The organism is Dickeya sp. MK7 (assembly GCF_000406305.1).
Classification (GTDB): Bacteria; Pseudomonadota; Gammaproteobacteria; order Enterobacterales; family Enterobacteriaceae; genus Dickeya; species Dickeya fangzhongdai.
This window is the reverse complement of record NZ_CM001984.1, coordinates 3,392,283-3,443,273: the sequence shown is the minus strand read 5'-3', so window position 1 is coordinate 3,443,273 and position 50,991 is coordinate 3,392,283. Positions and strand designations below refer to the sequence as shown.

The following is a 50,991-nucleotide window of genomic DNA, read 5'->3' as shown; positions in this document are numbered from 1 at the left end:
TTGCGCGATCTGGTGCACGCGATCCCGTACTACGCGATCAAGCAGGGCCTGCTGACCGTGGAGAAGAAGGGCAAGAAAAACATCTTCTCCGGCCGCATTCTGGAAATCGAAGGCTTGCCGGACCTGAAGGTGGAGCAGGCGTTCGAACTGACCGACGCCTCGGCGGAGCGCTCCGCGGCGGGCTGTACCATCAAGCTCAACCAGGCGCCGATCGTCGAGTACCTGAACTCCAACATCATTCTGCTCAAGTGGATGATTGCCGAAGGCTACGGCGATCGCCGTACGCTGGAGCGTCGTGTGCAGGGCATGGAAAAATGGCTGGCGGACCCGCAGCTGCTGGAAGCCGACGCCGATGCGGAATACGCCGCGGTGATCGACATCGATCTGGCGGATATCAAAGAGCCGATCCTGTGCGCGCCGAACGATCCGGACGACGCGCGCCTGCTGTCCGATGTGCAGGGCGACAAGATTGACGAAGTGTTCATCGGCTCGTGCATGACCAACATCGGTCACTTCCGTGCCGCCGGCAAACTGCTGGATCAGCACAAAGGGCAGCTGCCGACGCGGCTGTGGGTGGCGCCGCCGACCCGTATGGACGCGGCGCAACTGACCGAAGAAGGCTACTACAGCGTATTCGGCAAGAGCGGCGCGCGGGTCGAAATCCCCGGCTGTTCGCTGTGCATGGGCAACCAGGCGCGGGTGGCGGATGGCGCGACGGTGGTGTCGACGTCGACCCGTAACTTCCCGAACCGTCTGGGAGCGGGCGCGAATGTGTATCTGGCGTCAGCCGAACTGGCGGCGGTGGCGTCGCTGCTGGGACGTCTGCCGACGCCGGACGAATACCAGCAGTATATGGTGCAGGTGGACAAGACCGCGGACGACACTTACCGCTATCTGAACTTCAATTTGATTGACCGCTATATTCGTTAACGGCGTTGTCATGGCATTGCATTTCGGCGGTGTAAAATAGTTAACGATAACCAATAGCTACTGAATAAAAGCGGGTGGTTTTGGCACTGATGTGGAACTTGTCTCCCCTTGTGATGCAACATTGCCGATTCCGCCCGCTTTCCTGGCTATTGATCATGCTATTTGCCGATCATGCCATTTATCGATCATGCTATTTGCCGCTCATAATATTTATCGCTCGTGGTATTGCTTGCAGAACCTGATTTTTACCATGCTGGCAACGGCATGGTAAAAATCAGGTTTTTGTTTTTTTAACCGGCGGGTTGCAGCGGTCAGAATTATCAGGGAGTAGCGACTAGCCGCCAAAACGGCCGAATAGCTGATAGCGGGAACCGGGATAAAACAGACGCGCGGCGGTGACGACCCGCGAGCCGTGCCAGGTGCGGCGGCGGATCAGTAGACAGGGCTCCTGCTCGCCCAGCGCCAGCAGGTCGCGCTGATGCGGTTCGGCGGCGACCGCTTCCACCCGGTGCTCGCCGGCGGTCAATGGCGCGACGCGGCTCAGGTAGCTGTGCGGCGTATCGCGGGTGAAATCCTGCTGTAGATAGTCCGGCGCCACCTGCGGGTTGACGTAACGGATTTCCAGCTGTACCGGTACGTCATTTTCGTAATGTACGATTTGCGAGTAAAACAGCGGCTGGCCGGGGGCGATATCCAGTTGCGCGGCCTGATCGCCATCGGCGTTAAGGGTTTCCAGCACCAGCACCCGGCTGCTGTGACGATGACCGCGGGCGGCGATTTCATCGGCGATGTTATGCACTTCCAGCATCGCGGTGTGCGCCTTCTGTTCCGCCACAAACGTGCCCACGCCCTGCATCCGCACCAGAAATCCTTCGCTGGTCAGTTCCCGCAACGCCCGGTTGATGGTCATACGGCTGACGCCCAGTTCATTCACCAGCTCGCTTTCCGACGGCACCCGCTGATGCGACTGCCAGACGCCGCTGCGAATCTGGCTGATAATCGCCTGTTTTACCCGCTGGTAGATCGGCGCGGGGGTATCACTCATGGCGGCGGCAAGTTGGGAAGCGGTTTGCAGGTCGGTCAAGGCGTCATCCTCAAAGGCAACAGATGATCGCAGTGTAGCGAACAACGACCAATCCTGTATAGACAACCTGTTCTCTTCGGCAACAAAACCGCTGACGGAAAATGTCATCACATCCGGTTACGTTTTGGCGTTCCCACGGAAAGACGGTCTGTAACACAGTAAGTTACATGCTGTCTGGCACGGTATTGCGTGCGATAACCTGGATAACCACCGAGGAAGAAGATCATGAATAAACGCCTCTGCTTGCTGCTGGCTGTGTTACCTGCGACCGCGATGGCAAATCTGAAAACGGTAACCACGCCGGGCGTCGCGCCGGATGCCGTCACCGCGGTAAAAATGCATTTCAACGGAAATATCAATCAAGAAAAGATTAACGAGCTGACGATGGCGCTGGACGAAGCCAATATGCGCTTCAAAAACGCTCATGATCTCTATTGATATATCAACAGCGCGGGCGGCGATCTGGATAGCGGGCACGCCGCCTATCTGGCGATCAAAAGCTCGCGTATTACTACGTCGACATGCTGAAAAATGTTTACCGCCAGTGTACGACCCTGAGCGATGAGGCGATGAACAAGGCGTTATACAGCGAAGACGCCCATCTTTTTCTGAACAATCAGGCAGCGGAGAAGATAGGAATAGCGACCGCGACCGAAGATCGGATTCACGCCGCCGAGTTTGCCTATTTTATCAGTGATGGGCAGGACAGAAATAAAGGGTAATTGCATGCTTGCGCGCGGTGTTTTTCATCTTCGCTTAGGGTAGGCGCGGCTTTACCCATCCTTTCATTTTACAGGCAGTCGATCATTCGATTGCCTGATCCTCTCACGAGCCAGCGAATACGGCTCAGGCCAGTAATGACCTGGGCTGCGCGGTATCTCCCCACATTTTGTAAATTTATCAAAATATCGATCCTTAACGTTATATTGACGTTATCTTTACGAAATTCTGAGTCTGAATAGTGGCTTCAGTCGCCATCAGAAGAGGACGTTTTCATCGGTTTCAATCGCTCACTGAAACGGCCTCCGTCAGCTCTTTTCCTGTTCTGTGCGCATAGGTTTTAAATAAGGGTCAATCATCAATGGATACATCGTTTTCCTGTGTAGGATGCGGCAAATGCTGCATGGGGCATCATGTACCCCTGACACTGGCTGAAGCCCGTGAATGGGCGTTGGACGGTGGGCAAGTCATTATTCTTGCCGAAGGGTTTCTGCAAAATGGCATCGGTATCCTGCCGGAACAGCGCCAGCATGCCCAGTCGCGCTCCTGTGACGTGATCAGCGGCGAAACCCGGGCGTTTATCGCGATCACGTTTGCGGCCTACAACCCTGATTCCTGCCGGCATCTGGATGAGGATCTGCGCTGCCGGATTTATGATCGGCGCCCGCTGGTGTGCCGTATTTACCCGATGGAGATCAACCCGCATATTCCGTTGCGGCAGGCCAGTAAAGACTGCCCGCCGGAAGCCTGGTTGCAGGGAGAAGCGCTGATTGTCTCGGACCGGTTGGTGGACAGCGAAACGCAGGCGCTGATCGAACGCTCCCGTCAGGCGGATCGCGAAGATGTTCATATTAAGGCGTCGATTTGCAACTGGCTGGGGATCGCCACCAGCGCGCTGAAAGGCGATGGCTTTACGGCTTACCTACCGGATATGAGCGCCTTTACATCGGCGCTGGAGCTGGCCGGGCAATTCACCGCCGAAGAGCATGCCGAAGCGGCGGTCAGCCGGGCATGGCAGTTCCATGTTTCCGACGAAGATGTGCTGGCGTCGTTACAGCAGGCCGGCGCCCAGGCCATCACGGGGCCGTCGCAGTATTATGGTTTTATCGGCTTGCGCGCCGCCTGATGGCTCAGATTACTGACAAACCCGATAAGTGCAAAATGAAGGTTTTTTCGGCGTCAAAAACTGTGCTGAGGTGTGCGACTTCGCCGGGTGAGCGACAGGACGTCGCGAAAGCCAGTGCCGTGCCGGACAAAAACGTCGGGAACGTTTTTGAACAGCGTTTACGCTGGCCCGAAGGGCGAGCCCCACGGATGGGGCGAGTAACCACGTCACTGGCGGCCCGAACAGCGAAGGCACCGCACAGCGGCACAGTTTAGCCACTAGCCTGAGGTCAAGGAGAGGCGGCGCTGAGCTCACTCTGTTTCATGTCGTGATAGCTAATCACGACATGAGCAAGATACAAGCCTCTTCTTGTCGTGCGTGCGATGAAACGGCAAAGAAATGACACCGCTTATCCCGCACGAAACTATTCACTGACCAGACAAAATTCACTGTTTGCAAGACAACATGACTGAAAACAGGGCAGGGCGCACCGTTATAGGGCGTTCTGCTGTGCTTCCTCCGGGGTTGATGCCCATTCCTGCCGCATGCTTCCGCTGTTTTTCCCGTCCGTTCGCCAGTTTCGCTGTGCTGGCATGACCCTTGCTTGTATAGACAAGACTATAACACTTGCGGTCCATCGCTTTTTCTTTTCCTGACAGGAGCAGAAACATGAGTACAGCATCAGGTCGTACCGGTTGGAAAATCTCGTTGATGGCAGTTTGTCTGGTCGCCGCCGTTTCCGCGCAGGCAGAGGAAACGCCGGTGGCTATCGGCATTTCCGGCTGGACCGGCTTCGCGCCGCTGACGCTGGCGGACAAGGCCGGCATTTTCCAAAAGCATGGACTGAAAGTCGATCTGAAAATGATCCCGCAGAAGGACCGCCATCTGGCGGTGGCGTCCGGTGCGATTCAGTGCGCCGCCACCACGGTGGAAACCTACGTTTCCTGGGCGGCCAGCGGCGTGATGCTCAAACAGATCGTCCAGCTCGACAAATCGTATGGCGCTGACGGGCTGGCGGTGCGTAACGGCATCGCCAGCGTGCGCGACCTGAAGGGCAAAACCATCGGCGTGGATGCGCCCGGCACTTCGCCGTATTTCGCGCTGGCGTGGATTCTGGATAAAAACGGCATGAGCCTGAAAGACGTAAAAGTGGCGACGTTGTCGCCGCAGGCGGCGGCGCAGGCGTTCGTCGCCGGGCAGAATGACGCCGCCATGAGTTACGAGCCTTATCTGTCCTCCGTGCGCCAGCAGCCGGACAAAGGGAAAATTCTGGTTACCACCCTCGATTACCCGATGGTGATGGACACCCTCGGCTGCACGCCCGCATTCCTGAAACAGCACCCGCAGGTAGGGAAAGCGCTGGTGGAGAGCTATTTTGACGCGCTGGAGATGATCAAAACCCAGCCGGACAACGCCTACGACATCATGGGCGCGGCGGTGAAATCCAGTGGTAAGGAGTTCGCTCAGTCGGCTCAGTACCTGCGTTGGCAGGACCGTGAACAAAACCGCGCCTTTTTCAGCGGCGAGATCGCCACCTTCAGCCAGGAGGCGGCCAAATTGCTGCTGGAGGCCAAAGTTATCCGCCAGAAGCCGGATATTTCCGCGCTGTATGACGCCAGCTACGTGAAATAACCGATGAAGGAGGCGGACATGAGCAGTCTCACCCGAGCGGCGAAGTTAGCCCCTGCGGCGCTGCCGGAGGCGCCGACACGCGTGCACAACCCACTGATGGTGCCGCTGCGCCCGGTATCGACGCGCCTGCGCTGGACGCTCGGCATCGGTTTCTTCGTGCTGTTTATCGGCCTGTGGTCGCTGGTGACGTTCAGCGGCGCGGTGTCCGTCACTTTTCTGGCTGACCCGCTGACCATGTTGCATGAAGGCGTGCTGCTGTTTACCGATTACGGCTTTCAGCAGGACATCGGCATGACGGTGATGCGCGTGGTGGCCGGTTTTCTGCTGGCGGCGCTGATTGGGGTGCCGCTCGGCATCCTGATGGGGGCGTACAAACTGGTGGAAGCGTTCTTCGAACCTTTTGTGTCGTTCTGCCGCTATCTGCCCGCGTCGGCGTTCGTGCCGCTGTTGATCCTGTGGGCCGGTATTGGCGAGATGCAGAAGATCCTGGTGATTTTTATCGGTTCTTTCTTCCAGATTGTACTGATGGTGGCGGTCAGCGTCGGCAGCGCCCGCCGCGATCTGGTCGAAGCCGCCTATACGCTCGGCTGTTCCAGCCGCAGCGTGGTCACCCGGGTGCTGATCCCCGGCGCCGCGCCGGATATCGCCGAACTGTTGCGGCTGGTGCTGGGTTGGGCCTGGACCTACGTGATCGTCGCCGAGCTGATCGGCGCGTCGAGCGGCATCGGCCACATGATTGTCGACAGCCAGGCGCTGCTCAACACCGGGCAAATCATCTTCGGCATTATCGTCATCGGGGTGATTGGGCTGCTGTCCGACTTCCTGTTCAAGGCCGCCAACCGCCGTTTATTCGCCTGGAGCATACGATGAAATACAGCAAACTGACCATTCGTCAGGTGGAGCGGGTGTTCACCGGTCCGCACGGGGAGGCGATCCCAGCGTTGCAGCCCATCGACTATCAGGTGCATGAAAACGACTTCGTCACCATTTTGGGGCCGTCCGGCTGCGGCAAGTCGACCTTGCTGCGCATCATCGCCGGGCTGGACGCGCCGACCCGCGGCGAGGTGTGGCTGGACGGCGCGCTGGTGGACGGCCCCGGCGCCGATCGCGGCATGGTGTTCCAGAGCTACACCCTGTTTCCGTGGCTGACGGTGCGCGAGAACATCTGTTTCGGTTTGCAGGAGCGCGGCATCAGCAAGGCGCAGCAGCGTGAACGCAGCGATTATTACCTGCATCAGGTGGGGCTGCACGGATTCGAACACCACTATCCGCGCCAGCTTTCCGGCGGTATGCAGCAGCGCACCGCCATTGCCCGCGCGCTGGCTAACGACCCGAAAGTGCTGCTGATGGACGAGCCGTTCGGCGCGCTGGATAACCAGACCCGCGTCATGATGCAGGAACTGCTGTTGTCGGTGTGGGAGTCGTCGCGCAAGACGGTGTTATTTGTCACCCACGACATCGACGAGGCGATTTTTATGGCTAACAAGGTGGCGATTTTCAGCGCCCGGCCGGGGCGGATTAAAACCGAAGTGGCGGTGGATTTTCCCTGGCCGAGAGACTATACCCTTAAAACCTCGCCGGAATTTATGGCGCTAAAAGCGCGGGTGACGGAAGAGATTCGCAGTGAAACCCTGCAGTCGCTGGCGCATTGAGCGGCCCGTCTGCCGGGGAATGCAGGATGAGACATGCGTACCGGCTGGATAATGGAAAATACGTCAGCCGGATTTTTTTATTTCTACTTGTCTATACAGGATTAGATATATGTCACAAACCCGAAGCTATTGCCTGACGCCCGGCGCGGTGGACCTCGCCACGCTGCGCGCCATTTATCAGGGAGAGGTTACCCTGACGCTGGAAGCGCAGGCGCGCGCGGCGGTCGCGGCGGCGCAGGAAACGGTGCAGGGCATTATCCGTCAGGACCGGGTGGTCTATGGCATCAACACCGGTTTTGGCAAGCTGGCCCAGACCCGCATTCCGGCGGACCGGCTGGCGGAGCTGCAACGCAATCTGGTGCTGTCGCACAGCGTGGGCATCGGCGACCTGCTGCCGGATGACGTGCTGCGTCTGGTGATGGCGACCAAAGTCATCAGCCTGGCGCGCGGGCATTCCGGGGTACGGTTGCAGGTGATCGATACCTTGCTGGCGTTGTTCAACGCCGGGGTGATGCCCTGCATTCCGGAGAAAGGCTCGGTAGGCGCCAGCGGCGATCTGGCGCCGCTGGCGCATCTGTCGCTGCTGCTGTTGGGAGAAGGGCAGGCGCGGGTCGACGGCGCGCTGATCCCGGCGGCCGACGGGCTGGCGCGGGCCGGCGTCGAACCGCTGGTGCTGGGGCCGAAAGAGGGGCTGGCGCTGCTCAACGGTACCCAGGTATCCACCGCGCTGGCGCTGCGCGGGCTGTTCGAGGCCGAGAAAGTGTTTGCCGCCGGGCTGGTGGCCGGCGCGTTGTCGCTGGAGGCGATCAAAGGCTCGGTGAAGCCGTTTGACGCCCGCATCCATCAGGCGCGCGGCCAGCAGGGACAGATTGCGGTAGCGGCGGCGGTCAGCGCCTTGCTGACGGACAGCGAAATTTTGCAGTCGCACGTCAACTGCGGCCGGGTACAGGACCCGTACTCCATTCGCTGCGTGCCGCAGGTAATGGGCGCGTGTCTGGACAATCTACAGCACGCTGCCCGCGTGTTGCGCATCGAAGCCAACGCCGCGTCGGATAATCCGCTGGTGTTTCCGGAAACCGACGAGGTGATCTCCGGCGGCAATTTTCACGCCGAACCGGTGGCGTTCGCCGCCGACATCATCGCGCTGGCGGTGGCGGAGATCGGCGCGATTTCCGAACGGCGTATGGCGCTGCTGCTCGACAGCACGCTGTCCGGGCTACCGCCGTTTCTGGTTAACGACGGCGGCGTCAACTCCGGCTTCATGATCGCCCAGGTAACCGCCGCCGCGCTGGCGTCGGAGAACAAGTCGCTGGCCCATCCCGGCAGCGTGGACAGCCTGCCCACCTCCGCCAATCAGGAAGACCATGTATCGATGGCGACCTACGCCGCCCGCCGTCTCGGCAGCATGTGCTTTAACACCGCCACCGTGGTGGGAATTGAAGCGATGGCCGCCGCGCAGGGCATCGATTTCCATCGTCCGCTGAAAAGCTCGCCGTTGCTGGAGCGCGAACTGACGCAGGTGCGTGAACAGGTCGCGTTTCTGGACCGCGACCGCCTGATGGCGACCGATATTGACCTGATGCGCCAGTGGGCCAGCCGTGAGCGCTGGCCGTCCGTCATCACCGCATTATTGCCCAGTTATGCCGCCGAACCGGCGCTCGTTTGATAAGGAATTTGCCATGACCACCTCTTCTTCGACTACGTCTTCTGTTGCCCGTGTCGTGCGTGCGCCGCACGGAACTGAACTGCACTGTGAAAACTGGCTGATCGAAGCCGCCTACCGCATGATCCAGAACAACCTCGACCCGGACGTGGCCGAGCGCCCGGAGGATCTGGTGGTGTACGGCGGCATCGGCAAGGCGGCGCGCAACTGGGCCTGCTTTGACGCCATTCTGACTAGCCTGCGCCAGCTGAAAGCGGATGAAACCCTGCTGGTACAGTCCGGCAAGCCGGTCGGGGTGTTTCGCACCCACGCCGACGCCCCCCGGGTATTGATCGCCAACTCGAATCTGGTGCCGCACTGGGCCACCTGGGAACACTTCCATGAACTGGATAAGGCCGGGCTGATGATGTACGGCCAGATGACCGCCGGATCGTGGATTTACATCGGCGCGCAGGGCATCGTGCAGGGTACCTATGAAACCTTCGCCGAAGCCGGCCGTCAGCATTATCACGGCGACCTGAGCGGCAAATGGATCCTCACCGCCGGTCTCGGCGGCATGGGCGGCGCCCAGCCGCTGGCCGGCGTGCTGGCCGGAGCATCGGTGCTGGCGGTGGAGTGTCAGGAATCCCGCATCGATTTTCGGCTGCGTACCCGCTATCTGGATTACAAGACCGACAGCATCGACGACGCGCTGGCGATGATCGCCGATGCCTGTGCACAGAAAAAAGCCATCTCCGTCGGCCTGCTGGGTAACGCCGCCGAGGTGTTGCCGGAGCTGGTAAAACGTGCCAAAGCCGGCGGTATGAAACCGGATATCGTTACCGATCAGACTTCCGCCCACGATCCGCTCAACGGTTATCTGCCGGTGGGCTGGAGCGTGGCGCGCTGGCAACAGGAACGCATCAGCGACCCGGAGGGGGTGATGAAAGCCGCCTGCGCCTCGATGGCGGTACATGTGCAGGCGATGCTGGATTTTTGCCACATGAGCGTGCCCACCGTGGATTACGGCAACAACATTCGTCAGCGCGCGTTTGATGAAGGCGTGCGCGACGCCTTTGATTTCCCCGGTTTCGTCCCGGCCTATATCCGCCCGCTGTTTTGCGAAGGCAAGGGGCCGTTCCGCTGGGTGGCGCTGTCCGGCGATCCGGAAGATATCTACAAGACCGACGCGAAGTTGAAGGCGCTGTTTCCGGATAATCACCATCTGCACCGCTGGCTGGACATGGCGCGCGAGCGTATCGCTTTTCAGGGACTGCCGTCGCGCATCTGCTGGCTGGGGCTGGGAGAACGGCATCTGGCCGGGCTGGCGTTCAACGAGATGGTGCGCAACGGTGAGCTGAAAGCGCCGATCGTTATCGGCCGCGACCACCTGGACTGCGGTTCGGTGGCCTCGCCCAACCGGGAAACGGAAGCGATGCAGGACGGTTCGGACGCGGTGTCCGACTGGCCGCTGCTCAACGCGCTGCTGAATACGGCGGGCGGCGCCACCTGGGTCAGCCTGCATCACGGCGGCGGCGTCGGCATGGGCTTCTCCCAGCACGCCGGGATGGTGATCGTCTGCGACGGCAGCGAACAGGCCGATGCCCGGCTGGCGCGGGTGCTGTGGAACGACCCGGCTACCGGGGTGATGCGCCATGCCGATGCGGGTTACGACGTCGCCGAAGCCTGTGCGGCGGCGCATCAGCTGAATCTGCCGATGGTGAAGCCGCACGAGTGAAGTAAAAATCAGGCGCTAAAAAAGGGCGGTCGGCAGACCGTCCTTCTATGACCGACTACGGACGTGCCGCGCTACCGCAGGGCTTTTTTATAGATCAGGCTCGCTATCCCGCCGATATCTTTGCGGGAATCCAGAACGAAACCGTTTTTTTCATAAAGACGCTGGGCGGCGGTCTGCGCTTCGGCGGTGTCCGGAATCATTGATCGGACGCCGTCGATGCTCTGCGCAAACGCGAATAGCTGATCCAAAATCGCCTGAGCGATGCCGCCCTGTCTAAATCCGGCGGCCACCCGCATTCGTTTAATCTCACAAACCGAGTCGGACAGCAGGCGGATCGCCCCCATGCCAATCACATATTCCGGTTCTGCTTCCGTCGTGACGGCGACAAGAAAACGGGCGCGGTGTTGAGGGTAGTGCTCGGCAATGGCGTACAAATCGGCGTCCAGCGACGTATCAGGAGACAGCGAGCCGCTTTCCCGCAAGCCGGCGAAATGCAAGGCGATAACCTGTTCGCTATCCGCAGGCTGTATTTCTCTGATCGAAAACATGGTCTTTCTCCCGGTCAATGGGCAGTAGCCGTTATCGGGCGCGATGGCGCTGAACCCGGCGGTGCCAGTGCTGATGCGCTTGGGTATAAGCCGACAAGGGGGCAGCCTGTGCGTTCATGGCGGCCTGCGCCTGCCGGCCCGAGGCAAAAGTGGATAAGACAATGATATGGTGCCCGGTGTGTGGTTTTGTAGTAATGGTTTGTTATTCATAACACTTTTTATACCCGTCATACTTCAAGTTGCAGGTACGTTGGCTGCGTTACTCGGCCCATCCTTGGGCCTCGCCCCTTCGGGGCCGCTGCCAGCAGCGTTCAACTCTGCTCCCGGCAGAGTTGTCGCTCACCCCAGTCACTTACTTGAGTAAGCTCCTGGGGATTCACTCGGTTGCCGTCTTCCTGCAACTCGAATTATTTAGGGTATATAACGACAGCAGGCAGGAATTATCATAATGCAGCAGGTTTTCTTTCCGGCCACGGTGTTGCGTGGCGCCGGAGTCAGTCAACAGTTGGGCGGGATTTGCGCCCGTCTCGGGAGTCGGGTGTTGGTCGCGGGAGGGCATCAGGCGCTGGCGGCGGCGCAGACTCTGATTATCGAACAACTGCGGCAGTCTGGGGTGACGCTGACCGCGGTGGAGTGGTCTGGCGAGCAGTGCAGCGTCAGTCAGATTGAGCGGCTGTGCGCGCGGGTGCGCGAAACCGACAGCGATGTGTTGCTGGCGGTAGGCGGCGGCAAGGCGCTGGACACCGGTAAAGCGGTGGCGTTCCAGTGCGGTATTCCGGTGGTGACGTTGCCGACGATTGCCGCGACCTGCGCCGCCGTGACGCCGCTGTCGGTTCGTTACCACGACGACGGTCATTTCCACGATTTGCACCACCTGCCGGTAGCGCCGGCGGCGGTAGTGATCGACAGTGCGCTGCTGGCGCGGGCGCCGCTGCGCTGGCTGGCCGCCGGGCTGGGGGATACGTTGGCGAAGTGGTATGAGTTTCGCGCTATCGATAACGGCGGCAACGACAGCGGTTTTGCCGCGTCGTCGCGCGCCAACAGTGAAATCTGCTTTCGGTTGATCGAACAGTACGGCGAGGAAGCCTGCCGCGCCGTGACGGCCGGGCAGCACAACGACGCGCTCGATCAGGTGCTGGACGCTATCTTCCTGTTCGCCGGGCTGACCTCGCTGATGGCCAGCGGCGCGCACGCGGCGGCGGCCCATGCGTTGTACGAAGGGTTTACCGTCTGCGACAAGACCCGCGAATTCGGCCACGGCCTGCTGGTCGGCTTCGGCAATCTGTGCCTGCTGGCGCTGGAGCAGCGCAGCGATGAAGAACTGCTGGCGGCGATTCGGCTGGCTCAGGCCTGTGCGGTGCCGTTGACGCTGGCGGCGATCTGCCCGGATTTGTCGGAGGAGGAACTGACGGCGATCGTTCGCGCATCGGTTGATGCGCCGGATATGGCAACGATGCCGTTTACTGTGACGGAGCAGCAGGTGCGTCAGGCGATACGCCGGGTAGAGGCGCTGGCGGCCCGTGTAGCGGAGTGACCTCGGTCACTGACAATAAAAAAGACCGGGCGGGTAGCCCGGTCTTGTCTGGTTGATACGCCAGGAAGCCCGTGTTGTGTTTCAACCGGTCAGACGACCCTGTCAGAGTTTGCTGACGCCTGAACGGCTAACCTTACAGTTGGCGGTGTCCCATTTTTCACCGTACTTCTCTGATGTTCCCTGGCCTTTCACCACGCCTTTGAACTCTTCGCAGACTGGCGGTTTGCCTTCTTTGTAGTCTTTGATTTTCAGACCACTGATGGTTGCCACGTCACCGTAGTTGCGGTTAACGCCGGCGATGCTGTCAATGGTGCCGTTAACGGTAGCGCTGGTAACGGTCAGGAAACGCGGGCCGCCGTTGTTGGAGCAGTCGCCGCAGGAACGCCACAATTTCCCGTGTTCACCGGTCAGGGTGAAGTTGCCTTTCACCACCGTGGTGCTGTTTTTGGAATTGTGCTGCAGCACTTTGTCCGGCTTGCCGCCGTAACCATTTTTGGCGTTATGCGCGATCCCGCCGACGATGGTCATGGTTTTGCCGTTATTGGTTGCGGCATCTTCGCAGATGTCTTCCCAGATCACGTTTTCAATGGTGCAGTTGCCGCTGTCGCAGTGAATGCCGTCCGCGCCGCCGGAGGCGGAAATACGCAGGTTTTTCACCGTGGCGTTTTTCAGAATGATCAGCGGTTTTTGTTTATCGCTGTCATTCGGGCAGGAGGTGCCGATGGTCACGCCGCCGCAATCCACCGTGCGGTTTTCGAATGTGGCGCCCGGCTTACACTCGGAACTGGCTTTCGCTGCGCGCAGCGGGCCGGTGTTCGGCGCGGTGGTGACGGCATTTGATTCGATCTGAGCCTGATCTTCGCTTACTACGTCCACCCAGTACCAGTAGTTGAGGCCGCTATTGGTGTCGGCATCTTTAAAGGTACGGGTTTCCGCGTCCAGTACGGCGATACGTTCACGCAGGTCAGGATTGCTGGTGGTGCCGCGATAAACTTCCTGACGCGCCACTTTACTTTCGTCGGTAGACCAGCCCAGATAATTAACATCGCTTTTCTGGGACAGCATCAGTGTGGTTTGGGCGGCGAATGACGGTGCCGCCAGAGTGAGTGCACACAGAGGTATTACATACTTAAACATACAATCTCCTTGTAAATCCCACAGGTATTGACTCTCATTCAGTTGAGAGAAAGAAATAAAAGCGGGTACTTCCTGAATGTATCGTGATTACTATAGAGCAAAAAATAAAAAGGGCGAGAAAAATAAACCGCTGTTTTGAAAATTAACCTGATGTGAATATCATCTATTTTATTTTCTAATTTTGAAAAGAGATTTATGTCATTTTTATTTATGAAACATTCGCAATATTGTAAAAATGAATGTGATAGGGATCCATTTTTTATAGTTGTCTGATTGATTTTTGCTCCATTGCAAGAGCTGGGAAGAGAATGACTATGTGTTTGGTCGGCTTTATGATAATACCGTCGTGCAGTTTATTCAGCGGTAATCGTAATGTGAATAATTTGTTTATTTTTGATGATCTGGCTGGCAGGCGGCGGTTATTACGTCGACAGGCGGAGGCCAGTCGCCGGATGAAAGAAACCCTGGCGGCATACGTGCGGCCATGCCGGAAGCAAAGGATGGCAACGTGTCTGCAACGCGAAAAACGACAGGTATATTCAGATATGCCGCTTTGCCGCTGAATAGGCATTTATAGGGGTTATGCCCTAAATATTCGAGTTGCAGGACAAAACGCGCTGCGTTTTGAACAACGCAACGCGTTGGCCCTTTAGGGCGAGGCCCAGGAAATGGGCAGAGTAACGCAGCCAACGTACCTGCAACTTGAAGTATGACGGGTTTATGCACGTTTTAATAGGGATGTCTGTGATGATGATAAATAAAGCCGCTTTCTGTGCGTTGATTGCCGTCGTGTTATCGGGATGTGGCGGCAGCGAACCGACCGAGCAGGATATTCGGCACGCGGTTGACGATATGGTGGCTCAAACTAATCAGGAAATTAAAAAAAAAGTCGGCACGCTTTTTAATGATGAGATGGTGCTTAAAATCAATTCGTTAAAAAAGCTGAATTGCATCAGAAGTGAAAATAAAGGCTATCAATGCAATGTCGATTTGGATATGTCATTGCCACTGGTTGGAAACAAAAAAGAGATCGTCAATTTTACTTTTATTCGGGAAGACGGTTCGTGGACGCTGGTTAAATAATTCGTGCCTTTCCTGATAAGCATCCCCTGCGTATTGCCGGGGATGCCCTGATATTATCCCAGCATCTTTTCCACGCAGCGTTTGAATACCTGCACGCCGGTTTCCAGCGACGATAATTCAAAATGCATGTCCGGATGGTGCAGCCCCGGTTTGAGATTGGTGCCCAGCCCCCAGAAGCCAGCTTTAATCTGTGGCTTGAGGCGCGGATAGAAGAAGAAGTCTTCTCCGCCTGCGGTGCTTTTGGGCGCGGTCAGACCGGCTTCGCCCAGCACATCCACGATCGCCGCGCTGATCAGCGCGGTGGCGTCGTCATGAATATCCGCCGCCGGAATCTCTTTTAGCAGTTTGATCTCGGCCGTTGCGCCGTAAGCCGCCGCGCTGTACTCAATGGCGCGGATCACTTTTGCTTTCAGCTCGTCCATCGCGTCATTCCGCGACGAACGCAGGTCCCAGCATACCGTGGCGTTATCAGGAATGGAGTTGGTCACGCCGGCGTCGCACAGAAAACGGGTAGCCTTGGCGCTCCAGGTCAGGTGCGGCGCCAGCGGAACCGCCTTCACCGCCATGACGGCGTTGGCGGCGGCTTCCAGCGCGTTCACGCCCAGATGCGGCCGCGCGCCGTGCGCCGGTTGGCCGTGAAAGGTGACTTCCAGCGTGCTGCTGGCGGAATAGTGCATCGCTGGTATCGCCTCGCCCAGCAGGCACTCTTCCACCGGGCGCAGGTGAAAGCCGAGGATCATGTCCACGTCGTCGATGGCGCCGCCTTCCACCATGGCGATGGCGCCGGTACCCAGCTCTTCGGCGGGCTGAAACAGGATCTTCAGCCGTCCTTTTTTCACCACGCCATCGCGCATCAGTTCCTGAGCGGCGGTCAGCACCACCGACGAGTGGGCGTCGTGTCCGCAGGTGTGGCGGGCGCAAAACTCACCGTCAATGATGTGACCCAATGCATCCATATCGGCGCGCAACGCCAGCACCGGGCCGGGCACGCCGCTGTTCAGTTCCGCCACGATGCCGGTGGTGCCGTTGACGCCGCGGGTGAGACGGTAGCCCGCTGCTTCCAGCTGCGCGGCCAGATAATCGGAGGTCTTGAATTCCTGGAATCCCAGTTCCGGAATGGTATGCAGGTAACGATAGTGATCGAATACGTTGGACATAACGTCCCTCTTGGTGTTCGTCAAAATGATGGTCAGACCGCGTGTATTCCGCGGTCGATATCAACAGTAAGAGCCATCCAGCAGGAGTCATCCAGCAAGAGTTATGCCAGATGAAAGCGATGTGCGATGAACGCGATGCCAGATAAATAGGAACAATAGGAGATAAGGAACACGGTCTGGCGCGCGATTCCCACTTAGCGACGCGAGTTATTCACCGTGCGTTGCCGGCATGATAAACCCCCTTTCGCCACAAGGTAACGCGATGCCCCATCAGGGCGTCTATCCTCACCGAACGCGGGCATTGCCTGCACCTGACAGGTGCCTGTTGGGATAGGCGTTGATTGGTCTGACGGCGCGAGTTATCCATCTCCGCCGCGGGATGAGAAGGCGATGGCGGGGTAGGGTGGCAAGGTCAGCTGCGCGGCGTAGCGGGCATCGGTTTGATGCCGTTCCGCGCAGTGACGCTGGTAGCGGTGGCGATGACGTCAGTGTATGCCGGGAACGGCGGCGTCGGCGTTGATGCGCAGACCCTCGGCGTCGAACACCAGACAGTGAACGGCGTCGAAACCGACGGTAATCGCCTGCCAGGGGCGGAACTGCACGTCGCCGGGCAGCAGGATTTTGACGCCATCGTGGCCGTAGCACTGGCCGAACAGGTAGGTGTTGTTGCCCAGCCGTTCCACTACTTCGCACTGAAAGGCCAGCGTGGCCTGATGCGATGGCTGAATGCCAAGGTGCTCGGGGCGAATTCCCAGCGTGACGGCGTCGCCGGGCTGTAGCGGCGTAGTCTCAATATCCAGCGTCAGCGTTTTATCCGCCGTCAGCGTCACGGTCAACTGATGCGGCTGCCAGGCGACGACGGTCGCGGGCAGGAAATTCATTTTGGGCGAGCCGATAAAACCGGCGACGAAGCGATTGACCGGGTTGTAGTACAGCGCCATCGGCGAGCCGGTCTGCTCCACCTTGCCGTTGTTCATCACCACGATTTTGTCGGCCAGCGTCATCGCCTCCACCTGGTCGTGGGTGACATACACCATAGTGGTTTTCAGCTCCTGATGCAGCTTGGCGATGTGCAGGCGCATGTCGACCCGCAGTTCGGCGTCGAGGTTGGAGAGCGGTTCATCGAACATGAACACTTTCGGGTTGCGCACGATGGCGCGACCGATGGCGACGCGCTGGCGCTGGCCGCCGGACAGTTGTTTAGGCTTGCGGTCCAGCAGGTGGGACAACTGCAAGGTTTTGGCGACCATTTCGACCTGATGGCGAATCTCCGCCTTCGGCACCTTGTTGACCTTCAGCCCGTAGCCCATGTTTTCCGCCACCGTCATGTGCGGGTAGAGCGCGTAGGACTGAAACACCATCGCCACGCCGCGGTGGGCCGGCGCGACGTCATTCATCACTTCGTCATCAATCAGAATTTTGCCATCGCTAATCTCTTCCAAACCGGCGATCATCCGCAGCAACGTAGACTTGCCGCAGCCGGAAGGCCCGACAAACACCGCGAATTCACCCGCCTGAATATCCAGATTGATATTGTGCAGCGTTTCCGTTTTGCCAAAGCGTTTGGTGACATTTTTTAAGCATATGCTGGACATCCGTTTTTCCTCAACGGGTTATCAATACGGTGACCGCAGGGGCGGGCCGGGTAGTGCTGATAAGTGTATGTACTACGTATAACAAAATTTTGGATCAGCCTGACGGCGCTTTTACGTTGAGATGACTATAACCACCTTGTTTTTAGCGCCCTATCGGCATGTTTCATTTCTGCAATTGTGATCACACAATAGTCACTTTCCTGTCGTCATATCCCCACTGGTAGCGTAGCGTATAACATCATCGCTGGTGAAAAACCGGGTGTTTAAAGCCCTATAAAATCAGCCACGATGCTTTTGTTAATGCGAAGTGCCAGGTTTTTTGCTTAAAAATGTTATACCTTCACATGAGGTCGATAATGAAAACCAAAACGCTTACCGCCCTACTGCTCTCCGCCACCGCTGCCGGCCAGCTGGCGGCCTTTCCGGTACATGCCGCGCAGCAGCTGACCGTTTGGGAAGATATCCGGAAATCGGATGGCATCAAGGACGCCATCGGGGATTTCGAAAAACAGTACAACGTCAAAGTGAACCTGCAGGAAATGCCGTATGCCCAGCAGCTGGAAAAACTGCGGCTGGACGGCCCGGCGGGCATCGGCCCCGATGTGCTGGTGATCCCCAACGATCAACTGGGCGGCGCGGTGGTGCAGGGGCTGATTGCGCCGCTGAAACTCGATCAGGCGGCGCAAGACAGCTTCACCGATGCGTCGATGGCGGCATTTCGCATGAACAACCAGGTGTACGGCCTGCCGAAAGCGGTGGAAACCCTGGTGCTGATTTACAACAAGGAGCAGGTGAGCAAACCGCTGGCCAGCTTGCAGGAGTGGTATGACTTTTCCCGGCAGCAGCAGGCGCAGAATAAGTTCGGGCTGCTGGCGAAGTTCGATCAGATCTACTACAGCTGGGGCGCGATCGGGCCGATGGGCGGCTACATTTTCGGCAAAAATGACAAAGGCTTCGGCAAAAATGACAAAGGCGGTCTCAACCCGTTGGATATCGGCCTGAACACGCCGGGCGCGGTGGACGCGGTGACGCTGCTGCGTAAGTTTTACGCCGATAAGCTGTTTCCGGCGGGGATCATTGGCGATAACGGGCTGAACGCCATCGATTCACTGTTCACCGAGAAAAAAGCGGCGGCGGTTATCAACGGCCCCTGGGCGTTCCAGCCCTATGAAGCCGCCGGCATTCACTACGGCGTGGCGCCGCTGCCGCTGCTGCCGGACGGCAAACCGATGAGCTCGTTCCTGGGCGTGAAAGGGTATGTAGTCTCGACCTGGAGTAAGGACAACGCGCTGGCGCAACGGTTTATCGAATTCATCAACCAGCCGCGCTACGTGAAGGTCCGCTATCAACGCACCGGCGAGATCCCGCCGCAAAAAAGCATGATTGACGATCCGCTGATTAAAAACGACGAGAAAGCCAGCGCGGTCGCCATCCAGGCCGCCAGAGCCGTGCCGATGCCGGGCATTCCGGAAATGGGCGAAGTCTGGGGGCCGGCCAACGCGGCGCTGGAGCTGAGCATGACCGGCAAACAGGAGCCGAAAGCGGCGCTCGATAACGCCGTGAAGCAAATCAAGATGCAGGTCGAGGCGATGCAGGCCAGCAATCAGTAATAACCGTCATCCGTTAACGCAGTAGGCCACACCGAGCGGGAGGGCGACCTCCCGCGACTAGAAGGAGCAGCGTGTGATTATCAGTTCCGGCGAACCCCTGTCCGGGGAAAAGCGCACCCGCCACCACGCCTGGGTAGCGGCGTTGTGCGCGGTGCTGCCCGGCGGCGGGCAGTTTTATCATCGCCAGTGGGCGAAGGGCATGATTTTTCTGGTGCTGCTCGGCAGCTATCTGGGGGTGTTTCATGACTTTCTGCGTACCGGCCTGTGGGGCGTGTACACCCTGGGGGAAGAGGTGCCGCGCGACAACTCTATCTTCCTGCTGGCGGAAGGGATCATCAGCCTGCTGATTATCGCCTTTGGCGTGCTGATCTACGCCTTGTCGATAAACGATGCCTGGCGTAATGGCAAACGGCGGGATGACGGACTGGCGCTGAACAGCGTGCGGCAGCAGTACCGCCTGCTGCTGAGCGAAGGCTTTCCTTACCTGATGATTACCCCGGGCTTCATTCTGCTGGTGTTCGTGGTGATTTTCCCGATCCTGTTCGGTTTCGCCATCGCGTTTACCAATTACAACCTGTACCACACGCCGCCCGCCAAACTGGTGGAGTGGGTCGGGATGAAGAACTTCGTCAGCATTTTTACCCTCAGCATCTGGCGCTCGACCTTTCTGGACGTGTTGCAATGGACGGTGGTCTGGACGCTGCTGGCGACCACGTTGCAGTGTACGGTGGGGGTGTTGCTGGCGATTTTGGTTAACCAGAAAGATCTGCGCTTTAAGCCGCTGATCCGCACGATTTTCATTCTGCCGTGGGCGGTGCCGGGGTTCGTCACCATTCTGGTGTTCGCCGGCATGTTCAACGATTCGTTCGGCGTCATCAATAATGCCATTCTGGCGTCTGTGGGCATCAGCCCGAAAGCCTGGCTGACCGATCCGTTCTGGACCAAAACGGCGTTGATCATGATGCAGACCTGGCTCGGATTCCCGTTTGTGTTCGCCATGACCACCGGTGTGTTGCAGGCCATTCCGGACGATCTGTACGAAGCGGCCACGATGGACGGCGCCAGCCGCTGGACGCAACTGCGCACCATTACGTTGCCGCTGGTGCTGTACTCCATCGCGCCGATCATCATCACCCAGTACACCTTCAATTTTAACAATTTCAACATCATCTATCTGTTCAACAACGGCGGACCCGCCGTCGCCGGTTCCAATGCCGGGGGCACCGACATTCTGGTGTCCTGGATTTACAAACTGACGATGTCGTCGTCCCAGTATGCGATTGCCGCCACCATCACCATCCTGCTGTCGATTTTCGTGGTCGGGCTGGCGCTGTGGCAATTCCGGGCGACCCGGTCATTCAAGAACGATGAGATGGCATAAGGGGAGAATGATGGCGACGACTCAAGGCATCAACCGTCAGGATATTCATCGTCAGAGCGCCGAACGTCAGGGCGTGCATCATAAAAGTATCAAACGCGAGAAAGCCCTTCGGCTTGCGCTGTCCTGGCTGGTGATTATCGCGGTGTCGGTGGTGATCATTTATCCGCTGGTGTGGACGGTCGGGGCGTCGCTCAATGCCGGCAACAGCCTGTTGAGCACCTCGATTATTCCGGAAAATCCGTCCTTTCAGCATTACGAGGAGCTGTTCAACGGTCAGGTCAATTACCTGACCTGGTACTGGAACTCGATGAAAATCAGCTTCCTGACCATGGTGCTGACGCTGGTAAGCGTCAGTTTCACCGCCTACGCGTTTTCGCGTTTCCGTTTCAAAGGACGGCAAAACGGCCTGATGCTGTTTTTGCTGTTGCAGATGATCCCGCAGTTCTCCGCGCTGATCGCCATTTTTGTGCTGTCGCAGCTGCTGGGGTTGATCAACAGCCATCTGGCGCTGGTGCTGATTTATGTCGCCGGCATGATCCCGATGAACACCTATTTGATGAAGGGCTATCTGGACGCGATTCCCCGCGAGCTTGACGAATCGGCGCGCATGGACGGGGCGGGCAATTTCCGTATTTTCATCGAGATCATTATTCCCTTGTCCAAGCCGATCATCGCCGTGGTGGCGCTGTTTTCCTTCACCGGTCCGCTGGGGGATTTCATCCTGTCCAGCACCATCCTGCGCACCCCGGATAAGTACACCCTGCCTATCGGTTTATACAACCTGGTGGCGCAGAAAATGGGAGCCAGTTACACCACCTACGCCGCCGGCGCGGTGCTGATTGCCGTGCCGGTCGCGTTGCTTTACCTGATGCTGCAAAAATATTTTGTCTCCGGCCTTACCTCAGGCAGTACCAAAGGATAATCGCGATGAAAAAGATGATACCCGCATTACTGGCTGTTTCCCTGTCGCTGGGCGCGATGCCGCTCATGGCGGCGGAGTCTGTCGTTATTAAACCGCTGCGCAATGCCCCGGCCGATTTTATCAAGGGCGCGGATATCTCCACGTTGCTGGAAGTGGAGCGTCAGGGCGGCGTGTTTTATGACGAAAACCACGTGCGCGTCGACCCGGTAGCGCTGCTGAAAAAGAATGGCGTTAACTACATCCGGCTGCGTTTGTGGGTTGACCCCCGCGATGCCGCCGGGCGTCCTTACGGCGGCGGCGATAACGATCTGGCGACCACATTGACGCTGGCCAAACGCGCCAAAGCGCAGGGTATGAAGCTGTTGCTGGATTTCCACTACAGCGACTTCTGGACCGACCCCGGCAAGCAGTTCAAGCCGAAAGCCTGGGCCAGCCTGTCGTACGATCAACTGAAAGTCGCCATTCATGACTATACCCGCGACACCATCGCCCGTTTCAAGAAGGAAGGGGTGCTGCCGGATATGGTGCAGATCGGCAATGAGGCTAACGGCGGCATCCTGTGGCCGGAAGGCAAAAGCTGGGGGCAGGGCGGCGGCGAATTCGACCGGCTGGCCGGCCTGCTGAACGCCGCGATCGCCGGCCTGCGTGAAAACATCAGCTCGCCGGGGCAGGTCAAAATCATGCTTCATCTGGCGGAAGGCACCAAGAACGACACCTTCCGCTGGTGGTTTGATGAAATCACCAAGCGCGGCGTACCGTTCGATGTGATCGGCCTGTCGATGTACACCTACTGGAACGGCCCGATCAGCGCGTTAAAAGCCAACATGGACGACATCAGCCAGCGCTACAACAAGGACGTCATCGTGGTTGAGGCCGCCTACGGTTACACCCTGGCTAACTGCGATAACGCCGAAAACAGCTTTAGCGAAAAGGAAGCGACGGCGGGCGGTTACCCGGCCACCGTACAAGGGCAGGCCGATTTCATCCGCGACCTGATGCAAAGCGTGATTGACGTACCGAAAAAGCACGGTAAAGGCGTGTTCTATTGGGAACCGACCTGGATAACGCCGCCGGGAAATACCTGGGCCACCGAAGCCGGTATGAATTACATCAACGACCACTGGAAATTGGGCAACGCCCGTGAAAATCAGGCGTTATTTAATTGTCAGGGGGAGGTGCTGCCTTCGATAAAAGTCTTTAAGTAAATACCCGGCATACTTCAGTTGCAAGTACGTTGGCTTTATTGCAATTCGAATTATTTTGGGTATGCCCCGTCATATTTCACGTGCAGGCGCGTTGGCGGCCCCGGCTTATTGTTGGGGAATGATGTGGTTGCCGCCTGCCTGCATAGTGAAATAGCGGGAATATACCGTCTGCCTATTCAGTATTAAGGATGTTTTATGAAACGATTTCCGCCTTTGAATCCGAAGGTCGATGGGTTATTACATGGCGCTGATTATAATCCGGAGCAATGGGAGAATTACCCCGGCATTATTGACGACGATATCGCCATGATGAAACAGGTAAAATGCAATGTAATGTCGGTCGGTATTTTCAGCTGGGCCAAACTGGAGCCGCAGGAGGGCGTGTACCGGTTCGACTGGCTGGATGAGGTTCTCGATAAATTATACCGGCAGGGTATTTCGGTGTTTCTGGCGACACCCAGCGGCGCACGCCCGGCCTGGATGTCGCAACGTTACCCGGAAGTGCTGCGCGTAGGGCGCGATCGGGTGCCGGCGCTGCACGGTGGTCGTCACAATCACTGCCTGTCATCGCCGGTCTATCGGGATAAGGTTCAAAAAATCAATACATTGCTGGCGGAGCGCTACGGGCGTCACCCGGCGGTGATCGGCTGGCATATTTCCAATGAATACAGCGGCGAGTGCCATTGCGAGCGCTGTCAGCAGGCGTTTCGCACCTGGCTGCAGGCGCGTTACCAGACGCTGGATAACCTCAATCACGCCTGGTGGAGCGATTTCTGGAGCCATACCTACAGCGACTGGTCACAGATTGAATCGCCGGCGCCGCAGGGCGAAGTGTCCATTCACGGGTTGAACCTTGACTGGCGACGCTTTAATACCGCGCAGGCGACCGATTTCTGCGCGCAGGAAATCGCCCCGTTGAAGCGGGTGAACCCGGCTATCCCGGCGACCACCAACTTCATGGAGTACTTTTACGATTACGACTACTGGCAGCTGTCGCGCGTGCTGGACTTCATCTCCTGGGACAGCTACCCGATGTGGCACCGGGACAAAGACGACGCCACGCTGGCCTGTTATATCGCCCTGTTTCACGATCTGATGCGTTCGCTGAAGCAGGGCAAGCCGTTTGTGTTGATGGAATCGACCCCCAGCGTCACCAACTGGCAGCCGCTCAGCAAGCTCAAGAAGCCGGGTATGCATATTCTCTCCTCGCTGCAGGCGGTGGCCCATGGCGCGGATGCGGTGCAGTACTTCCAGTGGCGCAAGAGCCGCGGCTCGGTGGAGAAATTCCACGGCGCGGTGGTGGATCATGTCGGCCATATCGATACCCGCGTCGGCCGCGAAGTGGCGCAGCTCGGCCAGATTTTGTCGCAGCTGGATGCGGTGGCGGGCAGCCGGGTAGAGGCGCAGGTAGCGATCCTGTTTGACTGGGAAAGCCGCTGGGCGATGGATGATGCGCAGGGGCCGCGCAATGCCGGGTTGGAGTACGAAAAAACGGTGGCGGAACACTACCGCCCGTTCTGGGAGCAGGGGATTGCCGTCGATGTTATCAACGCCGAAGGCGATTTCAGCGGCTACCGGCTGTTGATTGCGCCGATGCTGTACATGGTGCGGCCGGGGTTTGCCGAGCGCGTCGAGCAGTTTGTGCGCCAGGGCGGGCACGTGGTGGTGACCTACTGGAGCGGCATCGTTAACGAAAGCGACCTGTGTTATCAGGGTGGATTCCCCGGCCCGTTGCGCCCGGTGCTGGGCATCTGGTCAGAAGAGATCGACTGTCTGGCCGACGGCGAATACAACCGGGTGTTGGGGCTGGCGGACAATGATATCGGGCTGAAAGGGCCGTATCAGGCGCGCCACCTGTGCGAGTTGATCCACCTTGAAGGCGCGACGGCGCTCGCCAGCTACTGCGACGATTTCTATGCCGGCCGGCCGGCGGTGACGGTAAATCACGTCGGCGCAGGGAAAGCCTGGTATGTGACCTCGCGTAACGATCTGGCGTTCCAGCGCGATTTCTTTGCCGCCATCATGCGTGAGCTGGCTCTGCCGCGGGCGCTGGATATTCCGCTGCCGCCGGCGGTGACGGCCCATCGCCGTACCAACGGCGACGAAGAGTTTATCTTCATCGAAAACTACAGTGCGTTGCCGCAGCCTATCCAGTTGCCCGCCGGGTATAGCGATATGCTGACCGGGTTGCCGCTGGTGGATGTTGTCCTTTCCGCCTGGGATTGCCGGGTGATTCGTCGCCGTCTGGTCTGACGGCGTTCAGCCTGCGCCCATCGCCGCTGCCGGCATGGGCGCTTTCTTCTGGGCGATGACCTGCCACGCCGGCGGGCGTCGCCGCGTACCGTACGATACCTTCAGAGGAGTATGCTCATGGTCAGTCTGCATTCTGTTATGCGTTATTTTTCGCATCCGAAACCGACGCCGGAATTAAGCGACGACGATAAACAGCAGATTCAGCGTCTGCTGCGGTTATTTGGCGGGCGGGATAATATCGAGCAGGTCGATGCCTGTATTACCCGGCTGCGTGTGACGGTAAAAAACCTGAGTCTGGTTGATTCACAAGGATTACAACAGGAAGGCGCGCTGGGCGTCATTATTCTTGGGCAACAGGTTCATGCCATATTCGGTAAGCAGTCGGATACATTGCGTAAATTACTGGAGGAACATTTCTCCCGACCGGAATAATCGCACCGTCAATAAAAGCCATTAAATTGAGTCAGATAATAAATACGAAATATACGGATATACCCAAAATAATTCGAGTTGCGGGACAACACGCTGGCGTGTTGAACAACGCAACGCGTTGGCCCTTTAGGGCAAGGCTCAGAATGAGCCTTGTAACGCGGCAACCGAGTGAATCCCCAGGAGCTTACATAAGTAAGTGACTGGGGTGAGCGAGGGCAGCCAACGCACCTGCAACTTGAAGTATGACGGGTATAAATAAAAAAGAGGATAACCCGGCGATTATCCTCAGAACGATTACAGCGATATCGTAATTAAACAGGGAAAGCAATAATGATGAAGAAAAACAATGATGAAAATAAACGTCCGGAGAAACGCAATATCTGTGGCGATTAGCACCGGGTATTACCACCAGGCTTCCACCTGTACGCCAACGTTCCAGGTGTTATTGGCGGTGCCGTCTTTGAACGGTTTGCCGTCCTGACTGTCGTTCAGATAAGAGGTGTAGAGGCGCAATTCCGGGCGCGACATAAATGCCGGGCCTGCCGCCAGCGCCAGCGCCAGTGTGTATTTCTCACCGCTTTGTTTAAACGAGGTGCCGTTTTTGAAGTTGTCTTTCTGGGTGAACGCGCCCACTTCGCCAATGCCGCGCACATAATCGGTAAACTGGTATTGCAGGCGTCCTACCAGCGACAGCAGCCGGGTGGTGTCGGTCGCTTCGTTGATGTGGTTAGCCGAACCCCAGGTCAACACGTGGTTGAACGATAACCGACTGGTGAGCGGAATCAGGCCGGTGTTGATGGCGCGATAACCGGTGGCGCTGTTGACCTGATTCCACATGTCGTACCAGCCGCCGCCCTGCGACACCATGTTTTGCGCCAGCCCTTTGTTGGCGTACTGCAGCACCACTTTGTTATAGCCGCCCAGCATGTCCTGACTGATTTCGCCGGTCAGCATTACGCCGTTGTCCGCGTCATACAGGCCGCCGAAGTCTTTCTGTTTTTTGGTGGTGTTCGGCATGGCGTAGTCGATGCCGAATTCCGTCCAGGCGCCTTTCCAGGGTTTCAGCCCGGCATAGCGAATATCGGCATAGTTGATGTTGACGTTGCTGTTGCCGTTGATGCGGTCGTCAACCGCGTTGGCGTCGCCGCGGATCCAGGCGACCGAAAGCGCGCCGGGGCCGAGCGTATAGTTTTCGATCCCGGCGCCGGAACCGGAGATATTCCAGTATTTGGTATCGATAATGTGCAGGTCGTGACGCTGATAGTAGCGTTTACCGCCCCAGATCACGGCGTTAGGGTCGCCGGGGACCAGCCCCTTGATTTGCAGGTTCAACTGGCGCAGGCCGAACTGGGCGTCATCGCCGATGGTGGTTTCGTTATCGTTGGAGCCATCCGACACCATGCTGACCATGCTGTCGACGTAGAAACTGACGTCGTTTTTCTTGTACACCTCCGAGCCAAGTTCTACTTCGCCGTAGGTATCGTTTTCGTTACCCAGACGGCCCACTTTGTTTTTTTGCCATTGCGACATGCCGCCATCATTGGACACCCCCACGCCGCCGCGCAGATAGCCGTGAAAATCAATGGGGACGGTGGTGGCCTCTGCTGCCAGCAATGCCGGAGAGGTCAGTATGGCGGTGAGTGCGGTAGAGAGAGTAAGGAGTTTGGTGTTCATGGTGGCCTCTTGTTGTTATGTATTACGTTCACATTACGCGTTCAATAAAATGCCTAAGCGTAAATGCGAGCAACGGATTCGTTGTTTTATTGTGATTTAATGCAAATAAATCATTTTGTTTTGTAATGATTGGTGATGCGTGTCACGGGTTTTTGATATGTGAACGTAATACTTGCATGTAATTTGGCCTGAGTGGGGTTCAGAACATGGTTTTTTCGCCGGGCCAACTGCTACAATCCCGGTAAAACCATGATGGGAAACCTGACCATGAAGTCGAAAAGCGCTACGTTAGAAGATGTTGCCCGCCACGCGGGTGTTTCTTATCAGACGGTATCGCGGGTGTTGAACAAATCTGCGAATGTCTCCGAGTCCACGCGCCGCAAGGTAGAGCAGTCCATCGAGCTGTTGCGTTATGTTCCCAACCGGCTGGCCCAGCAACTGGTGGGTAAACAGAGCATGACGATAGGGCTGGTGACCACGTCGCTGGCCTTGCACGCGCCTTCGCAGGTAGCGGCGGCGGTGAAAAGATATGCGAATATGGAAGGCTATCAGGTGCTGATTTCCATGATTGATGAGAACGTCAATCATAGCATTCAGGATTCTATCAATGAACTCAAGTCACAGCGGGTTGATAAGGTTATCATCAACGTGCCGCTGGAGACGGAAGAAGCAGAGCACATCGCCGCCGACAATGACGATATTCTCTGCTTGTTTCTGGATGTTGACCCTTACAGTTCGGTATTCAACGTGTCGTTTAATCCGGCGGACGGCACGCGGGCCAGCGTGAAGTATCTGTATGAACTGGGGCACCGCGACTTTGCTTTACTGGCGGGACCGGCCGGTTCGGTTTCGGCGCGCTTGCGACTGAAAAACTGGCTGGAAACCCTGGATGGGTACGGCCTGACGCCGACAACGGTGATTCACGGCAATTGGGATGCGCAAAGCGGCTACGCCGGCGCACTGCAGATGCTGCGCGAAACGCCGCAGTTCAGCGCGGTGCTGGTCGCCAACGATCAAATGGCGCTCGGCGTCTTGAGCGCTTTTCATCAGAATCAACTGACCATCCCCGGCCAGAAATCGGTGATTGGTTACGACGGCACGTATGAAAGTTCGTTTTTCCACCCGGCGCTGACCACCGTCTCGCTGGACCTCGACCTGCAGGGCAAGGAAGCGGTGCACCGTCTGCTGAACGCCAACGACAGCGACATGCAGCGATCGTCGTCCATCCTGCCGGCCAGGCTGGTGATCCGTAATTCCACCGGTCCTCGCATTGATGAACAGCGCGATTTACAGCAAATCGCCGAAGAACTGCGCTTGATTGCGCATCGGTTGAGTCAGTAGCATTTTGCGGCACATCGCGGCTGGCGTTGTCGCCAGCCGATCAGGGTAAGGCCGGGCGTATGCTGCCCTGTCGTTAGGTGCGCTAAACCCGTGCGTTCAGACCGGGCGATGGCGGGAACAGGCGGTCATGCGTTCGATAAGCCAGCGGCCTGCGGGGCCCGGCGGGTTATCAATGCGGTACACGGCCGACATCAGCATGGACGGCTCGCTGACCGGTTCATCCTCAATGGTAAGCTTTACAAGGCGTCCGCTCTCAAGGTCCGACTGGATGGTATGCATCGGCATGCCGCCCCATCCCAACCCATTGAGCAAAAAAGCATGTTTGGCAAACAGGTCCGCCAGCCGCCAGGTTTTGGGGGACATGACGCCAAACTCTCGCCCTTTGGAGTGCTCAGAGCGATCGGTCAGTACCAGTTGGACATGGTTGGCGAGTTCCTGTCTGGGGATCGGCCCCTGCAACGCGGCGAGCGGGTGGTCCGCGGCGGCGACCATAGCGAAGGCGACGCGGGCTAAGGGTTCGGTGACGATGCCCGGCGGCGTCACCGGAAGAAAACCGACGATGCCGACGCTGGCGTGCCTGTCCAGTACCGGCTGATACGCCGCTCCCAGCGCTTCAACATAGACGCGTAATGGCACGTCGGGAAACTGTTCACGGAACGCTTTGGCCGCGTCAGTCAGCACGTCAATCGGGAAGAAGACGTCGACCACGACGGTCAGTTCAGGCTCCAGCCCGGCGGCCATGCCTTTGGCGCGTGATTTCATGGCGTCAACGCCGGCGACGATATTGCGGGCGTTGGACAGTAACGCCGTCCCCGCCGGCGTCAGCCTCGGGTAGCGGCCGCTGCGATCAAAAAGCGTAACATCAAGCTGCTCTTCCAGACCGCGCACCAGCTCGCTGATGGCGGACTGCGCGCGCCTGAGCCGACGCGCCGCCGCCGAGAAGCTTCCTTCATCAACCGCAGCAATGAATGTTCGTAATTGATCCAGCGACACGCCATCGAGCATAGGGAATCCTGATGTATCTGATATGGAGATGGTATATATAATAATATAACGTCTATTCAGATTATTTGCAGGGTGAAATACTCCAGTCGTCATCCATACGCCGGCCTGTTCCGGCCTTGTTCAGGAGATCTACCTGTGAGCATTCTGCATATTGATTCCAGCATTCTCGACAGCCATTCCGTGAGCCGCGCGCTGTCAGCCGACATTGTGGCCAGACAACGCGACATTCATCCGGAGAAAACCGTTATTCGTCGGGATCTCGTCGCTGACGCGGCATTACATCTGTCCCCCGACCATCTCGCCGTTTTTCAGGGCGGTACGCCGGGCACGCCGGCGCTTGGTCAAGATATCGTCCTTGGCGGCGTTTACATCAACGAGTTGTTCGCCGCCGACGTCATCGTCATCGGCGCGCCGATGTACAACTTCTCGATCCCTTCCCAGCTCAAAGGTTGGATCGACCGCGTTCTGGTCGCCGGGCGTACCTTCCGCTACACCGAAAACGGGCCGGAAGGACTGCTGCCGGCCGGCAAGAAGGTTTTCATCGCCTCGGCGCGCGGCGGCATCTACAGCGGCGCCAGCCCGGCGGCTCAATTCGATCATCAGGAACCCTATCTGACGGCCGCGCTCAATTTCATCGGTCTGACCGATATCACCATTATTCGTGCGGAAGGCCTGGCGCTCGGCGATGAAGCAAAAACCGCGGCGATTGCCAGGGCCAGAGCGGAAATCGACGCGCTCATCGCCTGACTTACCGCCCGGAGGGAGCGGTGTTGCACGGTGCCGGCCTGCCGTTGATGGCTATCGGCACCGCCCGATCTCGCTTCCCGTTTCAAAAAATTGCTTTCCGCTGCAAAAGACGGTTCTTCGCTGCAAAAAAGGTATCGCTTATGGCACACCATCAGGCTTTCTCTGCGACAACGCGCCCCATCGTTCACCGCACTTCGGGTCAACGCCTTGGTCCTCTCACCCGGCTGATGTCACCGGGCGATCTGGGGCAGTGGGCCAAACCGTTCGTTTTTCTGGATCTGTTCGAGTCTGTGCCCTCAACCGGCATGGGTTTCAGACCGCATCCGCATTCGGGTATTGCAACGCTCACCACTTTCCTCGAAGGCAGCATGACCTATGGCGATACCACCGGAAAACAGGGGGCGATGACCGCGGGATCGGTCGAGTGGATGCGCGCCGGCAGCGGGGTGTGGCACGCCGGCGAGCCTGCGCCAGACCACATGATGCGTGGATATCAGCTCTGGATTGCGCTGCCGCCATCGCTTGAGCTTGCGCCTGCGCAGAGCCTGTATCTGGAACCGGAACAGATCGCGCGCGACGGGCCGGCGCGCATCCTGCTTGGTCGCTATGGCGACAAAGTCAGCCCGATTCCTCTGCCCGTGTCCATCACCTACCTTCACGTCCGACTGGCGGACGGCGAACGCTGGACCTACCAACCCGCCGCCGATCACGATACGGCGTGGCTGGCGCTGAACAGCGGCAAGCTGCATGTCGGCGGTACGGTGCTTGAGCGCGAACTGGCGGTGTTCGCGCAAGGTAATGAGGCAATCGGGATGACGGCCGAGGGCGAGGTCGAGCTGGTCATCGGTTCAGCGGCCAAACATCCGCATCCGCTCGTGATGGGCGCGTATTCAGTTCACACCTGTATCGAGGCGCTCGCCGAAGGCGAACGTACAATCAACCAACTGCAACACAGCCCGGCGTTCGCCGCGCTTAACCGCCGCGAAGCGCGGTGGTCATAACGTCATTTAAAAGGAACTGTCTGTATGCAAAAGAAATCTGTCCTTGTTATTGGCGGTGGGGCGGCAGGGCACCAGATCGCTTATCAACTGCGCGATGCGGCGAGCGTGACCCTCGTTGATCCCAAAACCTATTGGGAAGTGCCGATGGCGGTCCCGCGTTTGCTGGTCGATCCTGACAGTCTGCCGGCGCAAATCCCTTATGACAGCTTCATCGGCACGGTGCGGTTCATACAGGGTAAAGCGGTGGGGTTGACCGACCACAACGCGCACGTGGCGCTGACGGATGGCAGCGAAGGCGCGGTGTCATTCGATTATGCGGTGATCGCCACCGGGTCAGCGTATATCGATCCGCTTATCAAGGCCCAGGCGCCGTTGAGTACAAGCCGCACCGCCGAAATCCGGTCGATGCACAAACGTCTGCGGGAGGCACGCTCCGTAGTGGTGGCGGGGGCCGGGCCGGTTGGTATCGAGATTGCCGCAGAGCTGTGCGAGGCGTTTCCCGATCTGGCAATCACCGTGGTTCACAGTGGTAAGACGGTACTGAATAACGCACCGGACAAATTTCCCCAATGGGCGGAAAAAGATCTGCGCGACAAAGGCGTTAAATTTGCGCTCAACGATCGTGTTGTGCTGCCCGCGCCCGGTGAACAGCCTGTGGACGGTAAGGTCGTCACTCACTAGGGACTTATGCTCGCGGCCGATATCGTCATTTGGGCGGCGGGAGCGAAGCCGGTGACTAATTTTGTGGCCAGATCGTGGCCTGAGGCGGTGCAGCGCAACGGCCTGAGTAACGTCGATCACTATCTGCGTGTGGAAGGTCATGACCGGGTGTTCGCTGCCGGTGATATTACTAACCTGCCTGAAAACCGGCTGGCGATTATCGCCGGGCTGCACGCCAAATCGATTGTTGCGAACATCAAGCTGTTGATAGCCGCGAATCAGCCGTCCGAGGCCAGGCTTAAACCTTACAAACCGGTACAGCCCGGTAAAGGCATGGGTAAAGTCATGGTGGTCACGCTTGGCCGCAACGACGGTCTGACTTCGCTACCGTTCGGTCAATTCCGGGCGCCATTTTTCGCCCGCAAGATCAAAGCGCGCGATATGCTGGTGGGGATGTCACGCAAGGCCGTTGGCCTTTGACAAAAGGATGTGTTCTCGTGTAACTGTAGCCATCAGAAAGCGGATTATTTTCGGGAAATAATCATGTGAATCAAATAAATGAATAGCAGCTAGTTGAGTAGCTGCTATTTGTCTGCAACACCGCGACTGGTTTGGCAAACGACGATGTGTTTGCCAAACCACGACGTGTTCGTCAAACCACGATGGAAGCGATTATGCCGTGGTGTTGATGTTGCGGCCGATTGCCGGATTAGCGGGCAACTGCGGAATGGACTGAATGAGACTGGCTACCGTATCCTTCTGATTATCCAGTGATTTCTTCAGAACACTCGTACTGATCTCGCTGCTCAGTTGCATGTTGCTAAGACCGGTGGAAAGTGATGCGATCTGTGAAACATCCATCTTGGTTATCCTGTTTCTGCGTTTGAAGAGGCCCGATATGCAAGGGGGAATTCCCTGCCCATCAGTACACCGATGAGCTGGCGGCATATGCGCCAGCTTTTTTATGGTATCGGTTTTTTCTGTTCAAACTTTAGGCTAGCAGACAGAGCACATTACCGCCGCTCTTTTCATCTCATCGCACTATCTTTATCAGCGAGCTATTTTTCTCAAAGAACCATTTGTCTCGACGAACCATTTGTCTCGAAGAACTATTCGTCGAAGAACCAGTAGCCTTGATTAACCAGCTCGGTCAGTTCCGCAACGAAAGCCGGATTGCGCAGCGCCTCGCCGAGTTCCTTTTTCCCGAGAGTGGTGTAACGGCACAGCGCATCGGCGGCTTCCGGGGCGACCGTTTCCAGCCTTTCGCTGTTGATGAAAAAACTGTCGCCGATATGCAGCACCCGCAGTCCGCTTAAGCGGGTCAGGATTTCGCCGGACATCAGGGCGTCGGCAATCTCATCCGGCTCATAGGGCGGCTCTGCGGGGGCGATATCCAGCTCGTGGCGCGGCGTCGTCACGAAGCGACCGAACCACTGTTTAAAGTCTTCCGGCTGATTGAGCATGTCGATCATCATCGCGCGCAGGCGGTCGAGCTCATACGCTTCCACCCGGCCTGGATGTTCCCGGCAGGTTAAATCAGGGTCGCTGTAGTGCTCGCCGCCGAGATCGTTTTCCAGCGCATAGTCGGCAAAACTGCTGATTAAATCCCTGCCGTTTGGCCCGCGGAAGCCGACCGAGTAATTGAGCGTGGTTTCAAAGGTGAAGCCGTCGTGCGGGAAGCCCGGCGGAATATATAAAATGTCGCCCGCTTCAAGCTCTTCATCGATGATCGGCGTGAAAGGATCAACGTGCAGCAGCGCCGGATGCGGGCAGAACTGCCGCATCGGCAGCTTATCGCCAACGCGCCAGCGGCGGCGGCCCATCCCCTGAATGATAAACACGTCGTACTGGTCGATATGCGGTCCGACGCCGCCGCCCGGTACGGAAAAGGAGATCATCAGGTCGTCTAAACGCCAGTCCGGCAGCACGCGAAACGGGCGCACCAGCTCGGCAGACGGGGCATGCCAGTGATTAACCGCCTGAGCTAACAGCGACCAGTCGGTTTCCCCTAAATGATCGAACTGCTCAAACGGCCCGTTCCACGCTTGCCACTGTCCATTAACATGGCTGACGATGCGGCTGTCCACCTCCGGCTCCATCGCCAGTCCCGCCAGTTCATCCGGCGTAATGGGGTCGACGAAGTTCGGGAACGCATTCTTTAATACAACAGGTTGTTTTTGCCAGTATTTTTCTAAAAATTCGGGCCAGTTAAGGTTAAGTTGATAAGCCATACTTTCACACCAGTGAGAAGACAAACGGGCCTGATTATAAAGAGGCTAACGTCCGTACCGCCTTGTCATTGGTCAAGATCGCGCGCTCGGGGAATCATCATGTGGCGGAAGATCGGTTATGGCTGGAGCAGAATCGTGGCGGAGAAACGCCATCTTATACGAGGGGGCGACCATGCCTGTATCAGTCTAAAAGCCCGGTCTAGACCGGGCATAGCAGATATCAACCTGGATCAGGCGGTGGCTCAGCGTCAGGCCGTTAATACGATTTTCCCGACGTTAAGGCCATCCTCCATGCGCTGATGAGCAACACTGGCCTCTGCCAGAGGGAATACGCTATCAATAACCGGTGACAACCCATCTTTGCCGAAATGAGACAGCCAGCGCTCTCTGAACCGCCGGGACATCTCATGCTTCACATCCTGGGAACGCGATTTCATGACCGTTCCGATGATCTGCAAGTGACGATAAAGAACACGATCCAGCGGAAGTTTCGCGTTTTCAATGCCTCCCATAATGCCAATCTGTATCAGACGTCCACCGAAATTGAGTGAATTCACATTACGTTCCAGGTAGGAGGCACCAATAAAATCAAGGATGAGATCCACGCCGCGGTTATCGGTCAGATCGGAAACGACGTTGGCAAAATCCTCTTTAACGTAATCGATGGCATGGTCCGCCCCCATGCGATGGACAAGCGCGCGCGCCGTCTCCTGGGCGGTGGTGATGACCGTCGCACCGACCGCATGAGCCAGTTGCACCGCAGCACCGCCAACGCCGCCGGCGCCGGCATGAATGAGGACGGTTTCACCCGCTTTCAGTTTACCAAGATGGATTAACGCTTCATGTGCGGTAACAAAGGTCTCGGTAATGGCGGCTGCATGAATATAATCAAGACTTGCCGGGATGGGCATCGCCATACGGTAATCAATGCGGGAAACCTCGGCATACGCACCGCCACCGACGATCCCCATCACTCGGTCGCCGATGGCATACCCCTTAACCTGATCCCCTACCGCAATGACATCACCGGCGATTTCGAGACCCATGATGGTTGAGTCGCCAAAATCCGGACGTCCATATCCGCCTTTACGATGCGTCAAATCGGCACGATTAACGCCAGCGGCACGTGTCCGTACCAGCAGGTCATTGGGACGAATCTCGGGTTCCGGAACCTCACGGAGTTTGAGCACATCAGGTGCTCCAAACTGGTCAAAAATGATGGCTTTCATGGCTGTTTCCTGTGAAAAAATTGGTTTAAAACGGGATGCCGGCATAAATGGATATACCGGCAGGGTATGTTCAGGCTGCGCCGTCCTCGCTGAATGTTGCGTTCGCGACTGCCGATGCGGTGATGGCGGCAGGAAAGCCTGCGTAGAAAGCCAGATGGGTGATGACCGCGCTGAGTTCTTCCCGGGTCAGCCCATTTTCAATACCCCGACGTAGATGGGCGGGCAGTTCGTTTGCATGATTCAGGGCGATCAGGCAGGCGATAGTGATCAAACTGCGATCGCGGGGAGCCAATGCCGGGTTAGTCCAGACCTGAGAGTACAGCGGCTGTTCGACAAAATCAGACAGCTCGGGAGTGAAGGGCCGGGCGGCAGCGCGGGGACGGGTAAAATCAATCGCTTTCATGGTGTGTTCCTTATCTTTGGTGATTCGGGTCAGGTTATGCATCAAATCTGGCTGATGAATTTGTTGGTCAGATAGTGTCCAATCCCTTCGGTGCCCCCTTCAGAGCCATGACCGCTTTCCTTCATTCCCCCAAAGGGCAGTTCCGTCGCGATGATGCGGTACTGATTGATGCCGATCATGCCGGCCTCCAGGCCGTCCCCCACATCCATTGCGGTGCGTGCGTCACGGGTAAAGGCATAGGCAGACAGGGCATAGGGCAGGCGATTCGCCTCCGCCAGACCATCTGTCAGGGTATCGAACGGCATCAGGACCGCGATTGGGCCAAACGGCTCTTCATGCAGGATGCGGGCGTTCATCGGGACGTTGGCGAGCACCGTTGGCTCAAAGAAAAAGCCGGGGCGATCAATACGTTTCCCACCTGTCAGTACCTTCGCGCCCCGTTCCACCGCATCAGCAACCAGCGATTCCATCTTTTCCAACTGGCGCTGATTGGCCAGTGGGCCGACCTGCGTTTTGGCGTCCATGCCGTCACCGATAATCAGTTTCTCCGTTGCGCTAACAAAGCGCTCGGCGAAGCGATCATAGGATGCGCGCTGGATTAAAAAGCGGGTTGAGGATATACAGATCTGCCCGGTTCCACGGAACCGGTTGGCGACCCCGCCATCCGCGGCAGCGTCGATATCGGCATCGTCAAAGACCAGCACCGGGCCATGTCCGCCGAGTTCCAGGGTAATCGGCTTCACACCCGCCGCCGCCCGCTCGGACAGCAAACGGCCCACAGGTACCGAGCCGGTGAAGGCGACTTTGCGGATGATCGAAGAGGCAATGAGCTGGGATGAGACCTTATCTGGTACACCGAATACGACCTGCAGAACCCCTTTGGGAAGGCCCGCGTCATCAAGGCAACGGGCCAGCGCCAGGGCGGTTGCCGGGCTTTCCTCGCCGGGCTTCAGAATGACGCTGCAGCCTGCCGCCAGCGCCGCAGAGAGTTTTCGGGCCGGCGTTATCGCCGGGAAATTCCAGGGGGTAAACGCGGCTACAGGGCCAATGGCCTGTCTTTTAACCAGTTGCTGCACGCCGGGGCGATTCGCCGGTACCACGCGCCCGTCGATACGACGGGCTTCTTCTGCAAACCATTCAAAGTAATCGGCCGCGCGCAGCACCTCATCACGGCTTTCCGACAGCGGCTTGCCTTCTTCCTGGGTCATCTGGGCGGCAATGAGTTCCGCACGTTCGCGCATCAATGCCGCAGCATCTTTCATTATTTGCGCACGTTCGGCCGGTACTGTGCGACGCCATACTTCAAATCCCTCTTGGGCGCTATCCAGTGCGTTATTCAAATCAGCCGTGGTGGCCAGCGGCAGTCGCCCCAGCGCATCCCCCGTAGCCGGATTAATGACGGAGACGGTATCGCGGTTGCCGGCTTCCAGCCAGTCGCCATTAATAAATAGGTAGAGCGGATCATAGGTGGTGGTTTTCATATTTTCTTTCCCGGTTCAATGATGTCTGTAGGTGAACTTGCTGTGGGAAGAATATTAAGATTGGGGGAACTGACTGATAAGATGGCTTCTCCCCACAACAGCTATGCAGGAAATGCACAGATGCAGTCAGAGAAATTCGCCGAGTTCCTGAGCGTTTTTGTTGATGTCGCGCGCGAGAACAGTTTTTCTGGAGCCGGTCGTCGTCGTGGACGCACCCCTTCCTCGATCGGCCGCCAGATTGATGCGCTTGAGGCGCATCTTGATACGCCGTTGTTTCTGCGCTCAACCCGACATCTTACGCTGACGGATGCCGGCGAAGCGTTGCTGATCCGGGCAAGACAAATACTGGATTCACTGGCGGACGCACAGCAGGAGCTGGCCTCGATGAAAGGCGCCGTTACGGGCATTTTGCGGGTGGCGTGCTATCCGACATTCGGCAAACGCTACGTACTTCCCGTCATGGCGCAACTGACGCAGCAGCATCCTGATTTAAGGCTGGAACTGGATTTGACGGAACGGCTGGCAGACCCGGTTGCTGAGCGGCTGGATCTGGTTATCCGCATCGGTGATATGGCCGACAGCACCCTGATAGGCAGTCGCATCGGTACACAGACCCGGGTGCTGTGCGCCAGCCCGGCGTATCTGGCAAAGGCGGGAGTACCCGCCACGCCAGAGGAGATTTCGACGCATCGCCTGATCGATAAACTTCACGGTTCTGACCTGCTGAACTGGGCCGGTGTGCTGGGGCAGCCGGTACGCGCAGCCGGCTTTCCCCCGATGTTCGGTTGTGATGATTTTGACGCCATGCGACTGGCGGCAGTGGCGGGGAGCGGTATCGCCTGGCTACCGGACTGGGTGGTTGGTCCGGATATCAAAGCGGGTCTTCTGACACAGCTGTTCCCGGCGTTGTGCCTGCAACCACAGGCATCGACGGGTATTTACGCATTACGCGCACTGAGAAATCCGCCAGCCCGCGTAACGGTTTTCCTTGATGCGTTGAGGGCCTATATCGGTCAGCCGAATACCTGGTCACTGACTGATTCGTCTGCCACCTGTGCTGAATGAGCCGTAAGTCCATCCAGAAACGTGATGCAGAACGTAAGCCTGATCGGCGTATTTAGTGGCATCCGGTAGAAGGGGGATAAATTAGGTGCAAATTTATTCCCTCTGGATTTAAACTCCAAAATGACGTTGAGGTGTCTCTAAACCTGTGGTGATTTAGTCAGGGTCACAATCAGATATTCAGACTGCACAGTGTAAAGGTGAACAGAAGCTGAGCCTGATAAGCTGGGCTGCTATTAATAAGACACTTGAGCCTCACTGATTTTGCGAGCATTATCGCAATAAATCTCTCTTTTCATCAGTCTTGAGTATGTCATCTGTTCAGGCTCTTCAAACAGCAATCACCAACATGTCTATGTGGCGTAAAGGCGACCAGCGTGCGCCACATAAGCCGCTGTTGCTGCTTTATGTGCTGTCAGCCTATCAGCAAGGGCATCCGCGTTTATTTCACTACGGCAATGAAATTCGTCCTCACCTCCTGACACTGCTGAACAGCTTTGGGCCACAGCGGCGGACTCATTACCCTGAGATGCCATTTTGGCGACTGCGAGGTGATGGTTTTTGGGAATTACAGAACGATGATCGCTGCTCACCGCAGAAAGGTAGTAAAGAGCCGCCCAATCGTGAACTTATTCAACATGATGTCATGGGCGGGTTTGATGAAGCCAGCTATCAACTATTAAAAAAACAGCCACGATTCATTGAGAGATTGGCCCAGCAGATTTTGAGCGAACACTTTCCTGAGAGTGTGCAGGAAGTGATTGCCAATCGATTGGAACTGCCGATAGAGGATGTCAGAAAATCCCGTGATCCCCATTTTCGTCAGACGGTGTTACGTGCGTATCAATACCGTTGTGCGGTATGCGGCTATGATTTACGCCACGATACGACACCTGTTGGCCTGGAAGCCGCGCACATCAAATGGAAACAATGCGGTGGCCCTTGTACCGTGACCAATGGGCTAGCCTTATGCTCGGTACACCATTCCGCGTTTGATATTGGTGTTATCGGTATTAATGACGAAATGAAATTGATGGTTTCTGAGGGTGTTAACGGCAGCAAGATTGTTGAACGCCTGTTCTGGGACTTTGAGGGAAAACCGCTTTTTATGCCCAAAAAACGGGAGTATTACCCATTGGAGCAGTTTGTTGAATGGCATCGGGGGCAGGTGTTTAAAGCGTAATGTCTCAGTTAAGGTGGGCAAATTCACTGTACTAACCACAGGGAAGCTAGCTGAAGAATAAGTGAAAATTTGCTAAAGGTTATTACAATCAGATGAATTTATAAGATTTGTCTGATGTGTGGTTGTTTTTTTGACGGATTTTTCCCCGACCAGAATTTTTTATTTTTTAGGTTATTAGAAAGTGATGCGGATGGGATCCACTATTGGGTAGTTATCAGCACACAGATTGTACAGGCGAAGTGATGAATATCACGTTAGACGCGATCTTCGCTTTTGTGTCCCATCAAAATGCCATGCCCATTCTGCGCGAATTAAAAGTAAATGATGGCGGCGTAATCGATCTTGAAAACCTGATGCTGCCATTAACGTCGTCACCTTCTTTCTTCCCTAGAACCTAAAACATGGCATATAGACCGGCTTGCCGGTAGGAATGTACTTGTAGTGGCGATTGATCTTTAGTTATCTGTGGCAGGTGCGACATGAATGCCAAGTGAATTGTGTTTATTCTGTCTTAACGTAATCAACTAGAATGATAGGTTATTTATTGTGTGATGGTTTCATTTTATTACCATGAATGCGCTAATTATTTATCTATGTTATTTATTTTTTTGGGATATATACCTTCAAGGTAAGGGTAAATTTATTAGTGTTTTTTATTGTGCATTAAAAGAGGGATTGGTTGGCTATTTGCTACTTGTTATCCCTGTGCAGCAGGTTATGATTTGTGAGAGGAATGTGATTGCATAAAGAATAAAAGGTGGTCTGGCGCTGTGGGCGATGGGTTATCGATGTTCACTCTCTTTTGCTGGCGTCACCTCTCTCCGTGATTCGAAAACTGCATATCAGTTTATTATTGCGCTATAACACCTTGTTATGAGTGCCAGTGGGTAGTTGTCAGATAAATAATCTGTTGTTGACTCGGGATGAAAAATGGATTGGCTTAACTCGTTTTTAACTATATTGACCTCCGTGCAACCCGAAAAGGTTCCGCTGGTCGTTATTATTGTCGTTGCTGTTGCGCTGGCATTTTTTGCTGTTTTGTATGTTTATCGGGCAATTAAAATTGTCAGTAAACTGAAGAAGCAGTCAGTGATCATTTCAGGCTGGAAGAATGAAACAACGGCAGTAAAGCTACAGAAGCTGAGCGAGTTATTTACCGGGACGTCACTAGCACACTCCTGGAGTGAGTTTGCAGAGTCACTCCATCAACAAAAAACGCTTGTCGATGGAGAACTAAAATTAAAAGACGTTCGGGCAACGGCCCCCGCGGCGGCATTTTTTACTGAGCAGCAATTAATTGATATTCCGCTTAATACCGAGTTTTTTAAGCACCTGCCAGGGATCCTGACGGGGGTCGGCATTATCGGTACATTTTATGGGTTGATGATCGGTTTAAATCATTTCGACCCCAGCACGCCCGAGCAAGTTACCAGCAGTGTGGCTTCGCTCTTGCGGGATGTGCTGTACGCTTTTTTAGGGTCGTTTACCGCCATCGCGGCGTCAATCTTCGTTACGTGGCTGGAAAAGCTGTCGATAGCGAAGTGTTATAAATATCTTGAACAGTTTACTGCCGCTGTTGATCAGCTATTTGAAACCGGTGTGGGGGAAGAATACCTTGCTGAACTGGTGAAATCGAGCAACGAAAGTGCCACCCAGGCCAAACAGCTTAAAGACAGCCTGGTGACCGATCTCCGCGATATGCTTCAGAACCTGGTCGCAAGCCAGGTCGCTGAAAATGAAAAGCTAGCGCACACCTTATCTTCCACCTACCGTGATACTGGCCAGCAGTTTGCCGAGCAGGTGAGTGGAGCCATCGAAAATAGCCTGAAGTCACCGTTAGATAAAATTGCCGGTGCGGTACAAACCGCCAGCGGCGATCAGTCGGGTCAGGTACAGAATATGCTTCAGGATGTCCTGACGGCATTTATGTCCAAACTCGACAATACCTTTGGCAAGCAGTTCGAAAATATGCACCAGATGATGGGGCAATCTGTTGGCGCCATTGAGGCAATGCAATCGGGTTTTGCCGGTTTGTTGCAGGATATGCGTAGTGCCAGCGAGGACACCCGCCAGGGCAGTGCTGAGTTGATGTCGCAGTTGCTCAGTGAGATGAAATCCGGACAGGTTGCAATGCAGGCAGGGATGAACGATATGCTGGCCAGCCTGCAATCGTCGGTCGCCAAAATTGGTGCCGAAGGTGAAGGCGCGGGTGAACGGATGGCGCAGCAGCTGGAAAAAATGTTTGCCGATAGCGAAGCGCGTGAAAAAGCGATGGCTGAACAGATGAAAGCGTTTATCGACTCTATCCAGCAAACGTCCCAGCAAGGCCAAAGTGAAACCATGAAGCAAATGGCGTCGTCCGTTGAGGCGCTGGGCGAGAAACTGGGGTCACTGTTTACGCAGCTTGAGCAGGGACAACAGCAACTGGCCAGTCATCAACAGGATACTCAGACATCTCTCCATCAGGAAACGCAGCAGATCATCGCTGGTTTCGACGAGCAGGTCCGCTCACTGCTGAATGCATTGAATGAACAGCAGGGTGCGACGGAAAGCACGTTGCGCAAACTGGCAGAACAGACTTCCGCACATTTACAGGATATGCACACCGGGGCCGATAAAATGCGCCTGGCTGCCGAGCGTTTTGAAATGGCAGGAGACAAAGTTAAAGAAGCAAATCTTCTCACCGCTGATGTGCTTACTAAAGCGCAAGGTACAGGCAATACGTTGAGCCAGGCCAGCCAGGAGCTTGGCTCGGTGGTGGCAGATTATCGAAACAACCGTGAGGCGGTAGCAAAATCAATCACATTGCTGGAAGGCATCATTGCCAATGCCCAGTCTGAGCTGGAATCACGTAGCCAATTCCTGAAAGAGCTGAAACAGCACAATGAAGGGCTGCATGACTATAACCGCGAAGCAAAAGAGTTCCTTGAAAACGCAGGGCAAGTGCTGGCTAATGGGTTCAATCAGTTCTCAGACGGCATGAAAACGAGTCTCGACACCACGTTAGGGGCGCTGGATGCTAACCTGGACAGCGCTGTTAAACGCCTGGGAAGCGGTATTGATGAGCTTGGTGAAAGTATTGAAACCCTTGAAGAAGTGCTTTCTAAAGTGCCGGCGTAAGGGAGTCTGAATCATGTTCGGTCAAACATTTCGTATTAAGCCCCGGCGTTCGGATGAGGCAGAGAAACCCTTCTGGATTTCCTATGCTGACCTGATGACGGCCATGATGGTGCTGTTTCTGGTCGTTATGGTGGCCTCATTAAGCTCGGTAACACAGCGGATCCAGCGGGTAGAACAAGGTGAGAAATTGCGTGGTCAAGATATTACCCGTCTGTGTGAGCGTTTAGAGCTGCACGCCCGCAACCTCAATAAAACCATCGTTGTTGATTGTCGTGATAACCGTATCAGCTTTGGTGAAGCGGGCCGTTTCGATCATAATCGATTTTTCCTCAATGCCAGCGGTCAGAAAGCACTGCAGGATGTCGTGCCGCTAGTGCTGGAAGCTGCAAACAGCGAGGAAGGGCAGAAGTGGTTCAAACAGATTGTTATTGAAGGTTTTACCGATACCGATGGTTCTTATCTGTATAACTTACATCTTTCGTTGCAGCGTTCAGAGTGGGTGATGTGTAGCCTGCTGGACAGCCGTAGCCGCTTACAGCAGCAGATAACGCCTCTGCAACAGGAGCAGATCCGCAAGCTGTTCCTTGCGGGCGGTGTTTCGTTTAACAACGCCAAAGAGAGTAAAGAGGCCAGCCGTCGCGTTGAGTTACGCATGCAGTTCTTTGGTCTGAAAGATGAACATGATAAGGCTGCAGTCGATGTGGATAGTGCGGCCGGGCTTACAACCGAAAAATGTCAGTTGGAGATGCCGTTATGATCTCCGCTTTATCCCGCCTGTCATCGGAGATTGCTGCCACCGTCAAGCGGCATATTGATACGGAAGCAACCGCTTTTGGCGATTTTCCTAAGCTCAGGGCTGCAGAGCAATATCTGTCTGTCAAAATGGAGAAAAGTGAACGGACGACAGTTCCTCCGCTGACGAAGCGACTTAAAGCGATCGCAGCACTTCGCCAGTTGAAAGTGCTGACGAGATATGACTGGCAGTTGATCTTTGCGGGCCTGGCTGATAGCGATCCCGATGCGGCATTTCCGGTTCTGCTGGAGGATGATTCGCTTTATAACCGGGTTGAACAAGAGATTCAGCAGCGGATAGACAGGAAAAAACTCAAACGGCGTGAGTGGAAGTTTTTATGTAGCAGCTATTTTGGTTATCACGCGAAAAAGCCCGACGAGAATAACAATTGGTGTTCGTTACGCGATCAGCTTCGCATTGGCTACGGTGTGATTAAAGGCCAGGTACGCCGAGAAAAACGCTGGATGGCGGTGATTGATGAATATCAGGATTTATTCACTGCTGATGCCGGGAACTTGCTGGCAAATAAAATGAGTTCTGGCGAGCTGGTTGATTTTTCTGCGCTGGAAACTGTGGCTCAGGTTCCCGATGATAGCTGGCTTTGGTACCGGGCCTTTGTTGTTCTGTTGGCAAAGATCTTAGAGCTGGATGATGATGCATTTAAAGAACGGCTGCCCAACCTGCTGGAACTCGCTCGCCAGCGCGAAAGGTATAAAAATATCATCTTACGTGCGTGTTTAATGCAGTATTACCGATCTTCTTTCAGAAATACCCCGCATCCACAGCTTAAGCAAATGGCACTGGAAAGCTGGGGAAGCCCGCAATTACGCAGTAAACAAAACCTCTGGCTTACTCATTTGAAAGATCCCGATACCAGCGAAAAAATTTGCGGCATGGTACGTAGCTGGCTGGCTAAAGAGGATTTAACGCATTTCTTCCAGTTGCTGAAAGGTAAGGGTGATGTTGATCAGGCCCGACTATTTTATTGGCTACGGTTTGCCAATCAGATGGGATTTACTCGAATTGTCATGGGGCAGGATGCGTGGGAAGATCGTAGTTCAGATTTTGTGGCATTCAGAGATAAAAATAAAGGTCGTTTGAGCCAGCTTATCGGTGGCAGAAGCTGGGACAATGCCATGATTATGCAAATTGGTGATTATTTCTTCGTTGAATTTTCGGGCACCGGCAATGCTATGTTTATTTATAGCATTGCAGATAAAGACTTTAAGCCAGAAAGCGAATATCTACATATCAATAATATGCTTAAGAAAAAAACGGGCATTGTTGCGAGAATGCTGCATTCATCACCGGTGCGTCGTTTAGATTTGAGATATATTGAAGGATGGATGGCAAAATTTGACGATAAATTGAAAGAGTTGGGCATTAGATATCTGCCGGATGATACTCCTGTAACTGAACTTGTGCCCGAATCGGGGGTAGTAAAAAATATTAATAGTGATACCGAAAGAGAAAAGGAAATTCAGGAGCTAATAAGCACCATCGAATGCACTGTTAACGATAAAAGAGAGATAGGTGGTGCTCTGTATATAATTTTGCCAGCATCAAATCCAGTTTTTGAAGCAAAATTATTACGTCTCGGCTTTACACCGCAACGCGGTAATTCACTTATGTTCTGGAGTAAATAATGCTGAAACGCCTGCTCAGTAAGTTTATGGGTAATGATTCATCCTCAGAGGAACGAGTAAGCCACCGTTATCAGGTTGAAGAGTCAGGTCTATCTTTTTTATTTAACCTGGCTGATGAGGATGCGCTTTGGCCCCTGGTTGCCTATATGGAGCAGCTTTCAGAAGAAGAGTATGTCGTTGAGTTATCCGATCGCTGGCTGCTTACCTGGGATGAGTTGTATCGTCTGGCAGCCGACGAGGATCACCACACCAGCCTGCCATTATTAGGTGTTCCAGAGGTTAAGCCGCTGAAGATTTGTCTGGCAGGTAGTGGAAGCCTGAGTGATTCTGAATTTAGCGTTTATATCCGTGGCTGGAAGGAAAGTGCTACTGACCGGTCTGTTCAGGTTGAAAGAATGGGGGCGATATTTAACAGCCCTGAGGGGCAATTTTTACAGACCAAAGAGAACTGGCTACTCCTTACTGCTTTGCAGCAATTTCGGGATGAACAGCTGCGCAGAGCGGGAGAAAATACCAATCAGCTTGGCTGGGCGAAAATACGACGCTTAGCCAAAAAAGCGCATGCAGAATTAGATAACTACCTGGCAAAAACGATTGTGGTTAAACCCGAATCGTTAAGACTCAAGCTACGCAAAGCAACCATTCACAACACACCTGTAATTGAAATTGAACCCTCTTTCGATGACCAACCAACGCAATGGCTCAATAGTTTCGATAACAGTAAGTTAGTGCAGGATCAGTACCGTGTTCTGGGTGAGGATGGATCGCTCAGCCACGTGATCATCACCCCGGAAGTGAAAGAAGTGCTCTCTTCTGTGCATTCAATTACTGGCAGGCGTGTAGCGGGTGATGATGCCGTCTCTTTTATTCGCAATCCCTACACTTTCATTGGTGAGGATGCGGCCAGTGTTATCCCGCCTGAACAACATGAAAAAGCGTTGCAGGATGCGCATATTTTTTTCCACCGTTTCTCTGTTACACCTGTGCTTGATGATGAAGCAAAAAGAATCTCGTCCGTATCTCTTGTCTTAGAACCTATTGCTGCCAGGCCGCAACCTGCTATCACTTTTTCTCTGACGAAACCCTATGAGTTTGACGAATTTATTCAGGAACTGGCAGTCAAACTGGCGTCGGGCCTACCTGCGGGAATATGGCAAGGTTATGAATTAGAACTGAGCCATTTGACGTTCGAACAACTTGAACACTACCAATCACTCCTGCATCGTTGGCAGCAAGAGATTGCGGGTATCGAATTTGATGAAGTTTTAGATCTGAATAAATATGGCGATCGTGTCATTGGTATTGGTGAGTTTGAAAAGATTTCCTCTCCCTTTTTAATAAAGGGCGAAAGTGAAGACTGGTTGCCAGAGACCTTAGGTGAAGCATTACTGGCGAGTGATTTTTTTGAGGGCTGGGAGCCGCAGAGCCAGGAACAGTTATCGGACCTTGAAGAACGCATTGAATCTGCGGAGTCCCAACAAGACACAACCGTCTCTATGCCCTGGAATAAGCAATCATTGCCGATTGACGATGCTAAATCGTTATTGAAAAACTGGCAGAAGAAAATTGAGACTCTGGAGATCGCCACAGATAAAGATATCACCGAGCCAGAAAAAAGAGCCGTTCTGCAGATTGAGCAAAACATTGAGCATGCAGCTTATATAAAGCAGCGACGCGAGGCATTGTTAAGTGCGAAAGATGCAGAACCTGTATTGCCTGTTTTGCTTAAAGAACATATTCATCTTCGTGAACATCAACGACAGGGCTTAGCATGGTTGCAACAACTGTTTCTTAAATCGCCAGAGGAAACGTCAGGCTGTTTATTGGCTGATGACATGGGGTTAGGTAAGACGCTGCAAATACTGGCCTTTATTGTGTGGTATATCGAAAAAAATCCTGATGGTTTACCCACGATGATTGTTGCACCCGTATCATTATTAGATAATTGGGAGCGCGAACTGGATAATTTCTTTCATACCGCAAACCTTGAGGTACTTAAACTTTATGGTAATGCCGTAAAAGCGGTGAAGTTCCATAAGGATGAAATCCCCGTAGAACTAAGAGTGCAGGGCATTAAAAATCTGCTGCGTCCAGGCTGGGTTGGTGGTGCAAAAATCGTGTTAACCACTTACGAAACCTTGCGCGATCAAGAGTTCTCTCTCGCACGCCAAAAATGGTCAATTATGGTGTGCGATGAAGCTCAGAAGATAAAGAATCCTGCCGCGTTAATTACCCATGCGGCGAATGCTATTCAGGCGCAGTTTAAAGTGGCCTGTACCGGAACACCTGTTGAAAACACGCTGGTGGATCTCTGGAGTTTGTTTGATTTTGCCCAGCCAGGTTTGCTTGGTGCGCTTAATGATTTCGGTAAGCAATATTTACGACCAATTGAAGGCGCTCCCGAAAGAAATAGTCTCGTACTGGAATCACTACGGCGCATTATCGAAGTACAGACACTGCGACGCACCAAAGAGGATGTAGCAAAAGATTTACCCTCAAAAATTGAGGACACATCCTGTAAGCAACTGGCTATGGATCCCTTGCAGCGCGACTTGTATGTTTCATCGATTACCTCTTATCAGAATCGACAAAAAATGCAGGATGAACTGGAGCAACCTGGAATGGGAATGCTTGGTTTATTGCATCGTTTGAAGCTGATTTGCGCACATCCCTACAGTGTAAAACCGGATAACCGCTTAAGAGATCACTCACCCAAACTGGAGTGGATGATGCGTAAACTCGAAGACATTGCGAAAAAGAGTGATGATAAGGTCATTATATTTACTGAGCTGAGAGATATTCAGCGCGAATTGAAATACGCCATTCATCAGCGATTTGGCTTCAAGCCTTATGTCATCAATGGTGATACCAGTACTCGAAGTGAAAGTGCGAATAGCCGACAAAAACTCATCGATATTTTTCAGGATCAGCCTGGGTTTGGGATCATTATCCTTTCAACTGTGGCGGTCGGATTTGGGGTTAATGTGCAGAAAGCCAATCATGTTATCCATTTCACCCGTTGTTGGAACCCGGCTAAAGAAGACCAGGCGACGGATCGTGCCTATCGTATTGGTCAGACAAAAGATGTGTATGTTTATTATCCAACTATAACAGATGCCAGTATCCCCACGTTTGAAGAAACGTTGGATGCACTGCTGCAAAAGCGTCGGGCATTAGCGAGAGACATGTTATGTATTCAAGGCGATCTGGCTTCTGAGGATTTTAATCAGCTACTCACATCTTAAAAAAACGGGCTACTCCGGTTTTTTAATCTTCAAACTGACTCGTCCTAAATAGTGTTGATACATTTAACCCGTATGCTGATGATTTCTTCCCCAAACAAATAGGGCCTACAGGATTCGAATTAGCCACGTATCTATATTGAAATAAAAGGATTTTCAGCAGTTAGAAAAACGTAGTGGCCCCCAAATGGGCCCCCAAACCTTTCTGGCTGGATTTTTTGCGGGTTATCCGCAGTAGGCGTGGATTATATCCTGTTTTGGGGTAGGGCAGAATGCAGCTTATCGACTGACCCAGTTTTCCACTCGTAGCCCAGGCACACGCTCAAATTCACGCACATTGTTCGTTACCAGTATCAAACCTGCTGATCGAGCGTGACCCGCTAGCATGGCATCATATGGGCCGATGGGGGTTCCTTGTCTTGCCAGTTCCGCACGAATTTGGCCGGTATGCACGGCAGCGTCAAAACCATAGGTTTGCACTTCCAGACGCGCAGAAAACCCTTCAATCACGGCAAGATTCTTTTCTGGGTTTACCGATTTCTCCGCGCCATAAATCAGCTCCATCAGCGTGATAGCACTGATAGCAAACTGCCCGTAATAACGGTAGAAAGCGTCCCTGACTTCCTGTGGTTTGTTCTTGATGGTGTAAATACAGATATTGGTATCAAGCAGATATTTCAGCATCAGAAATCTTCCCTGATCTGATCATCGGGTTGCTCTCTGGTGATCATGAAGTCAGGCGTTACCCCTTCCTCTTCGAACCAACTGTCCCAGCTTTCGCCTGCCGGAGTAATGATACGTGTGCGACCAATCGCGACGATATCAACCTGCTTAACATCATCGGGCAGTGCAACGGCTTTGGGGAGTCGTACTGCTTGACTGCGATTGCTTTTAAATACTGTGGTTTTTTCCATGGCGATCTCCTTGGAGAAATTTTGTGCTATCGATAGCATAGAATATTGATGGGATATGTCAATGGGATATACCTTGGTGAGCAGGTATTTACTCAATCTTCGCCTTTATTGTGGCAATATATTTTCTTTGCACCGTATAGGCGCAAAGACAGCGCCCACTTTTTCAGCATCAGGGATAAATGGATGTATACCACTCTGAGATATTGGATCTGCAGACTCATCACAGCAGCGCTGTGTTGCATTGTACTCAGTGCCTGTACCAGCCTAATCTCTGGTACCAGGTCAGTTCCGATACGCGTCACTGATCTGGAGGATATCGAGAAGGCTTTAACTATGCCGATGGACGCGCCGTTGATCACACACCCAATTGGGCATCGTCCAGTCAAAATTTACAAGGTGGCGTTTGACGGTACCTTTAACGATCGCACTCGAATACCCTTAGATGAACGTGAAACGCTGGTGGCAAGAATCGCCCGGCAAGTGAACGCCGATCGTTATTATCGTGGCGTTGGCATGCAAGGCAGTGCTATCGATTATCGTGATGGGATCTCTGGCTCCAGCAGTTTTGACGTTGCCGAGCAGGCAAAAAGCGAGTTTTTCGTGCAAGCGAGCAAGTGGCTGTTGGATAACCCCAACACTGATATTCGCGTATTTGTAACAGGATTCAGCCGAGGGGCTGCAACAGCGCGGCATTATATGAATCTGGTGACGCAGCAGTGGCCGATGCAATTTGGCACGGTTGACAGTTTGGCTGCTAGTACCAGCCCAAGATTTTATGCGTTGCTTTACGACACCGTAGCCACTGGGCAGAATTATAGTCTGATGTTAAACATCCCGTCGTCCGTGGATTATCTGGTGCACTTCTATGCGACGAATGAAACCCGGAACCAGACTTTTGCGCCAATAATAGATAGCGATCCGACCCCTCTCCCCTTGCTATGGCGCTTTCGGCCAACACCGCGTCGTATCAATCTAATCCGATTGCCGGGTGCACACTCTGACATTGGTGCATCCTACCCTAAGGGAATCAGCGATGTTTATATCCAACTGACAGAACAGTTTTTGTATGCAATGGGGCTAAGTGAGAACAATTGCTGGGAGAGCGACGACAACCCGCTTCTGGCAGGGAAACATGATTCCCGGGGATTACTGGATAAACTCTTTGGTAGCCTCGATCCGACTCAGGTCAATCATGCCGGTCGAAATGATATTACTAAACCGGCCTCTCCGCTAACGCTGGAGGAGCAGGCGATGGTTGCTGATCGTCTTCAGGCGATGTACGACGCCAATGCCGATCGCGGAATCGGGATGTATGTGCAGAGAACAGTGACGTGGTTTGCCCGAATGCAATTAAGAAAAACGGCGAATAGTCTTAAATTTCTGAGCGTCGACAAGAACATCGACCCCGCATCGGTGACGTTTACACCTGAAGGCGGTTCTATTCGGTTGAAGTACCGTTTCAGTGGAATCGGGGACGGTAGTAGCGTATTGCTGGCACCAAAGACACTGAAACAGATAAGCGCTGAGTCGGAGGGTTCCGAACTGGCGATCACTTTCATCGAAGAGGGAAACACGGCGAACTACGCCATCTGGATAGATGACAAACTGTCAGTATTCAAGCCTGGGTTTATCAGCGAGTCTAGGATTTTTGCTCAGCCGATAAAGCGTTGCCATAAGCAGCCTGACGGTACGCTGAGATCGCCGATCGAAACGCATATTCTGCATACGCCTGCTGTTGGTATAAGAATTCATTGAACGGGCTGGCTCTCATGATGTTCATAGAATCATGGTTAAATGAAAGTCGCCGTTAGCGTTGAAATTGATTGTAGCTGATTGAGGAGTTGCTCTATCTGTTGCAGCGCGGCATCACGTCCGGTGACTACGCGTTCGATATTGGTC

Annotated in this window: 42 protein-coding genes and 2 pseudogenes; 29 read left to right on the top strand and 15 right to left on the bottom strand. The window is 55.0% G+C overall.

The annotated features are described in order from the left end of the window. Positions 1–930, top strand: a 930-nt coding sequence (locus DXXMK7_RS14785; protein ID WP_038921070.1) for an aconitase family protein, incomplete at its 5' end; no start/stop codon positions are given. A gap of 334 nt (positions 931–1,264) precedes the next feature. On the opposite strand, the gene hutC is transcribed toward DXXMK7_RS14785, so the two are convergent. After that, entirely contained in the window at positions 1,265–2,014 is a 750-nt protein-coding gene (gene hutC / locus DXXMK7_RS14780; RefSeq protein WP_038919757.1) for a histidine utilization repressor, read from the bottom strand. 225 nt (positions 2,015–2,239) lie between these two features. On the opposite strand from hutC, the gene DXXMK7_RS23130 reads away from it, so the two are divergent. The 8 genes from DXXMK7_RS23130 (at position 2,240) to hutU (ending at position 10,503) form a co-directional block, all read left to right on the top strand. Beyond that, positions 2,240–2,452 carry a hypothetical protein gene (locus DXXMK7_RS23130; RefSeq protein WP_049842567.1) on the top strand — a complete coding sequence of 71 codons (213 nt, stop codon included), beginning with the start codon at positions 2,240–2,242 and terminating at the stop codon, positions 2,450–2,452. An 83-nt stretch (positions 2,453–2,535) separates the two neighbouring features. Next, positions 2,536–2,736, top strand: a complete 201-nt coding sequence (locus DXXMK7_RS23125) for a hypothetical protein (RefSeq protein WP_049842568.1) — start codon at positions 2,536–2,538, stop codon at positions 2,734–2,736. A 359-nt stretch (positions 2,737–3,095) separates the two neighbouring features. After that, positions 3,096–3,860, top strand: coding sequence for a YkgJ family cysteine cluster protein (locus DXXMK7_RS14770; RefSeq protein WP_038919756.1), 765 nt, complete (start codon positions 3,096–3,098; stop codon positions 3,858–3,860). 648 nt (positions 3,861–4,508) lie between these two features. Next, the gene (locus DXXMK7_RS14765) at positions 4,509–5,471 is read left to right on the top strand and encodes an ABC transporter substrate-binding protein (RefSeq protein ID WP_049842569.1); all 963 of its coding nucleotides are present in this window, start codon (positions 4,509–4,511) and stop codon (positions 5,469–5,471) included. Between the two features lie 18 nt (positions 5,472–5,489). Continuing rightward, positions 5,490–6,341: an ABC transporter permease gene (locus DXXMK7_RS14760; protein ID WP_038667114.1), complete on the top strand. Its 852-nt coding sequence runs from the start codon at positions 5,490–5,492 to the stop codon at positions 6,339–6,341. After that, positions 6,338–7,123: an ABC transporter ATP-binding protein gene (locus DXXMK7_RS14755; protein ID WP_038919754.1), complete on the top strand. Its 786-nt coding sequence runs from the start codon at positions 6,338–6,340 to the stop codon at positions 7,121–7,123. The genes DXXMK7_RS14760 and DXXMK7_RS14755 overlap by 4 nt, the downstream gene beginning before the upstream one ends. A 109-nt stretch (positions 7,124–7,232) precedes the next feature. Next, a complete protein-coding gene (hutH, locus tag DXXMK7_RS14750; RefSeq protein ID WP_038919753.1) occupies positions 7,233–8,789 on the top strand; it encodes a histidine ammonia-lyase in 1,557 nt (518 codons plus the stop codon). A gap of 13 nt (positions 8,790–8,802) precedes the next feature. After that, positions 8,803–10,503, top strand: a complete 1,701-nt coding sequence (gene hutU, locus DXXMK7_RS14745) for a urocanate hydratase (protein WP_038919752.1) — start codon at positions 8,803–8,805, stop codon at positions 10,501–10,503. 71 nt (positions 10,504–10,574) lie between these two features. Here hutU and DXXMK7_RS14740 read toward each other — a convergent pair whose 3' ends face one another. Further along, a complete protein-coding gene (locus DXXMK7_RS14740; RefSeq protein ID WP_038919751.1) occupies positions 10,575–11,051 on the bottom strand; it encodes a GNAT family N-acetyltransferase in 477 nt (158 codons plus the stop codon). A 445-nt stretch (positions 11,052–11,496) separates the two neighbouring features. Here DXXMK7_RS14740 and DXXMK7_RS14735 point away from each other — a divergent pair, with 445 nt between their 5' ends. Then, positions 11,497–12,585, top strand: coding sequence for an iron-containing alcohol dehydrogenase family protein (locus tag DXXMK7_RS14735; RefSeq protein WP_082170919.1), 1,089 nt, complete (start codon positions 11,497–11,499; stop codon positions 12,583–12,585). A gap of 102 nt (positions 12,586–12,687) precedes the next feature. Here the strand turns inward: DXXMK7_RS14735 and pelI are convergent, their stop codons facing one another. Beyond that, complete coding sequence (gene pelI / locus DXXMK7_RS14730; RefSeq protein ID WP_038667135.1) at positions 12,688–13,722, bottom strand: pectate lyase PelI; 1,035 nt, start codon at positions 13,720–13,722, stop codon at positions 12,688–12,690. A 747-nt stretch (positions 13,723–14,469) separates the two neighbouring features. Between pelI and DXXMK7_RS14725 the strand changes: the two genes are divergently transcribed. Then, positions 14,470–14,805: a hypothetical protein gene (locus DXXMK7_RS14725; RefSeq protein ID WP_225622596.1), complete on the top strand. Its 336-nt coding sequence runs from the start codon at positions 14,470–14,472 to the stop codon at positions 14,803–14,805. 53 nt (positions 14,806–14,858) lie between these two features. Here DXXMK7_RS14725 and DXXMK7_RS14720 read toward each other — a convergent pair whose 3' ends face one another. Beyond that, positions 14,859–15,962 (bottom strand): M20 peptidase aminoacylase family protein, encoded by a 1,104-nt coding sequence (locus DXXMK7_RS14720; RefSeq protein WP_038919749.1) that lies wholly within the window; start codon positions 15,960–15,962, stop codon positions 14,859–14,861. A gap of 485 nt (positions 15,963–16,447) precedes the next feature. Continuing rightward, positions 16,448–17,557 carry an ABC transporter ATP-binding protein gene (locus tag DXXMK7_RS14715; protein WP_038919748.1) on the bottom strand — a complete coding sequence of 370 codons (1,110 nt, stop codon included), beginning with the start codon at positions 17,555–17,557 and terminating at the stop codon, positions 16,448–16,450. A 356-nt stretch (positions 17,558–17,913) separates the two neighbouring features. On the opposite strand from DXXMK7_RS14715, the gene DXXMK7_RS14710 reads away from it, so the two are divergent. From DXXMK7_RS14710 to DXXMK7_RS14685, 6 genes are all read left to right on the top strand, one after another. After that, a complete protein-coding gene (locus tag DXXMK7_RS14710) occupies positions 17,914–19,167 on the top strand; it encodes an extracellular solute-binding protein (protein ID WP_038667165.1) in 1,254 nt (417 codons plus the stop codon). Between the two features lie 73 nt (positions 19,168–19,240). Further along, positions 19,241–20,548 (top strand): carbohydrate ABC transporter permease, encoded by a 1,308-nt coding sequence (locus DXXMK7_RS14705; protein ID WP_038919747.1) that lies wholly within the window; start codon positions 19,241–19,243, stop codon positions 20,546–20,548. A 10-nt stretch (positions 20,549–20,558) separates the two neighbouring features. Further along, the gene (locus tag DXXMK7_RS14700) at positions 20,559–21,470 is read left to right on the top strand and encodes a sugar ABC transporter permease (RefSeq protein ID WP_231348809.1); all 912 of its coding nucleotides are present in this window, start codon (positions 20,559–20,561) and stop codon (positions 21,468–21,470) included. 5 nt (positions 21,471–21,475) lie between these two features. After that, positions 21,476–22,675: an arabinogalactan endo-beta-1,4-galactanase gene (locus DXXMK7_RS14695; RefSeq protein ID WP_038919745.1), complete on the top strand. Its 1,200-nt coding sequence runs from the start codon at positions 21,476–21,478 to the stop codon at positions 22,673–22,675. Positions 22,676–22,870: 195 nt separating this feature from the next. Continuing rightward, entirely contained in the window at positions 22,871–24,928 is a 2,058-nt protein-coding gene (locus DXXMK7_RS14690; RefSeq protein ID WP_038919744.1) for a beta-galactosidase, read from the top strand. 117 nt (positions 24,929–25,045) lie between these two features. Then, positions 25,046–25,360 carry a PTS transporter subunit EIIB gene (locus DXXMK7_RS14685; protein ID WP_038667193.1) on the top strand — a complete coding sequence of 105 codons (315 nt, stop codon included), beginning with the start codon at positions 25,046–25,048 and terminating at the stop codon, positions 25,358–25,360. Positions 25,361–25,762: 402 nt separating this feature from the next. Here the strand turns inward: DXXMK7_RS14685 and DXXMK7_RS14680 are convergent, their stop codons facing one another. Continuing rightward, entirely contained in the window at positions 25,763–27,034 is a 1,272-nt protein-coding gene (locus DXXMK7_RS14680) for a maltoporin (RefSeq protein WP_038667196.1), read from the bottom strand. A gap of 267 nt (positions 27,035–27,301) precedes the next feature. On the opposite strand from DXXMK7_RS14680, the gene DXXMK7_RS14675 reads away from it, so the two are divergent. Then, positions 27,302–28,375 (top strand): LacI family DNA-binding transcriptional regulator, encoded by a 1,074-nt coding sequence (locus DXXMK7_RS14675; protein WP_038921066.1) that lies wholly within the window; start codon positions 27,302–27,304, stop codon positions 28,373–28,375. A 96-nt stretch (positions 28,376–28,471) separates the two neighbouring features. Here DXXMK7_RS14675 and DXXMK7_RS14670 read toward each other — a convergent pair whose 3' ends face one another. After that, entirely contained in the window at positions 28,472–29,380 is a 909-nt protein-coding gene (locus DXXMK7_RS14670) for a LysR family transcriptional regulator (RefSeq protein ID WP_038919743.1), read from the bottom strand. A 135-nt stretch (positions 29,381–29,515) separates the two neighbouring features. Between DXXMK7_RS14670 and DXXMK7_RS14665 the strand changes: the two genes are divergently transcribed. The 3 genes and pseudogenes from DXXMK7_RS14665 to DXXMK7_RS23120 all read left to right on the top strand — a co-directional run bounded on the left by DXXMK7_RS14665 (position 29,516) and on the right by DXXMK7_RS23120 (position 32,268). Then, positions 29,516–30,127: an FMN-dependent NADH-azoreductase gene (locus DXXMK7_RS14665; protein ID WP_038919742.1), complete on the top strand. Its 612-nt coding sequence runs from the start codon at positions 29,516–29,518 to the stop codon at positions 30,125–30,127. A 20-nt stretch (positions 30,128–30,147) separates the two neighbouring features. Next, positions 30,148–31,128 carry a pirin family protein gene (locus DXXMK7_RS14660; RefSeq protein WP_231348808.1) on the top strand — a complete coding sequence of 327 codons (981 nt, stop codon included), beginning with the start codon at positions 30,148–30,150 and terminating at the stop codon, positions 31,126–31,128. Between the two features lie 24 nt (positions 31,129–31,152). Next, positions 31,153–32,268 (top strand): annotated as a pseudogene (locus tag DXXMK7_RS23120) (NAD(P)/FAD-dependent oxidoreductase). 192 nt (positions 32,269–32,460) lie between these two features. On the opposite strand, the gene DXXMK7_RS14645 reads toward DXXMK7_RS23120, so the two are convergent. The 5 genes from DXXMK7_RS14645 to DXXMK7_RS14625 form a co-directional block, all read right to left on the bottom strand. After that, positions 32,461–32,649, bottom strand: coding sequence for a YjfB family protein (locus DXXMK7_RS14645; RefSeq protein WP_033112380.1), 189 nt, complete (start codon positions 32,647–32,649; stop codon positions 32,461–32,463). A 248-nt stretch (positions 32,650–32,897) separates the two neighbouring features. After that, positions 32,898–34,019, bottom strand: coding sequence for a cupin domain-containing protein (locus DXXMK7_RS14640; protein ID WP_038919739.1), 1,122 nt, complete (start codon positions 34,017–34,019; stop codon positions 32,898–32,900). 248 nt (positions 34,020–34,267) lie between these two features. Then, entirely contained in the window at positions 34,268–35,248 is a 981-nt protein-coding gene (locus tag DXXMK7_RS14635) for an NAD(P)H-quinone oxidoreductase (RefSeq protein ID WP_038919738.1), read from the bottom strand. A 70-nt stretch (positions 35,249–35,318) separates the two neighbouring features. After that, on the bottom strand, positions 35,319–35,651 hold the full coding sequence (locus tag DXXMK7_RS14630; RefSeq protein WP_038667222.1) for a carboxymuconolactone decarboxylase family protein: 333 nt from the start codon (positions 35,649–35,651) through the stop codon (positions 35,319–35,321). Positions 35,652–35,692: 41 nt separating this feature from the next. Continuing rightward, positions 35,693–37,132, bottom strand: a complete 1,440-nt coding sequence (locus DXXMK7_RS14625) for an NAD-dependent succinate-semialdehyde dehydrogenase (protein ID WP_038919737.1) — start codon at positions 37,130–37,132, stop codon at positions 35,693–35,695. A 120-nt stretch (positions 37,133–37,252) separates the two neighbouring features. Here DXXMK7_RS14625 and DXXMK7_RS14620 point away from each other — a divergent pair, with 120 nt between their 5' ends. The 7 genes from DXXMK7_RS14620 to zorD all read left to right on the top strand — a co-directional run bounded on the left by DXXMK7_RS14620 (position 37,253) and on the right by zorD (position 48,181). Beyond that, positions 37,253–38,197 (top strand): LysR family transcriptional regulator, encoded by a 945-nt coding sequence (locus DXXMK7_RS14620; RefSeq protein ID WP_038919736.1) that lies wholly within the window; start codon positions 37,253–37,255, stop codon positions 38,195–38,197. Positions 38,198–38,504: 307 nt separating this feature from the next. Continuing rightward, positions 38,505–39,377, top strand: coding sequence for a phosphorothioated DNA-binding restriction endonuclease (locus tag DXXMK7_RS14615; protein WP_038919735.1), 873 nt, complete (start codon positions 38,505–38,507; stop codon positions 39,375–39,377). 242 nt (positions 39,378–39,619) lie between these two features. Continuing rightward, positions 39,620–39,775, top strand: a complete 156-nt coding sequence (locus tag DXXMK7_RS22840) for a hypothetical protein (RefSeq protein ID WP_157987367.1) — start codon at positions 39,620–39,622, stop codon at positions 39,773–39,775. A gap of 532 nt (positions 39,776–40,307) precedes the next feature. Further along, positions 40,308–42,497, top strand: coding sequence for a type I Zorya anti-phage system protein ZorA1 (gene zorA1 / locus DXXMK7_RS14610; RefSeq protein ID WP_038919734.1), 2,190 nt, complete (start codon positions 40,308–40,310; stop codon positions 42,495–42,497). Positions 42,498–42,510: 13 nt separating this feature from the next. Next, on the top strand, positions 42,511–43,254 hold the full coding sequence (zorB1, locus tag DXXMK7_RS14605; RefSeq protein WP_038919733.1) for a type I Zorya anti-phage system protein ZorB1: 744 nt from the start codon (positions 42,511–42,513) through the stop codon (positions 43,252–43,254). Beyond that, positions 43,251–44,936, top strand: coding sequence for a type I Zorya anti-phage system protein ZorC (zorC, locus tag DXXMK7_RS14600; protein ID WP_038919732.1), 1,686 nt, complete (start codon positions 43,251–43,253; stop codon positions 44,934–44,936). Before zorB1 ends, zorC begins: the two co-directional genes overlap by 4 nt. Continuing rightward, complete coding sequence (zorD, locus tag DXXMK7_RS14595) at positions 44,936–48,181, top strand: type I Zorya anti-phage system protein ZorD (RefSeq protein WP_038919730.1); 3,246 nt, start codon at positions 44,936–44,938, stop codon at positions 48,179–48,181. The genes zorC and zorD overlap by 1 nt, the downstream gene beginning before the upstream one ends. A 276-nt stretch (positions 48,182–48,457) precedes the next feature. Here the strand turns inward: zorD and vapC are convergent, their stop codons facing one another. Both vapC and vapB read right to left on the bottom strand, forming a co-directional pair. Then, positions 48,458–48,862 (bottom strand): tRNA(fMet)-specific endonuclease VapC, encoded by a 405-nt coding sequence (gene vapC, locus DXXMK7_RS14590; RefSeq protein WP_038919729.1) that lies wholly within the window; start codon positions 48,860–48,862, stop codon positions 48,458–48,460. Next, a complete protein-coding gene (gene vapB / locus DXXMK7_RS14585; RefSeq protein WP_038919728.1) occupies positions 48,862–49,092 on the bottom strand; it encodes a type II toxin-antitoxin system VapB family antitoxin in 231 nt (76 codons plus the stop codon). Before vapB ends, vapC begins: the two co-directional genes overlap by 1 nt. 333 nt (positions 49,093–49,425) lie before the next feature. Between vapB and DXXMK7_RS21390 the strand changes: the two genes are divergently transcribed. Continuing rightward, a complete protein-coding gene (locus DXXMK7_RS21390; RefSeq protein WP_231348807.1) occupies positions 49,426–50,847 on the top strand; it encodes a DUF2235 domain-containing protein in 1,422 nt (473 codons plus the stop codon). Between the two features lie 44 nt (positions 50,848–50,891). Here the strand turns inward: DXXMK7_RS21390 and DXXMK7_RS23115 are convergent. Next, positions 50,892–50,991, bottom strand: a pseudogene (locus DXXMK7_RS23115) (restriction endonuclease subunit M); the annotation flags it as partial.

Bases quoted from the DNA above. Each gene is read 5' to 3' on its own strand.
- DXXMK7_RS14645 (WP_033112380.1), bottom strand. From the start codon at position 32,649: ATGGATGTTTCACAGATCGCATCACTTTCCACCGGTCTTAGCAACATG.
- DXXMK7_RS14740 (WP_038919751.1), bottom strand. From the start codon at position 11,051: ATGTTTTCGATCAGAGAAATACAGCCTGCGGATAGCGAACAGGTTATC.
- hutH (WP_038919753.1), top strand. From the start codon at position 7,233: ATGTCACAAACCCGAAGCTATTGCCTGACGCCCGGCGCGGTGGACCTC.
- DXXMK7_RS14690 (WP_038919744.1), top strand. From the start codon at position 22,871: ATGAAACGATTTCCGCCTTTGAATCCGAAGGTCGATGGGTTATTACAT.
- DXXMK7_RS14640 (WP_038919739.1), bottom strand. From the start codon at position 34,019: ATGGCTTATCAACTTAACCTTAACTGGCCCGAATTTTTAGAAAAATAC.
- DXXMK7_RS14675 (WP_038921066.1), top strand. From the start codon at position 27,302: ATGAAGTCGAAAAGCGCTACGTTAGAAGATGTTGCCCGCCACGCGGGT.
- DXXMK7_RS14625 (WP_038919737.1), bottom strand. From the start codon at position 37,132: ATGAAAACCACCACCTATGATCCGCTCTACCTATTTATTAATGGCGAC.
- DXXMK7_RS14715 (WP_038919748.1), bottom strand. From the start codon at position 17,557: ATGTCCAGCATATGCTTAAAAAATGTCACCAAACGCTTTGGCAAAACG.
- vapC (WP_038919729.1), bottom strand. From the start codon at position 48,862: ATGCTGAAATATCTGCTTGATACCAATATCTGTATTTACACCATCAAG.
- DXXMK7_RS21390 (WP_231348807.1), top strand. From the start codon at position 49,426: ATGCCGATGGACGCGCCGTTGATCACACACCCAATTGGGCATCGTCCA.
- DXXMK7_RS14670 (WP_038919743.1), bottom strand. From the start codon at position 29,380: ATGCTCGATGGCGTGTCGCTGGATCAATTACGAACATTCATTGCTGCG.
- vapB (WP_038919728.1), bottom strand. From the start codon at position 49,092: ATGGAAAAAACCACAGTATTTAAAAGCAATCGCAGTCAAGCAGTACGA.
- DXXMK7_RS14695 (WP_038919745.1), top strand. From the start codon at position 21,476: ATGAAAAAGATGATACCCGCATTACTGGCTGTTTCCCTGTCGCTGGGC.
- DXXMK7_RS14635 (WP_038919738.1), bottom strand. From the start codon at position 35,248: ATGAAAGCCATCATTTTTGACCAGTTTGGAGCACCTGATGTGCTCAAA.
- DXXMK7_RS14720 (WP_038919749.1), bottom strand. From the start codon at position 15,962: ATGTCCAACGTATTCGATCACTATCGTTACCTGCATACCATTCCGGAA.
- DXXMK7_RS14710 (WP_038667165.1), top strand. From the start codon at position 17,914: ATGAAAACCAAAACGCTTACCGCCCTACTGCTCTCCGCCACCGCTGCC.
- DXXMK7_RS14700 (WP_231348809.1), top strand. From the start codon at position 20,559: ATGGCGACGACTCAAGGCATCAACCGTCAGGATATTCATCGTCAGAGC.
- zorB1 (WP_038919733.1), top strand. From the start codon at position 42,511: ATGTTCGGTCAAACATTTCGTATTAAGCCCCGGCGTTCGGATGAGGCA.
- DXXMK7_RS14680 (WP_038667196.1), bottom strand. From the start codon at position 27,034: ATGAACACCAAACTCCTTACTCTCTCTACCGCACTCACCGCCATACTG.
- DXXMK7_RS14755 (WP_038919754.1), top strand. From the start codon at position 6,338: ATGAAATACAGCAAACTGACCATTCGTCAGGTGGAGCGGGTGTTCACC.
- hutU (WP_038919752.1), top strand. From the start codon at position 8,803: ATGACCACCTCTTCTTCGACTACGTCTTCTGTTGCCCGTGTCGTGCGT.
- DXXMK7_RS23130 (WP_049842567.1), top strand. From the start codon at position 2,240: ATGAATAAACGCCTCTGCTTGCTGCTGGCTGTGTTACCTGCGACCGCG.
- DXXMK7_RS14770 (WP_038919756.1), top strand. From the start codon at position 3,096: ATGGATACATCGTTTTCCTGTGTAGGATGCGGCAAATGCTGCATGGGG.
- DXXMK7_RS14685 (WP_038667193.1), top strand. From the start codon at position 25,046: ATGGTCAGTCTGCATTCTGTTATGCGTTATTTTTCGCATCCGAAACCG.
- DXXMK7_RS23125 (WP_049842568.1), top strand. From the start codon at position 2,536: ATGCTGAAAAATGTTTACCGCCAGTGTACGACCCTGAGCGATGAGGCG.
- zorD (WP_038919730.1), top strand. From the start codon at position 44,936: ATGCTGAAACGCCTGCTCAGTAAGTTTATGGGTAATGATTCATCCTCA.
- DXXMK7_RS22840 (WP_157987367.1), top strand. From the start codon at position 39,620: ATGAATATCACGTTAGACGCGATCTTCGCTTTTGTGTCCCATCAAAAT.
- DXXMK7_RS14620 (WP_038919736.1), top strand. From the start codon at position 37,253: ATGCAGTCAGAGAAATTCGCCGAGTTCCTGAGCGTTTTTGTTGATGTC.
- DXXMK7_RS14765 (WP_049842569.1), top strand. From the start codon at position 4,509: ATGAGTACAGCATCAGGTCGTACCGGTTGGAAAATCTCGTTGATGGCA.
- DXXMK7_RS14615 (WP_038919735.1), top strand. From the start codon at position 38,505: ATGTCATCTGTTCAGGCTCTTCAAACAGCAATCACCAACATGTCTATG.
- pelI (WP_038667135.1), bottom strand. From the start codon at position 13,722: ATGTTTAAGTATGTAATACCTCTGTGTGCACTCACTCTGGCGGCACCG.
- DXXMK7_RS14725 (WP_225622596.1), top strand. From the start codon at position 14,470: ATGATGATAAATAAAGCCGCTTTCTGTGCGTTGATTGCCGTCGTGTTA.
- DXXMK7_RS14760 (WP_038667114.1), top strand. From the start codon at position 5,490: ATGAGCAGTCTCACCCGAGCGGCGAAGTTAGCCCCTGCGGCGCTGCCG.
- DXXMK7_RS14630 (WP_038667222.1), bottom strand. From the start codon at position 35,651: ATGAAAGCGATTGATTTTACCCGTCCCCGCGCTGCCGCCCGGCCCTTC.
- zorC (WP_038919732.1), top strand. From the start codon at position 43,251: ATGATCTCCGCTTTATCCCGCCTGTCATCGGAGATTGCTGCCACCGTC.
- zorA1 (WP_038919734.1), top strand. From the start codon at position 40,308: ATGGATTGGCTTAACTCGTTTTTAACTATATTGACCTCCGTGCAACCC.